At 57.4% G+C, this 57,671-nt stretch carries 48 protein-coding genes (1 of these 48 running past the window's edge); 44 read left to right on the top strand and 4 right to left on the bottom strand.

What is annotated here, in order from left to right; translation table 11 throughout:
* Nucleotides 1–526: 526 nt before the first annotated feature.
* A complete protein-coding gene (locus ACTQY1_RS06205; protein WP_288310902.1) occupies nucleotides 527–2,074 on the bottom strand; it encodes an AbgT family transporter in 1,548 nt (515 codons plus the stop codon).
* Nucleotides 2,075–2,337: 263 nt separating this feature from the next.
* Here ACTQY1_RS06205 and ftsH point away from each other — a divergent pair, with 263 nt between their 5' ends.
* Both ftsH and ACTQY1_RS06215 read left to right on the top strand, forming a co-directional pair.
* Nucleotides 2,338–4,230 (top strand): ATP-dependent zinc metalloprotease FtsH, encoded by a 1,893-nt coding sequence (gene ftsH, locus ACTQY1_RS06210; RefSeq protein ID WP_022487717.1) that lies wholly within the window; start codon nucleotides 2,338–2,340, stop codon nucleotides 4,228–4,230.
* A 105-nt stretch (nucleotides 4,231–4,335) separates the two neighbouring features.
* Nucleotides 4,336–5,931 carry a hypothetical protein gene (locus tag ACTQY1_RS06215; RefSeq protein ID WP_154487859.1) on the top strand — a complete coding sequence of 532 codons (1,596 nt, stop codon included), beginning with the start codon at nucleotides 4,336–4,338 and terminating at the stop codon, nucleotides 5,929–5,931.
* A gap of 67 nt (nucleotides 5,932–5,998) precedes the next feature.
* On the opposite strand, the gene ACTQY1_RS06220 is transcribed toward ACTQY1_RS06215, so the two are convergent.
* The gene (locus ACTQY1_RS06220; RefSeq protein ID WP_154487858.1) at nucleotides 5,999–7,528 is read right to left on the bottom strand and encodes a Ppx/GppA phosphatase family protein; all 1,530 of its coding nucleotides are present in this window, start codon (nucleotides 7,526–7,528) and stop codon (nucleotides 5,999–6,001) included.
* A 154-nt stretch (nucleotides 7,529–7,682) separates the two neighbouring features.
* Between ACTQY1_RS06220 and ACTQY1_RS06225 the strand changes: the two genes are divergently transcribed.
* From ACTQY1_RS06225 to ACTQY1_RS06240, 4 genes are all read left to right on the top strand, one after another.
* Nucleotides 7,683–9,242: a Ppx/GppA phosphatase family protein gene (locus ACTQY1_RS06225; protein ID WP_154487857.1), complete on the top strand. Its 1,560-nt coding sequence runs from the start codon at nucleotides 7,683–7,685 to the stop codon at nucleotides 9,240–9,242.
* Nucleotides 9,242–11,350 carry an RNA degradosome polyphosphate kinase gene (locus ACTQY1_RS06230; protein WP_154487872.1) on the top strand — a complete coding sequence of 703 codons (2,109 nt, stop codon included), beginning with the start codon at nucleotides 9,242–9,244 and terminating at the stop codon, nucleotides 11,348–11,350. The genes ACTQY1_RS06225 and ACTQY1_RS06230 overlap by 1 nt, the downstream gene beginning before the upstream one ends.
* 133 nt (nucleotides 11,351–11,483) lie before the next feature.
* Nucleotides 11,484–11,717 (top strand): hypothetical protein, encoded by a 234-nt coding sequence (locus tag ACTQY1_RS06235; RefSeq protein WP_229778420.1) that lies wholly within the window; start codon nucleotides 11,484–11,486, stop codon nucleotides 11,715–11,717.
* 147 nt (nucleotides 11,718–11,864) lie between these two features.
* Nucleotides 11,865–12,416: a phosphoribosyltransferase family protein gene (locus ACTQY1_RS06240; RefSeq protein WP_279127995.1), complete on the top strand. Its 552-nt coding sequence runs from the start codon at nucleotides 11,865–11,867 to the stop codon at nucleotides 12,414–12,416.
* A gap of 205 nt (nucleotides 12,417–12,621) precedes the next feature.
* Here ACTQY1_RS06240 and ACTQY1_RS06245 read toward each other — a convergent pair whose 3' ends face one another.
* Together ACTQY1_RS06245 and ACTQY1_RS06250 are read right to left on the bottom strand one after the other, a co-directional pair.
* Nucleotides 12,622–12,954, bottom strand: a complete 333-nt coding sequence (locus ACTQY1_RS06245) for a branched-chain amino acid transporter permease (RefSeq protein WP_022487710.1) — start codon at nucleotides 12,952–12,954, stop codon at nucleotides 12,622–12,624.
* The gene (locus ACTQY1_RS06250) at nucleotides 12,951–13,718 is read right to left on the bottom strand and encodes an AzlC family ABC transporter permease (protein ID WP_374047554.1); all 768 of its coding nucleotides are present in this window, start codon (nucleotides 13,716–13,718) and stop codon (nucleotides 12,951–12,953) included. The genes ACTQY1_RS06245 and ACTQY1_RS06250 overlap by 4 nt, the downstream gene beginning before the upstream one ends.
* Before the next feature lie 224 nt (nucleotides 13,719–13,942).
* Between ACTQY1_RS06250 and ACTQY1_RS06255 the strand changes: the two genes are divergently transcribed.
* The 38 genes from ACTQY1_RS06255 to hgdA form a co-directional block, all read left to right on the top strand.
* The gene (locus tag ACTQY1_RS06255; protein ID WP_022487708.1) at nucleotides 13,943–15,340 is read left to right on the top strand and encodes an aminotransferase-like domain-containing protein; all 1,398 of its coding nucleotides are present in this window, start codon (nucleotides 13,943–13,945) and stop codon (nucleotides 15,338–15,340) included.
* A gap of 151 nt (nucleotides 15,341–15,491) precedes the next feature.
* A complete protein-coding gene (locus ACTQY1_RS06260; RefSeq protein WP_022487707.1) occupies nucleotides 15,492–16,355 on the top strand; it encodes a methylenetetrahydrofolate reductase in 864 nt (287 codons plus the stop codon).
* Between the two features lie 13 nt (nucleotides 16,356–16,368).
* The gene (locus tag ACTQY1_RS06265) at nucleotides 16,369–17,070 is read left to right on the top strand and encodes a vitamin B12 dependent-methionine synthase activation domain-containing protein (RefSeq protein ID WP_022487706.1); all 702 of its coding nucleotides are present in this window, start codon (nucleotides 16,369–16,371) and stop codon (nucleotides 17,068–17,070) included.
* Nucleotides 17,067–19,487: a homocysteine S-methyltransferase family protein gene (locus ACTQY1_RS06270; protein WP_441368914.1), complete on the top strand. Its 2,421-nt coding sequence runs from the start codon at nucleotides 17,067–17,069 to the stop codon at nucleotides 19,485–19,487. The genes ACTQY1_RS06265 and ACTQY1_RS06270 overlap by 4 nt, the downstream gene beginning before the upstream one ends.
* A gap of 44 nt (nucleotides 19,488–19,531) precedes the next feature.
* Nucleotides 19,532–20,269 carry a gamma-glutamyl-gamma-aminobutyrate hydrolase family protein gene (locus ACTQY1_RS06275; RefSeq protein WP_022487704.1) on the top strand — a complete coding sequence of 246 codons (738 nt, stop codon included), beginning with the start codon at nucleotides 19,532–19,534 and terminating at the stop codon, nucleotides 20,267–20,269.
* Between the two features lies 1 nt (nucleotide 20,270).
* Nucleotides 20,271–21,575, top strand: coding sequence for an APC family permease (locus tag ACTQY1_RS06280; RefSeq protein ID WP_022487703.1), 1,305 nt, complete (start codon nucleotides 20,271–20,273; stop codon nucleotides 21,573–21,575).
* Between the two features lie 13 nt (nucleotides 21,576–21,588).
* Nucleotides 21,589–22,701, top strand: a complete 1,113-nt coding sequence (hydE, locus tag ACTQY1_RS06285) for a [FeFe] hydrogenase H-cluster radical SAM maturase HydE (RefSeq protein ID WP_441368913.1) — start codon at nucleotides 21,589–21,591, stop codon at nucleotides 22,699–22,701.
* Between the two features lie 148 nt (nucleotides 22,702–22,849).
* Nucleotides 22,850–23,965, top strand: coding sequence for a 5-methyltetrahydropteroyltriglutamate--homocysteine S-methyltransferase (locus ACTQY1_RS06290; RefSeq protein WP_022487701.1), 1,116 nt, complete (start codon nucleotides 22,850–22,852; stop codon nucleotides 23,963–23,965).
* A gap of 236 nt (nucleotides 23,966–24,201) precedes the next feature.
* Nucleotides 24,202–26,250, top strand: a complete 2,049-nt coding sequence (locus tag ACTQY1_RS06295) for a urocanate hydratase (RefSeq protein ID WP_370834549.1) — start codon at nucleotides 24,202–24,204, stop codon at nucleotides 26,248–26,250.
* An 86-nt stretch (nucleotides 26,251–26,336) separates the two neighbouring features.
* Nucleotides 26,337–27,578: an imidazolonepropionase gene (gene hutI / locus ACTQY1_RS06300; RefSeq protein WP_022487699.1), complete on the top strand. Its 1,242-nt coding sequence runs from the start codon at nucleotides 26,337–26,339 to the stop codon at nucleotides 27,576–27,578.
* 174 nt (nucleotides 27,579–27,752) lie between these two features.
* On the top strand, nucleotides 27,753–30,794 hold the full coding sequence (locus ACTQY1_RS06305; protein ID WP_288310893.1) for a tetratricopeptide repeat protein: 3,042 nt from the start codon (nucleotides 27,753–27,755) through the stop codon (nucleotides 30,792–30,794).
* Between the two features lie 22 nt (nucleotides 30,795–30,816).
* The gene (locus ACTQY1_RS06310) at nucleotides 30,817–31,179 is read left to right on the top strand and encodes a DRTGG domain-containing protein (RefSeq protein WP_022487697.1); all 363 of its coding nucleotides are present in this window, start codon (nucleotides 30,817–30,819) and stop codon (nucleotides 31,177–31,179) included.
* A 5-nt stretch (nucleotides 31,180–31,184) separates the two neighbouring features.
* Entirely contained in the window at nucleotides 31,185–31,601 is a 417-nt protein-coding gene (locus tag ACTQY1_RS06315) for an ATP-binding protein (protein WP_302574112.1), read from the top strand.
* A gap of 30 nt (nucleotides 31,602–31,631) precedes the next feature.
* A complete protein-coding gene (locus ACTQY1_RS06320) occupies nucleotides 31,632–32,918 on the top strand; it encodes a [Fe-Fe] hydrogenase large subunit C-terminal domain-containing protein (RefSeq protein ID WP_022487695.1) in 1,287 nt (428 codons plus the stop codon).
* Nucleotides 32,919–33,111: 193 nt separating this feature from the next.
* Nucleotides 33,112–34,635: a succinate CoA transferase gene (locus tag ACTQY1_RS06325; protein ID WP_022487694.1), complete on the top strand. Its 1,524-nt coding sequence runs from the start codon at nucleotides 33,112–33,114 to the stop codon at nucleotides 34,633–34,635.
* A gap of 142 nt (nucleotides 34,636–34,777) precedes the next feature.
* Entirely contained in the window at nucleotides 34,778–36,277 is a 1,500-nt protein-coding gene (mmdA, locus tag ACTQY1_RS06330) for a methylmalonyl-CoA decarboxylase subunit alpha (protein WP_195839608.1), read from the top strand.
* A gap of 46 nt (nucleotides 36,278–36,323) precedes the next feature.
* Nucleotides 36,324–36,647 (top strand): sodium ion-translocating glutaconyl-CoA decarboxylase subunit delta, encoded by a 324-nt coding sequence (gcdD, locus tag ACTQY1_RS06335; protein WP_012939173.1) that lies wholly within the window; start codon nucleotides 36,324–36,326, stop codon nucleotides 36,645–36,647.
* Nucleotides 36,648–36,717: 70 nt separating this feature from the next.
* The gene (gene gcdC, locus ACTQY1_RS06340; protein ID WP_022487692.1) at nucleotides 36,718–37,155 is read left to right on the top strand and encodes a sodium ion-translocating glutaconyl-CoA decarboxylase subunit gamma; all 438 of its coding nucleotides are present in this window, start codon (nucleotides 36,718–36,720) and stop codon (nucleotides 37,153–37,155) included.
* Nucleotides 37,156–37,190: 35 nt separating this feature from the next.
* On the top strand, nucleotides 37,191–38,318 hold the full coding sequence (gene gcdB / locus ACTQY1_RS06345) for a sodium ion-translocating glutaconyl-CoA decarboxylase subunit beta (RefSeq protein WP_012939171.1): 1,128 nt from the start codon (nucleotides 37,191–37,193) through the stop codon (nucleotides 38,316–38,318).
* A 135-nt stretch (nucleotides 38,319–38,453) separates the two neighbouring features.
* Complete coding sequence (locus ACTQY1_RS06350; RefSeq protein ID WP_022487691.1) at nucleotides 38,454–38,951, top strand: hypothetical protein; 498 nt, start codon at nucleotides 38,454–38,456, stop codon at nucleotides 38,949–38,951.
* A 15-nt stretch (nucleotides 38,952–38,966) separates the two neighbouring features.
* Nucleotides 38,967–39,404: a SoxR reducing system RseC family protein gene (locus ACTQY1_RS06355; protein WP_022487690.1), complete on the top strand. Its 438-nt coding sequence runs from the start codon at nucleotides 38,967–38,969 to the stop codon at nucleotides 39,402–39,404.
* Between the two features lie 3 nt (nucleotides 39,405–39,407).
* Nucleotides 39,408–39,671, top strand: coding sequence for a DUF4321 domain-containing protein (locus tag ACTQY1_RS06360; RefSeq protein WP_022487689.1), 264 nt, complete (start codon nucleotides 39,408–39,410; stop codon nucleotides 39,669–39,671).
* A 13-nt stretch (nucleotides 39,672–39,684) separates the two neighbouring features.
* Entirely contained in the window at nucleotides 39,685–40,320 is a 636-nt protein-coding gene (locus ACTQY1_RS06365) for a Maf family protein (RefSeq protein WP_022487688.1), read from the top strand.
* Nucleotides 40,247–40,933 carry a RadC family protein gene (gene radC / locus ACTQY1_RS06370; RefSeq protein ID WP_154487851.1) on the top strand — a complete coding sequence of 229 codons (687 nt, stop codon included), beginning with the start codon at nucleotides 40,247–40,249 and terminating at the stop codon, nucleotides 40,931–40,933. The genes ACTQY1_RS06365 and radC overlap by 74 nt, the downstream gene beginning before the upstream one ends.
* Nucleotides 40,934–40,948: 15 nt before the next feature.
* The gene (locus ACTQY1_RS06375) at nucleotides 40,949–41,980 is read left to right on the top strand and encodes a rod shape-determining protein (protein WP_022487686.1); all 1,032 of its coding nucleotides are present in this window, start codon (nucleotides 40,949–40,951) and stop codon (nucleotides 41,978–41,980) included.
* 19 nt (nucleotides 41,981–41,999) lie between these two features.
* Complete coding sequence (mreC, locus tag ACTQY1_RS06380) at nucleotides 42,000–42,884, top strand: rod shape-determining protein MreC (RefSeq protein WP_154487850.1); 885 nt, start codon at nucleotides 42,000–42,002, stop codon at nucleotides 42,882–42,884.
* Nucleotides 42,884–43,396: a rod shape-determining protein MreD gene (gene mreD / locus ACTQY1_RS06385; protein ID WP_022487684.1), complete on the top strand. Its 513-nt coding sequence runs from the start codon at nucleotides 42,884–42,886 to the stop codon at nucleotides 43,394–43,396. The genes mreC and mreD overlap by 1 nt, the downstream gene beginning before the upstream one ends.
* A 9-nt stretch (nucleotides 43,397–43,405) precedes the next feature.
* The gene (mrdA, locus tag ACTQY1_RS06390) at nucleotides 43,406–45,193 is read left to right on the top strand and encodes a penicillin-binding protein 2 (protein ID WP_279127964.1); all 1,788 of its coding nucleotides are present in this window, start codon (nucleotides 43,406–43,408) and stop codon (nucleotides 45,191–45,193) included.
* Nucleotides 45,194–45,202: 9 nt separating this feature from the next.
* On the top strand, nucleotides 45,203–46,324 hold the full coding sequence (gene rodA, locus ACTQY1_RS06395; RefSeq protein WP_022487682.1) for a rod shape-determining protein RodA: 1,122 nt from the start codon (nucleotides 45,203–45,205) through the stop codon (nucleotides 46,322–46,324).
* Nucleotides 46,325–46,333: 9 nt separating this feature from the next.
* Nucleotides 46,334–48,196, top strand: coding sequence for a TIGR03960 family B12-binding radical SAM protein (locus tag ACTQY1_RS06400; protein ID WP_441368912.1), 1,863 nt, complete (start codon nucleotides 46,334–46,336; stop codon nucleotides 48,194–48,196).
* The gene (locus ACTQY1_RS06405; protein WP_022487680.1) at nucleotides 48,193–48,885 is read left to right on the top strand and encodes a TIGR03936 family radical SAM-associated protein; all 693 of its coding nucleotides are present in this window, start codon (nucleotides 48,193–48,195) and stop codon (nucleotides 48,883–48,885) included. Before ACTQY1_RS06400 ends, ACTQY1_RS06405 begins: the two co-directional genes overlap by 4 nt.
* A gap of 8 nt (nucleotides 48,886–48,893) precedes the next feature.
* Nucleotides 48,894–50,324: an Rne/Rng family ribonuclease gene (locus ACTQY1_RS06410; RefSeq protein WP_022487679.1), complete on the top strand. Its 1,431-nt coding sequence runs from the start codon at nucleotides 48,894–48,896 to the stop codon at nucleotides 50,322–50,324.
* A complete protein-coding gene (locus ACTQY1_RS06415) occupies nucleotides 50,321–51,769 on the top strand; it encodes a CCA tRNA nucleotidyltransferase (protein ID WP_154487849.1) in 1,449 nt (482 codons plus the stop codon). The genes ACTQY1_RS06410 and ACTQY1_RS06415 overlap by 4 nt, the downstream gene beginning before the upstream one ends.
* A 321-nt stretch (nucleotides 51,770–52,090) precedes the next feature.
* Complete coding sequence (gene gctA / locus ACTQY1_RS06420) at nucleotides 52,091–53,053, top strand: glutaconate CoA-transferase subunit A (protein ID WP_022487677.1); 963 nt, start codon at nucleotides 52,091–52,093, stop codon at nucleotides 53,051–53,053.
* A gap of 2 nt (nucleotides 53,054–53,055) precedes the next feature.
* On the top strand, nucleotides 53,056–53,859 hold the full coding sequence (gctB, locus tag ACTQY1_RS06425; RefSeq protein ID WP_022487676.1) for a glutaconate CoA-transferase subunit B: 804 nt from the start codon (nucleotides 53,056–53,058) through the stop codon (nucleotides 53,857–53,859).
* Nucleotides 53,860–53,882: 23 nt separating this feature from the next.
* Nucleotides 53,883–55,646, top strand: coding sequence for a sodium ion-translocating glutaconyl-CoA decarboxylase subunit alpha (gene gcdA / locus ACTQY1_RS06430; RefSeq protein ID WP_022487675.1), 1,764 nt, complete (start codon nucleotides 53,883–53,885; stop codon nucleotides 55,644–55,646).
* A 22-nt stretch (nucleotides 55,647–55,668) separates the two neighbouring features.
* Nucleotides 55,669–56,451 carry a (R)-2-hydroxyglutaryl-CoA dehydratase activase HgdC gene (gene hgdC / locus ACTQY1_RS06435; RefSeq protein ID WP_022487674.1) on the top strand — a complete coding sequence of 261 codons (783 nt, stop codon included), beginning with the start codon at nucleotides 55,669–55,671 and terminating at the stop codon, nucleotides 56,449–56,451.
* Nucleotides 56,452–56,483: 32 nt separating this feature from the next.
* On the top strand, nucleotides 56,484–57,671 hold the 5' portion of the coding sequence (gene hgdA, locus ACTQY1_RS06440) for a (R)-2-hydroxyglutaryl-CoA dehydratase subunit alpha (protein WP_279127953.1). 246 nt of this gene lie beyond the right edge of the window; only the first 1,188 of its 1,434 coding nucleotides appear in the window; it begins with the start codon at nucleotides 56,484–56,486; its stop codon lies off the right edge, out of view.

A 57,671-nucleotide genomic window follows, 5' to 3' on the forward strand; every position in this document is an offset into this window, starting at 1 on the left:
CAGCAGTTAAGCCCTTATACGCCGAAAGTACTCGACTGGAAACGGTCCGGGAGGATAGGGAGCTGCCGGTTAGGAAAATTCCGCATCTGATGGATGCGGAATTTTTTTTGTCACTGGTCAACGGTCACTGGTCACTGGCCGTTGGAAAGAACCCGTGGCTGACGGGTTCTTTTAAATAAAAAAATGGAGGAAACCTGCTCCTGGTGGGTTTCTCCGAAGGGAAACGCAGCCTGTGGGCTGCTAACTCACCACCATTGCACAGGCGCAACGGTCCCCCGCCCTTGAAAAGGGCGGATATACGCTGGGGCTTACGCCCTTGCTTTCAGGCACAAGGGCACTGCCCGCGTGCCTGTTATCCGCCCTTTTCAAGGGCGGGGGTATCCATGCACAGCATGGGTGGTGGGTTAGCAGCACCGGCTGCGTCCTGAATCGAAGAAACTCGCCATTCGGCGGGTTTATGCCTTTGACCAACAGAGGGTCTGCTGCATCCGCAGCAGACCCTCTGTTACGTCCGTTATGCACTTTCTTACAGGAACAGTCCGGCTCCCGGCCCTACAGGCAGGCCCAGGAGGATCCAGACGCTCATGAGCAGGCTCCAGGTGATCAGGAAGGTGATGGAATAGGGGAGCATCATGGAGATCAGGGTTCCCAGTCCGGCGTCTTCCTTGTACTTCTGCATGAACACCACAATCATGGCGAAATAGCTCATGAGAGGGGTGATGATGTTGGTGGAGGAGTCCCCGATCCGGTAGGCTACCTGGGTAAGAGCCGGGGACAGGCCCAGCCGGTACATCATGGGCACGAAGATGGGCGCCATAATGGCCCATTTGGCAGAGGCGGATCCCATGAACAGGTTCAGGAAGGCGGACAGAAAGATGAACAGGATAATGAGAGGCAGACCGGTAAGGCCGGCGGCTTCCAGGGCATCGGCTCCCTTGAAGGAAACGATAAGCCCCAGGTTGGTCTTGCCGAAGTAGGCGATGAACTGGGAAGCGAAGAAGGCCAGAACCATGTATCCGCTGAGGGATTTCATGGCGGCGGTCATGGCGGCCACCAGGTCATGGGAAGTGTTGATCTTTCCCACAATCTTTCCGTACACCAGGCCTGGAATCAGGAACAGAAGCAGGATGGCGGGAATCAGGCCGTTGTGCATGAAGGCTTTCAGGGTGTACTCCCCGGTGGCTTTTTCCAGGGTGCGGAATACGGCGTTTTCCGGGAACATGAGCACCGCCATCAGGGCCACATAAACCAGCAGTGCCAGGGTGGCCCAGTTCAGGGCTTTGTTTTCCAGAGGGGTGATGGGCTGGTTGTCCGATTTGTAGATTCCAGTGTAAGTGCCCAGGTTCTTTTCCACGATTTTGTCGGTGACAAAGGTGCCTACAATGGTCAGCAGCACCGTGGAGGCGGCCAGGAAGTACCAGTTGCAGGTGGGATCCAGGACCATGTCAATGCCGGCGGCGATCAGGGCCTGGTTGGTGATCCCGGTGAGCAGGGGATCGGTGGTTCCGATCAGCAGGTTGGCGGAGAAGCCTCCGGATACCCCGGCGAAGGCGGCGGCCATGCCGGCCAGGGGATGGCGTCCTGCCATGGCGAAGATCATGGCTCCGATGGGGACTACGATCACGTATCCGGCATCAGAGGCGATGTTGGACATAACCCCGGCGAACACCACAATGGGGGTGAGAAATTTGGGGTTGGCATTCATCAGCAGTTTTTTCAGGGAGGTGTTGAACAGGCCGGACCATTCGGCTACCCCTACCCCCAGCATGGCCACCAGAACGGTGCCCAGAGGAGCGAATCCGGTGTAGTTTTTGGTGGCGGTGTCGAACATGTACCGGAGCCCTTCCGCGTTCAGCAGAGAGACGGCTTTTTTGGTGACTTCCGCCTTGGCCCTGGCGTCAAAATAGGTGACGGTCAGGCCCTGGGATGCGGCAAAATGGGAAATGACGACGACAATCAGGGAGAGAATGAAGAAAAGGATCGCAGGGTGGGGCAGTTTGTTGCCGATGATTTCCACCCCTCTCAGGAAACCTCCGATTTCCTGGGGATTTTTCTTCTGGGTTGCGTTGGACATGGATGGTGCCTCCTTTTGAGTGAAATAAAACGGTGCAGGTTGGGTACGGTCAAAAAGCATAACGGACTGAATACTATGACTATTTTAACAAAAAGTAAATAAAAAAGAAAGGTAAAAAGACAAAAATGTCTGTAAATAATGGACAATGGTACAGAACTCTCAGAAAATTAAACGGAAAATCAAGTTCTGTTATTTTTCACAATGGTTTGTGCTATAATCAATAGAAAAGCATGCAGAACCCCTGCGGAAAGGATGAAAATATCATGGATGACAAAAATCCGGACAAGCAGTCGAAGAGAGTCAGACTGTATTACATCGCAGCCATTTTGCTGATCCTGATTATCAATACGGTCATCAGTCCCATGTTCTTTCAGCCGAAAGTCCATGAGGTCAGCTATACCAATTTCCTGAACATGGTGGATGAGGGAAAAGCCACCAAGGTGGAAATCACCAAGGATCGGATTGCCCTTTTGTGCAATCAGGATGGAAAGGAACAGATTTACGTAACGGGACGGGTGGATGACCCGGAACTGGTCAGCCGGCTGGTAAAGGCCAAGGTGGAATTCTCCCAGGTAATCCCCAAACAGGAATCTCCCATTATGTCCTTCTTCAACAACTGGATCCTGCCCTTCCTGCTGTTTATGGTAATCGGCCAGCTGATCATGCGGTACCTGGGGCCTAAATTGGGCGGGGGCAACATGATGAGTTTCGGCAAAAGCAATGCCAAGGTGTACATTGCCGCCCAGACCGGCAAGACATTCAAGGATGTGGCCGGTCAGGATGAAGCCAAGGAAGCCCTCCAGGAAATCGTCAATTACCTGCACAACCCTTCCAAATACAAAGCCATCGGGGCTGTGATGCCCAAAGGGGTGCTGCTGGTGGGGCCTCCCGGCACCGGGAAAACCCTGCTGGCCAAGGCTGTAGCCGGGGAAGCCAAGGTGCCCTTCTTCTCTATCTCCGGTTCTGAGTTCATTGAAATGTTCGTGGGCATGGGGGCTGCCCGGGTCCGGGATCTGTTCAAACAGGCCCAGGAAAAGGCACCCTGTATTGTGTTCATCGATGAAATCGACGCCATCGGCAAAAAACGGGACAACGGATCCTTCGGCAGCAACGACGAACGGGAACAGACCCTGAACCAGCTGCTGTCTGAAATGGACGGGTTTGACGGCAGCAAAGGGGTCATCATCCTGGCGGCCACCAACCGGCCGGAAGTGCTGGATAAGGCACTGCTCCGTCCGGGCCGGTTCGACCGGCGGGTGCCGGTGGAACTGCCGGATCTTCAGGGAAGGGAAGCCATCCTGAAGGTCCATTCCCATGATGTGAAGATGGATCCCCAGGTGGACTTCCATACCATCGCCCTGGCTACCAGCGGTGCCTCCGGGGCGGAACTGGCCAACATCGTCAACGAAGCTGCCCTCCGGGCGGTACGGATGGGCCGTTCGGAAGTGATCCAGGAAGACCTGGAGGAGAGCGTGGAAGTGGTCATTGCCGGGGCCCAGAGAAAGGGTGCGGTGATTTCTCCGGAAGAGAAGAAGGTCATTGCCTACCACGAAATCGGCCATGCCCTGGTGGCGGCCAGCCAGAAGGATTCGGCACCGGTCCACAAGATTACCATTATCCCCCGGACCTCCGGGGCCCTGGGGTACACCATGCAGGTGGATACCCAGGAAAAGGTGCTCATGAGCCGGGAAGAACTGTACAACAAGATCGTGACCCTGACCGGGGGACGGTCTGCGGAAGAAGTGGTGTTCAACCTGGTAACCAGCGGTGCCTCAAACGACATTGAACAGGCCACCAAGCTGGCCCGGGCCATGATTACCCGGTTCGGTATGACCGATGAATTCGACATGGTGGCTCTGGAAACAGTGAACAATGCCTACCTGGGCGGGGATACCTCCCTGGCCTGTGCTCCGGAAACGGCCGCCCGGATCGACGAGGCGGTGTTCGCCGTGGTGAAGAAGGCTCACAAAGAGGCCCGGGAGATCCTGGAAGCCCATCGGGAAAAAATGGACGAACTGGCTCAGTACCTGCTGAAGAAAGAAACCATCACCGGAGACGAATTCATGGCCATTCTCCACGGGACCATGAAACAGGAAGAAACGGAGACGGTGGAAGTATCCGTCGTTCCAGAAACGACCGATGCTCCTCAAGCTTGACGGCGGACAAAAGAGGCTGCTGCACAAAACGTGCAACAGCCTCTTTTCTATGTTATAATGAGTTCTCTGCATCATGCTACAACTTTGAGAAACAGGATGAGAAAAATGGAAACACGCACGAAACCCTGGAAACAGGGAAAAAGCATTTTTGACTATATCAAAAGCAATCTGGATGAGGACGGGTTCTTTACCCGGGAGAATCTGGAGGACCGGGCGGTGGTGGCCGGGGACAGCGATGTGCTGCTGGAACCTGGTGCTGCCGACGCCTATCTGGCCAGCAACAGCCAGGCGGAAGAGGCGGCCAATCCGGTAGGGGACCAGATTTACCAGGTGCTTCGGGCCTATGCGGAAGATCCCACCCCGGAAAATGCCACCATGCTGTACATGGGGATTTCTTCCACCCCCTGCATCCTTTACTACGAATCCCTGGTGGATGCCCTCAGTGAGGAACGGATTCCCCAGCCTTTGTGGGAACTGGCCCGGGAATGGCTGTATGAAGCCTCCAGCCGGGAAACGGTGAAGCTGGCCATTGTAATCTGCGGTCTGTACATGCTCAACGAGCAGGATTTGACAGTGAACTGGCAGCTGAAACAGGATCTGATGATCCTGTCCCGGTGTGAGGAATTCACCAGCTTTGTGATCTACGCGCTGGAACTGAGCCACCAGATGGAGCAGAAGGATTTGTGGGACATGCTCCAGCACACTTCCGGCTGGGGCAAGCTGTGCGCCATGCAGGCCTATGATTTCGCTGCTCCGGAAGACCAGGCCTGGCTGGTGGTCCACGGCTGCGATCTGACCATCGATTATCCGGCAGTGTCCCTGATGATCTTTTCCCGGGTGAATATCCCGGCTCTTCTGTCGGAACCCCATCTGGAACATCCCCAGTTCCAGGGGATCAGCCATATCCTGCTGAACTACCTGGCCTTCCTGTTGGGATTCCAGCAGCTGGAGGCACCGGAAGATGACAAGATGCCGGTGATCGACCTGTTTTCGGTAATGGAAAAGTTCCTGAAGCATGCCCAGGAATACCATACCGACCTGATGGACGGAGCGGCCCTCATCAATATGGCGGAAGGGCTCCGGACCATGGTGGAGGATGAATGCTGGGATTACCTGACCATGAACCAGTGCCATATCCTGATCAGCGAGCTGGAAACCCTGGTGTTCTCCCAGGACTGGCTGCCCCAGATCAGGGCCAATCTGCTGGAACCGGACGGCCGGGTGAACCTGATCGTGGTCCATATGGCCTATGCCCTGGATCTGGACATCCACCGGGAATTGTGGAACCTGCTGAAGAAGGATCCCCGGCGGACGGAGCTGTACCCGTTCCTGCTGGATACCCAGGATAAACGGCGGTTCAACCGGGTGATGAAGTTCGCCCGGGAACATGCAGACGAGTATCTTCAGGAGGAATACGTGATGGAGCCCCTGCTCCAGGCTCTGGAGGAACATCCCGGGGAAGGGGAGGACCTGCTGGAAAAGGCCCTGACCTCCATTTACGATTCCTGCCGGGGCACGGCCCTGGGGGTACTGGACAGCTGGCCGGACAAGAACTGGTCACCCCGGATGCGGCTGGCCCTGCTGAGAGCCAGGGACATGAGCCAGCATCCCCTGCTGAAGCTGCGGGTGGATGTACTGCTGAAAAAAAGGACCATGGATTTCGCCAGTTTCCTGGACGTGATCCATGAGCATCAGAAATAGGGGGACTGCAAAGCAGTCCCCCTATTTCTGTCAACGGGGCTGTTGCTCTTGCAACAGCCCCGTTTTTTTATCCTATTTCCTTCACAACTACCGTCAGCGAACATCCCAGGTTCTTCCGGAACCACTTGGTCATGGCCTGGAGCTGCTGGAGCTCTACGGAGGGGGCCCGGGTGGCGGTGATGGTGAGCACAGCGCCTCCGTTCAGGATGGCAGGTTCGATGGTTTCAATGGCCCCGGTCTGGGTGTAATCCAGACATTCCGCCAGGGCCAGGAGCAGAGCGGCGTTGCTCAGCCGTTTCATGTCGATTTCCGGGATCAGCTTCCGGTAAGGCCGGTTCCGGAGATAGCCCCGGTTCACCCCGTGGTGCCAGGCGGCCAGGATGGCGGTGTACACCACATCCAGATGGTTCAGCCCGAACAGTTTGCCGTTTTCGATCAGGTAGCCGCTGTGCCGGGTGTGGTTGTAGTAGTTGATGGTGATGCCAATGTCATGAAGCAGGGCGGCGGTTTCCAGCAAAGGTTCCCACCGGGCCGGCTCCAGCTTGTGGAGGGACTGCCAGCCCTGGAACAGCTGGAGGGCGTATTTGGCCACCAGCCGGCAGTGGTCTTCGTCCGGGGAATAGAGATGGATCATGTTTTCCCGGGCGGTTTCCAGGATGTTGGGGGTAATGAGGGGCAGTTCCGTGTGTTCGTGGAGGTATTGGGAGAACAGCCCTTCCCGGAGCCCGCAGCCGGAAACAATCATCTTCCGGGCCTTGCTCCGGTCTGCCAGGGCCTTGATGATGGAGGAACCGGCAATGATCACATCCGCCCGGTCATTGGACAGGCCGGGGATCCGCCGCCGGGTGGCCAGGGTAGTGCCCGGCAGGGTCTTGTACCATTCTTTGAAGTCCTGGATGGTGAACTGGTAATTGTGGAGTTTGGAGGTGAAGTATTTGGCCCGTTTCTGTTCGATCTTCCCTACGGAACGGGCGGTGCCTCCCACCCCTACCAGAGGCAGGCCGCAGCCGGCAATCCAGGGAACCTTCTGCATCTGGTCGTTGATGGCCCGGCGCATTTTGTTCAGGGCGGCCGGATCCACCGTGTTGTTCAGCTTGAAGGTCTTGGTCAGGTTCACGCAGCCGATGGGCAGGCTGACACTGTCCACCAGCTTCCGGTCCCGGACCAGGATCACTTCCGTGGAAGCACCCCCCAGGTCGAAGATCACCGCATCTTTTACGTCGATGGTGTTGATCACGCCCAGATAGCTGAGATAGGCTTCGGTTTTCCCGGAGATGATCTCCAGGTTGATCCCGGAAGCCTGGGAAGCAGCCTTGGCCAGCCGGGCCCCGTTGGGAGCGTTCCGGATGGCGGCGGTGGCCACGGCGATGATTTCGTCTGCGTGGAAGATCCGGCACATGGAGGCGAAATTCTTCAGACAGTTGGTGGTGGCAGTGAAGGCTTCCTCCGTCAGATACCCTTTCCGGTCCGTTTTCAGGGCCAGCCGCAGCGGGTCCTTCTGGTTGTACACCAGGTTGCAGGCGTTGGAAGCATGGATCTCCATGATCACCAGACGGGCCGAGTTGGACCCCACGTCGATAATGGCAATGCGTTTCATAAAATCCCCCGATCCACACGTGTATATAAAAAAACTATACTCCGCGAACACTGTTTTTTTCTTATAATAGAAGTGTTAAACTAAAAATAGTATAACACGATTGATACACAGAGGGTAGGACAAACCGGGTTATACCCAAAGCAAGGAGGAACTTATGGCTAAGAAAAAGTTGCGGTCAGCAGCGGTGATCCATCTGGGTTCAGAGAACATCACCATGCAGCTGATTGAATACACCGGTCTGGATGACATACGGATCATTACAGAGCTGCGCAGCAAGGTCCGTTTGGGGGAAGAAACCTTCCAGACCCGGAAGATCTCCTTTGGGACCATGCTGCAGATTGTGGAGATCCTGAAAGGGTACCGGCAGGTGATGCGGGAGTACGGGGTGAAATCCTATATCCTCCAGGCCACTACCGCTGTCCGGGAAGCGGAGAACCAGCAGTATTTCCTGGACCAGGTGCTGGTGAAGACCGGCTTCCAGATCGAAGTGGTGAACATGTCCCGGGAAATCTACACCAAGATGGCGTCCCTGCTGCGGACCATGGAGACCCATGGGAAAATGCCCCTGCCCCGGGAAGGGGTGCTGCTGGCGGACATTTCCTCCGGAGGTCTGGGTCTTACCTATGTGAAAGACCGGGAAGTGAAGTTCCAGCAGAACCTCCATGTAGGGCTGGTCCGGCTGAAGGAACAGTTTACCCGGAATGAACGGTCCAGCATCCATTTTGAACAGGCCCTGAAGGAATATCTCCAGGACCGGATTGGCGTGGTGGCGGAAGAACTGGAAAACGAGACCATCAGCATGCTGGTGCTCACTGGTACGGAAAGCCAGGTGCTCCTGGACCTGTTCGGGAAGAAACGGACCCGGAAGGAAAATGTTTCCTTAACGGCGGATGAAGTGAAAGCCTTCTACCACCGGGTACACCATCTGAAAGAAAGCCAGCTGGAGAAGCTGTTCAGCCTGACCCCGGAAGAAACGGAAGTGGCCCTGCCAGCCATTACCCTGTGCCAGCTGCTGATGGAAATGTCCCGGGCCCAGCAGATCCTTATGCCGGTGGACCGGTTCGTGGACGGGATGAAGATCCTCTACATTGCCCGGCAGCTGGATCAGCAGTTCCTGGAAGAAATGCTGGACATCCAGATGAGCCTGGTCCGGAACATCGGAAACCGGTTCCACTACGACGCTCCCCATGCGGCCTGGGTGGAAAACATGTGCTGCGTGCTCTTTGACGCCCTGGCGCCGTCCCAGGGCCTGGACCAGGAGGACAAGAGCCTCCTCCGGGCGGCGGCCTACCTGCACAATATCGGGAAATACGCCTCCATGCGGACCTATGACCGGTACAACTACTATTTGATCGACAGCGCGGATCTGTTGGGCTTCAGCGTGGAACAGTGCCACACCATTGCCCAGATTTCCTACCTGTACACTCTGGACCGGCCGGAACTGGAGGGCAGCGAACCCAAGGATTTCGGCAGCGGGATCCCGCCTCTGGTGGCCAAGCTGGCCGGCATCCTCCGGCTGGCGGATTCCCTGGACATCAGCGGCCGGCAGAAGATCCGGGACTGCAAAGTGGTGATCCGGGGAAACGAACTGCGGGTCCGGGCCAAGAGCCGGGAAAACCTGGCTCTGGAGGAATGGACTTTCAGCAAACGGGGGAGTTTCTTTGAGGAAGTCTTCGGCCTGCGGCCGGTTTTAGAGAAAGCAGAGGAAAAATGATGAAAATCGATCTGAACAAACCTGAGTATTACGTGAACCGGGAACTGAGCTGGCTGAAGTTCAACCTGCGGGTGCTGCGGGAAGCGGGGGTGCGGAACCTGCCCCTTTTGGAACGGCTTCGGTTCGTGGCCATTTCCGCCTCCAACCTGGACGAATTCTTCATGGTCCGGGTGGCCGGCCTGATCGAACAGAAAGCCGCCGGGATGGACCATGTGGATGCTGCCGGGATGAATGTGGAGGACCAGCTCCGGAACATTGCCCTTTCCGCCCACAACCAGATGAAACTGAAGTACCGGTATTTCTTCGCTCTGATCAATGAGCTGGAGAAATATGCCATCCGGTTCTTCCGGGTGAAGGATGTGACTGAAGACCAGCGCCGGGAACTGGAAAACTACTACCAGGAAATGGTCTTCCCGGTGCTGACTCCCATGGCGGTGGATGCGGCCCGGCCCTTTCCCTTCCTGGCCAACAAGTCCCTGAATATCGCGGTGGAACTCCGGGACCAGAAGGGGGAACAGAAAATCGCTTTCGTCCAGGTGCCTTCCGTGCTGCCCCGGTTCATTTCCCTGGTGGGGAAGGAAGGGGAACGGGCCTATGTGTTCCTGGAAGACCTGATCATGGAACACTGCCAGGATCTGTTCAAGGGACTCACCATTGTGGACATGGTGCTCTTCCGGATCACCCGGGACAGCGACCTGGAAGTGGAGGAAGACGCCACCCAGGACCTGATGAAGGAAATCGAACGGTCCCTGCGGAAACGGAAACGGGGGGCTGCGGTGCGGCTGGAAATCAACGCCACCGACGACAAGTACCTGAAGGATTTCCTGGTAAAGAACCTGGATCTGGAACCCCGGGATGTGTATGAGATCCAGGGACCTCTGGACCTGACCTTCCTGAACAGGTTCATCGACCAGCCGGGGATGGACCAGTGGAAATTCACTCCCTACACCGGGCAGCAGCCGGAAGAGCTGCCGGATTATGACGACCTGTTCGGAAAAATCCGGGAACATGACATCCTGCTCCACCATCCCTATGAAAGCTTCGATCCCATTGTAAAGCTGGTGGCCCAGGCGGCGGACGATCCCCAGGTGCTGGCCATCAAACAGACCCTGTACCGGGTCAGCGGCAATTCTCCCCTGGTGGCGGCGCTGGCCCGGGCGGCGGAAAACGGCAAGCAGGTCACTGCCCTGGTGGAACTGAAGGCCCGGTTCGACGAAGAGAACAACATCGTCTGGGCCCGGCGGCTGGAAAAAGCCGGCTGCCACGTGATTTACGGGCTCATGGGCCTGAAGACCCATTCCAAGATCATCCTGATCGTCCGGAAGGAAGAGGACGGGATCAAACGGTATGTGCACCTGGGCACCGGGAACTACAACGACAAGACCGCCAAGCTCTATACGGACCTGGGGCTGCTGACCGCCAACGACCAGTATGGCCAGGATGCCTCCGCCTTCTTCAACGTGCTCAGCGGTTATTCGGAACCGCCGGTGTTCAACAAGCTGGTGATGGCGCCCATCGGGCTCCGGGAAAAGATCTATGAACTGGTGGACCGGGAAATCGCCCATGTGAAGAACGGGGGCACCGGGTACATCGCCGCCAAGATGAATTCCCTGATCGACCAGCCGGTGATCCGGAAGTTCTACGAAGCCTCCCAGGCCGGGGTGAAGATCGACCTGATTGTCCGGGGGATCTGCGGCCTGCGGCCGGGAATCAAGGGCGTCAGCGAGAACATCACCGTACGGTCCATTATCGGCCGCTTCCTGGAACACAGCCGGGTGTATTATTTTGCCAACAACGGCAGTGAGGAACTGTACCTGTCCAGTGCGGACATGATGCCCCGGAACCTGAACGACCGGGTGGAACTGCTGTTCCCGGTGGAACGGAAGGCTCACATCGACCGGGTGAAGGAATTCCTGGATCTGTGCCTGAAGGACAATGTGGGGGCCCATGTGATGCTGGCCAACGGTACCTGGCGCCGGGCCTATCCTCACGGCCGGAAGCGGATCAGCGTCCAGGCGGCCATGATGGACCGGGCCAAATCCCATGCCCCGAAAAAATCCATGCCCATGGAACAGCGGCTGAAGCCCATGGTCCGCAAGGAAGAATGACGGAGAGCCCTCTTTTGTGATATAATGACTTATCATAAAGAGAGGTGCGGTGCGAGAAATGGCAGTGCAAAGTGTTACCTTAAACTATAATGGACATTACGGATATTTGGATTACAACGAAGAAACCCATGAGATGACAGTCTTTATCCCAGATGAGGAAGCAGCAGCCCAGAAAGTGCGGGATTTTCTCCAGGGCCCCCGGAAACTCCAGGTCCCTACGGATGAATGCACCTACCATTTCGGAGAAGTGACCGTGGATCCCAGCCGCAGCTGGCAGGACTGCCAGCAGGCCCTGACCCGTCTGTGGGTGAATACCGGAGTGCTGGTGGAATGGAGCATGCCGCCCCGGATGACCAACGATCTGTAAGTTATACACAGAGTTATCCACTTATGAACATTTGTGTTGTGGATAATGTGGATAACATTGTCCTGACAGGGGGAAAACCGGGAAAAAACGGCCATCCAGCCTGTGGATAAATGGAAAATGCAGGAAAAAAACGGGGAGGGTGCCAAGGTGGCAAAACGGTATTATGAACTGGAAGTGGCAGGGGTGAAACGGTCCCTGCCGGTAATCAATATTTCGGATTCCCTGGCTATTGCCGGGTTCGTGATCCTGGGGGATACGGAAATCGTGGAAAAGACCGCAGCGGAACTGGCCAAAAAGGTTCCGGCGGATACAGATATCCTGATGGCGGCGGAAACCAAGGGAATCCCCCTGGTCCAGGCCATGGCCCGGATCCTGGGGATGCCCCGGTACATTGTGGCCCGGAAATCCATCAAGGCCTATATGGAACATCCTCTGGTGGTGGAGGACGAATCCATCACCACCCAGGGCAAGCAGATGCTCTGCCTCCAGGATGAGGACATTGAACGGGTCCGGGGCCACAAGGTGACGCTGGTGGACGACGTGATCAGCACCGGAGGCTCCATGAAGGCTCTGGAAGAACTGGTGGCCAAAGCCGGGGGCACCCTGAACGGAAAAATGGCCATCCTGGCCGAAGGAGATTCCATCGGCCGGAAGGACATTACCGTACTGGCCAATCTGCCGCTGTTTAAGGCGGAATAAAGTTGGTCTGTCAATGGTCAATGGTCAAATGTCAATGGCTAAAGGAAAGAACCCGCCTGAGTGGACGGGTTCTTTTATTATGCAAAATCCATATTGTGTCTGATATAGCAGCGATTATATTTTTAAATGTTAATTAAAAATTTGCTTGCAAATTTTGTCATTGGGCCATTGACCATTGACAATTGACCACGATGGGGGCCTTCATTCAGGTGAAGGCCCCCATCTGCACCATCACCATATACCACAGCGTTCCCCCTGCCATGGACAGCAGGAACTGGCGCTTCCACAGGTGGAGGAGCACCACTACGGCGATGCCGGTCAGTTCCGGGAGACCGTGGGTGCCGGTGGTGAAGGACACATCCTTGAGACAGTAGATCACCAGCAGGCCGAACACCGCTGAAGGCAGCACCGTGCCCAGGTAGCGGACCCGGGCCGGGGTGGGTTTCCCTGCCGGGAACAGAAGGAAGGGCAGGAAACGGGTGAGCTGGGTGCTGATTACGGCCAGCACCAGGATGGCAAGATGCTGGAGAAAACTCATGGCCGGGCTCCTTTCTTCTCCAGGTTCTCCTGGAGCAGCAGCAAAAGGGACAGGATGGCGCCCAGGGCCGGCAGGATAAAGTGCTTGGGACCGGCCAGGTTCAGCATCACCAGGGAGATCCCCAGTCCCAACAGGGAGCTTACATGGCTTTTTTCCTTCAGCCACTGTTCCAGGAAAATCACCACGAACATGGCGGTGAGCACAAAGCCCAGACCCTGGGTGTTGAACCGGATGCAGCCTCCGAACAGACCTCCCAGGGTGGCTCCCAGGAACCAGTACATGTGGTTCAGGAAGGTGATGAAGAACATGAACCAGCCCCGGTCCACGTTCTCCGGGATCCGGGCGGTGTAGTTGATGGAAAAGGTCTCATCACAGAGGCCGAAGATCAGGTACAGCTTTTTCCAGCCGGTGCCTTTGTACCGGTCCAGCATGGAGATCCCGTAGAAAAGATGCCGGGCATTGATCATCAGGCTTACCAGAAAGACCTGGGCCGGATCGAAGACTCCCACCATCAGGTTCACCAGGACAAATTCCACGGAACCGGAAAAAATCAGGAGGCTCATGAACATGGGGTACCAGAAGGGAAAACCGGCGGCATGCATGTAGACACCGTAGGTGAGTCCCAGGAACAGGAACCCGGCAAAGATGGGCAGGGTGTGGGGAAAGGCGCAGCGCAGGGCCTGGATCCGCCGGTCACGGGACAGCTGGGGAACCAGGACAGCATAGGGCTGGGAGAAGGGAACAGTACTTTGCTTCACGGATATAACCTCCAATTCGTATCATTTGCAACACAAGCATACCATTAAAAATCCGTACAATCAATGACTAAATTGTATGGATTACAAAATTTTTTGACAGGGAATCTTCACGGCATACCGGAGAATTTTTTCGATTGCTCTTTAAAATAGGAAACAAATCCTGAAAATTCCCTTGATGCTCCATACAATATTTCATATAATTGTATGGAATACAATTACAGGAGGTCCCTATGGCCATCAACGGATTCTACAACTACCCTCTGTCCTGGAAACCGGACCGGGCCAAGCTTACCCGGCCGGTATACCTGTCCCTGGCCCGGCAGCTGAAGGAGGACATTGCCTCCGGCTGCCTGGCTCCCGGCACCCGGCTGCCGCCCCAGCGGGAACTGGCCCGGTTCCTGGGAATCAATTTTACCACCGTCACCCGGGCTTACAAGCTGTGCGAGCTGAAGGGGCTGCTCCAGGCGGTGACCGGCAGCGGTACCTTTGTAGCCTCCAGCGCCGCCCGGTCCGTGACCATTTCCACAGAACGTCCCCGGTCCGCCCTTATCGACCTGGGGTTCGAGAACCCCTTTCAGGTGTTCACGGACCAGGTCCGGGAGATCACCCGGGACATTGCCGGCCGGAAACAGTTCCCCCAGCTGCTGGATTATGCCTCTCCCACCGGTATGGTCCACCAGAAGGCGGCCGGGGTAAACTGGCTGAAGAACATAGGGGTGGAAACGGATCCGGACCATCTGATGCTGGTGTCCGGCACCCAGAACGGACTGGCCATGAGCCTGCTGGCCCTGTTCGATCCGGGGGACCGGATCGGGGTGGATACCTACACCTATGCCAATTTCATCGAACTGGCCCGGCTCCATCATCTCCAGCTGGTGGCCATCGGCAGCGATGAGGAAGGGATGCGGGCGGACCTGTTGGAGCGGCAGCACCGGCTGAATGCCCTGAAGGGAGTCTTCCTGATGCCCAGCTGCTGCAACCCTACCACCCGGATGATTTCGGAGCGGCGGAAACAGGCCCTGGCCCAGGTAATCCGCCGGGAACAGCTGATCCTCCTGGAAGACGACATCCATGCCTTCTTCACCGCCGGCACCGTGGCCGATTATGCAGGGCCCCTGGCCCGGCTGGTGCCGGAACAGAGCGTCTATGTAAGCGGCACTTCCAAACCCCTCTGTGCCGGTCTGCGGGTGGCCTACCTGGTGTATCCGGACCGGTTCCGGGAGGCCCTGCTCCAGGCTCTCTTCAATGTGAATGTGAAAACATCCTCCTTGGACGGGGAAATCATTACGGAACTGATCCTTACCGGCACCGCCAATGCCATGGTGAAGAAGAAACAGGAACTGGCGGCGGAACGGAACCGGCTGTTCTTCCGGTATTTCCCGGAACTGGAGGGTCAGGGCCATCCCCTCAGCTTCTACCGGTGGCTGCCCATACCGGATACCCGGGGAGGAGCGGAAGTGGAACAGGCCTTCCAGCAGCAGGGAATCCGGGTCTACCATTCAGACCGGTTCCTGTGCGGGAAGCGGGAAATGCAGGCTTATCTCCGGGTGGCCCTGTCCACAGAACAGGACATGGGACGGCTGGAAAAAGGACTGTCCATTTTACGGGAAAACGTGAAAAAAGCATAAATCCCCTGCTCCCCTGCTGCGTCACTGTAATGCAGGTTCACCGGGATCCGGCTGACAGTTGCTGAAAACTGAAAAAAACTTTGCTTTTTGGGTACCTCCTGCGTTAAAATGAAACGATATACTTTTGTTTCAGCGTGAGGGGGTACCTTTTTTGAAAATAATAGATCTTTTAAAGAGTCCGAAGGTTTGCGTCTCCTGTGAGCTGTTCCCACCCAAAAAAGGCAGTGAACTGGAACATGCCCAGGAAATCGTCCGGACCATTGCCATCCAGGGGGTGGACTACATGAGCGTTACCTACGGTGCCGGCGGGACTGCCGTAGGCAAAAGCGTGGCCCTGGTGTCTGAAATCGAACGGTGCGGGGTGCCGGCCCTGGCCCATCTCACCTGTGTGGGGGCCGATGAACAGAAAATCGAAGGGGTCCTGGACCAGCTGAAGGCCGCCAATGTCCAGAACGTGCTGGCTCTCCGGGGGGATCTGCCCCAGGGACAGGAACATCCTCTGGGGGACTATGCCCATGCCAGCGACCTGGTGAAAAAGATCAAAAGCTACGGGGATTTCTGCGTAGGCGGGGCCACCTATCCGGAAGGCCATCCGGAAGCAGCCGGCCTGGATGATGACCTGGAACACACCAAGATGAAGGTGGAAGCCGGGTGTGATTTCCTGGTGACCCAGATGTTCTTTGACAACAGCATGTTCTACAATTTCATGTACCGGATGCTGGCCAAGGGAATCAACGTGCCGGTGGTGGCCGGGATCATGCCGGTGACCAACCTGAAGCAGATCGAAAAGATCTTCACCCTCAGCGGTACCCCGGTGCCGGCGCCTCTGCGGGCCATGGCGGAACGGTTCGCAGACCATCCGGCGGCTCTGAAACAGGCGGGGATGGCCTATGCCATCGGCCAGATCGTGGATCTGATCGCCAACGGCTTCACCAACATCCACATCTACACCATGAACAAGCCGGACATCATCGGAGGCATCCGCAGCAACCTGTCGGAAATCATCCGCTGCTGAAAGGGGAACCAGTATGGGAAACCTGCGGATCCAGTTTGATGAAAAAGAAGCCCTCCGGTATTTCGGGGCCCGGCCGGGGGATGAACAGGCGAAAGTGACGGTGGACCGTGCCTTTCTCCAGCTCCGGAACGAAGTCCAGCCCCGGAATGTGATCCAGCAGTGGAGCTGCCGGGTGCTCCAGGGAACGGACCGGGAAAAGGGCCGGGTGATCCTGGAAGAAGGAACGGAATTTGTCAGCTCCGGTCTGGCCCGGCACCTGGAGGGCTGTGACACCCTGCTGCTGTTCGGGGCTACCCTGGGGGCCCGGGTGGATACGGCCCTGCGCCGGATCAGCATCCGGAGCATTGCCGAAGGGGCGGCGGCTCAGGCGGTGGCTGCTTCCCTGATCGAAAGTTACCTGGATCAGCAGGAAGTCCTGTGGAAGCAGGATCTGCCGGATACCTGGCAGTACCGGAGCCGGTTTTCCCCGGGGTACGGGGACTGGGACCTGACGGAACAGCAGAAGATCTTCCGTCTCCTGAACTGTCCCAAGACCATCGGCCTCACCCTGACTGCCGGAGGCATCATGGCACCCACCAAAAGCGTCACCGCCGTCATCGGCATCGACCGGAGCGGGAAAAAACCGGCGGGACCGGAAGCAAGCCGCTGCGGGAAGAAAAGCAAATGTGCTGCCTGCGGCAATGTGGACTGTCCTTTTCGTCAGGAGGAACTATGAATTTTACAGAAGCACTGCATACCAAACGGCTGTTTTTTGACGGAGCCATGGGCACCATGCTCCAGGAAGCCGGCCTGAAGCCGGGAGAACTGCCGGAAACCTGGAACCTGCACCATCCGGAGAAGGTCCGGGCCATCCATCAGGCCTATGTACGGGCTGGGGTGGATATCCTGAAAACCAACACCTTCGGGGCCAACGGCCTGAAGTTCGGTGCCGCCCACGGCCAGCCGGAAGTGGAAGAACTGGTCCGGACCGGGGTGGAAAATGCCCGGGCGGCCTTTGCCGCAGAAGGACGGGAAGGGTTCGTGGCCCTGGACCTGGGCCCTACCGGGAAACTGCTCCAGCCCTTCGGGGACCTGCCCTTTGAGGAAGCGGTCTCTCTGTACGCCGCCCAGGTGAAGGCCGGGGCTGCCGCCGGAGCGGACCTGATCCTCATCGAGACCATGAGCGACAGCTATGAAGCCAAGGCGGCCATCCTGGCGGCCAAGGAGAACTCCGATCTGCCCATTGTGTGCACCTTCACCTTTGATGAAGATGGGAAGCTGCTGAACGGGGCGGATGTGACCACGGCCTTTGTCATGGCGGAAGCCCTGGGAGCCGCGGCTGTGGGCTTCAACTGCGGCCAGGGACCTGACACTCTGGTGAAGCTGGTGTCCCGGGCCCTTAAGGCGGTGGACATCCCTCTGGTGGCCAACCCCAATGCGGGGCTGCCGGTCCAGAAGGACGGAAAGACCGTGTTCCACATCGATGCGGCCGGGTACGCACCGCTCATGGTGCCTTTTGCAGAAGCGGGGGTTTCCGTGCTGGGGGGCTGCTGCGGCACCACCCCGGACCACATTGCCCGGCTCATTGCGGCCTGCCGGGACATTCCCCTGCCGGCTCCCCGTTCCGGAGCTCCCTGTGCCATTGCCGGCTACGGCACGGCGGTGGATTTTGAAGGGATGCCGGTGATCATCGGAGAACGGATCAATCCCACGGGAAAACCCCGGCTGAAAGAGGCTCTGAAGGCCCAGAACATGGACTATGTGTGCCAACTGGCCCTGGAACAGCTGGACAAGGGAGCCCAGGTGCTGGATGTGAACGTGGGGGTGCCGGGGGTGGATGAACCGGCTCTCATCGAAAAGGTGATCCTCACCCTCCAGTCCATTACCTCTGTTCCCCTCCAGATCGACACCTCCAACATCGAAGCCATGGAACGGGGGCTCCGGGTGTACAACGGCCGTCCTCTGCTGAACTCCGTCAACGGCAAGGCGGAAAACATGGAGAAGGTCCTGCCTCTGGCCAAAAAATACGGGGCGGCTCTGGTGGGCCTGTGCCTGGATGAGGGAGGCATTGCGGACAGCCCGGAAGGCCGTCTGAAAGTGGCGGACAAAGTAATCACGGAAGCCGGGAAATACGGGATCCCTGCCAAGGATATGGTGATGGATCCTCTGGCCATGACCATCAGTACCGGAGGACAGAACGCCCAGATCGACCTGGAGGTGATCCGGCAGCTGAAGGCCCGGCACATCAAGACGGTCATGGGGGTGTCCAACATTTCCTTCGGGCTTCCCAGCCGGGATGCGGTGAACAGCGCCTTCTTCGCCCTGGCCATGGAAGCGGGGCTGTCCGCCGGGATCATCAATCCCAACAGCGGCGCCATGATGGGCGCCTACATTGCCTACGGGGCCCTCAGCGGCAAGGATGAAGGCTGCAAGAAGTATGTGGAATACTTTGCCGACGCCCCTCAGATGGTGGCCGTGGCCAAATCCCAGGGCAGCGGCAAACCGGCGGCCAAAGGGGCCCAGAAGGAATATCCCCTGGAAGAAGCCATTGTGAAAGGGCTCATCAGCCAGGTGGAAAACGGGGTCCGGAAACAGTTGGCAGAAGGCAAACCCGCCCTGGACATCATCAATGAATCCATGATCCCTGGCCTTAACATCGTAGGGGATCTGTTCGAAAAGAAAAAGCTGTTCCTGCCCCAGCTGCTGGTCAGTGCCGATGCGGCCAAGGCCGGGTTCGAGATCCTGAAGCAGTCCATTGCCACCGGAGCCAGCACGGAAAAAGGAGAACCCATTGTGGTCTGCACGGTGAAGGGGGATATCCACGACATCGGCAAAAACATCGTGAAGGTGCTCCTGGAAAACTACGGTTATCAGGTCATCGACCTGGGGAAGGATGTGCCGCCGGAAGAAGTGGTGAAAGCCGCCCGGGACCATAATGCCAGACTAGTGGGGCTCAGTGCCCTGATGACCACTACCGTGGGAGCCATGGAAGAGACCATCCGCCAGATCCGCCGGACCCTGCCGGAGTGCCGGGTGATGGTGGGAGGTGCCGTAATGACCGAGGAATACGCCCGGACCATCGGCGCGGATTTCTACGGGGCCAATGCAGTGGCCAGCGTCAGCTATGCCAACCAGCTGTTCCATAAACAATAAACAACAGTAAAAAACAAAACAACTACAGAAAGAAGAGATGCAGCATGACAAGACCTTTGATCGGTGTTTCCGGAAGCCATATGGTGGATGACCACGGCGTTTTTGCCGGGTACCACCGCTCCTATGTGAATGATGACTACATCCGTTCGGTGAACGAAGCCGGCGGGGTGGCTATCCTGGTGCCCTTTACGGAAGATGAGGAAGCCGCCCGGGAAATCATGAGCCGGGTGGACGGGCTGGTGCTCAGCGGCGGCCACGATGTGTATCCCCTCCTGTACGGAGAGGAACCCTGCCGGCAGATCGGTCCGGTGTGGCCGGCCCGGGACAAATTCGACCTGCTGCTCCTTAGGGAAGCGGAAAAGCGGGGGATCCCGGTAATGGGCATCTGCCGGGGCTGCCAGATCATCAACGTGAGCCACGGGGGGACCCTGTATCAGGACCTGTCCCTGGACAAGAACTCCTTTGTGAAGCATTCCCAGAACCAGGATCCGGCCACTCCCACCCATACGGTGGAAATCCAGGCCGGCAGCCGGGCTGCCAAAATCCTGGGCCGGACGGAATGGGTCACCAATACCCACCATCACCAGACAGTGCACCAGGTGGGCCGGGGCCTTGCCGTCACCGGACGGGCCAAGGACGGCACTGTGGAGATCATGGAAGGGACCGGTGAGGGCTATCTTATGGCTTATCAGTTCCATCCGGAAATGATGTCCATCAACAATGCCCAGGCCAAAGCCATTTTCGCTGATTTCATCGCAGCCGCCAAAGGAGGACACGCATAACATGACAGAGAAAAAAGAGAAATTCGGACTGTTCAGCATTGTGCTGCTGGGCATCAACGCCATTATCGGTACCGGGATCTTCCTTTTGCCCAACCGGGCCTATGCCCTGATGGGGCCGGCCTCCCTGGGGATCCTGCTGTTCGACGCCTTCCTGGCCGGGGCCCTGGCTCTGTGTTTTGCCGAAGCCGCCGGGTTCTTTTCCCGGAACGGGGGACCCTATCTGTACGCCAAGGCGGCCTTCGGAGATTTCTGGGGTTATGAGATCGGAGTGCTGAAACTGGTGGTGACCATCATCGCCTGGGCCGCCATGGCCGTAGGATTCGCCACCGCCCTGGGAGCCGCTTTCCCGGCTCTTTCCGGGGACGGGGCCAAGGACATCATTGCAGCCGTGCTGATCGGGGGCCTCAGCGCCCTGAACATTGCAGGGGTCAAGGCTTCCAAATATCTGAACAACATCCTGACAGTATCCAAACTGGTGCCCCTGGTGCTGTTCATCGCCCTGGGGATCTTCTTCCTCAACGGCAGCAATTTCACCCCCTTTGTACCGGCCCATCTGGAAGACGGGGCTTTTGCCAACGCCGCCATTACCATGTTCTTTGCCTTTACGGGCTTTGAAGCCATTGCAGTGGGAGCGGAAGACTACAAGGACCCCAAGAAGAACCTGCCCCGGGGCATCATCCTGACCATGGTGCTGGTGACGGTGATCTACATGCTGGTGGTGGCCATTTCCATCGGCATCCTGGGGCCGGACCTGGCTGCGGACAAGGCACCCATCCAGACCGCTTTCGGACGGGTGGTGGGTCCGGTGGGATCCTACATCATCCTGGTGGGCACCCTGTTCTCCATGGGAGGCATCAATATGGCGGAAGCCTTCATTGCCCCCCGGGCCTGCACCTCTTTGTCGGAAGACGGGATGCTGCCGGAAGTGCTGGCCAAACGGACGCCCTGGGGGACTCCTTATGTGGCCAGTATCGTCATTGCGGTGCTGAGCATTGCTCTGGCCTGGAGCGGCAGCTTCACCACCCTGGCGGCCATCAGCGCCGTATCCCGGTTCACCCAGTACCTGCCCACCTGTCTGGCGGTGATCGTGTTCCGGAAGAAATGGGCGGACCGTCCCCGGACCTACAAGATCCCCGGAGGCATCACCATTCCCGTGATTGCTATCCTTACCAGCCTGTGGATGCTGTCCAATGCCAAGACCATGCAGCTGATCTGGGGTCTGGGGGGCTGTCTGGTGATCCTGCCCTACTATTTCGTGTATGCCAGCAAAAAGAAGCGGGGCCTGATCAAAGAGAAGGAAGAGTAAAGAAAGGAATTGTATGGATCTCCAAACACTGCTGCACAAAGACAACCTGGATCGGGCAGACCTGATTGCCCTGCTGGGCCTTACCGACCCGGAAGACCGGAAGGCCCTCTACGACGCCGCCTATACGGTGAAAAGCGCTTCCGTGGGCCGGGTGGCCTATTACCGGGGCCTTCTGGAATTTTCCAACCGGTGCATCAAAAACTGCCTCTACTGCGGTATCCGCCGGGACAATGAGGAAGTGGAACGGTTCGACACCTCCCGGGAGGACATCCTGGCCATGGCCCGGTGGGCTCTGGACAACCAGTACGGGTCCTTGACCCTCCAGTCCGGTGAACGGCAGGATGAGGAATTCATCGCTTATGTGGAAAGCCTGATCCGGGACATCAAGAAGCTGGGGGACGGGAAACTGGGGCTTACCCTGTGCCTGGGGGAACAGACGGAAGATACCTACCGGCGCTGGAAGGAAGCGGGGGCCCACCGGTATCTGCTGCGGATCGAAACCAGCAATCCGGCTCTGTATGCCACCCTCCATCCTCAGGACGGGCACCATGAATGGACGGTGCGGAAGCACTGTCTGGACATCCTCCGGGACCTGGGCTACCAGGTGGGCACCGGAGTGATGATCGGCCTGCCCGGCCAGACCCTGGAAGACCTGGCGGACGACATCCTGTTCTACCGGGACATGGACATCGACATGATCGGCATGGGGCCCTATGTGGTCCACCACAACACTCCTTTGGGGAAACAGGTGGTGGCCGCCGGGGAAAACACCCCGGAAGCCCAGCAGCACCGGTTCATCCTGGGACTGAACATGATCGCCGTGACCCGGCTGTTCCTGAAAGACGTGAACATAGCAGCCACCACCGCCCTCCAGGCCCTGAACCCCCTGGGACGGGAACTGGGGCTCAAGGCCGGGGCCAACATCCTGATGCCCATTGTGACCCTGCCCAAATTCCGTCCCGACTACCTGCTCTATGACAACAAACCCTGTGTGGAAGACAGCCCGGACCAGTGCCGGAACTGCCTGTCCGCCCGGGTGGCGTCAGTGGGAGACACGGTGGGATTCGGGAAGTGGGGAGATTCCCCCCATTATTTCCGGGAGCACGGGAATGGAGCCAAAGAATAGCGGGAGCAAAAGCTTCCGCTATTCTTTTTATCTATACCAACCCCAACTTTTTATCCATTATACAAACGCCTCTCCATCCGCTACAATAAGACCCATGAAGAAACAAAACAGAGCAAAATGCTCGGAATAAAGAGAGGGGTTTTTAATCATGACTTTGCGTGCACCATTCCGTTTTGATATTGTTGGGAGTTTCCTGCGGCCGGACCGGCTGAAAGAGGCCCGGGCCCGGTTTGCCCGGGGGGAGATCGCCGCCCTGGACCTGAAGCAGGTGGAGGACGAGGAAATCGCCAAACTCATTGAAAAGCAGAAGGCCGCCGGGCTCCATGCCATTACTGACGGGGAATTCCGGCGGAGCTACTGGCACCTGGACTTTTTCTGGGGCTTCCAGGGCATCACCCATATCGAGCTGGAACAGGGCTACCTGTTCCACGGAGAAGAGACCGCCCGGGGCACTGCCATCGTCACCGGAAAAATCAGCGGGAAGGACCATCCCTTTGTGGACCATTTCAGATATGTGAAAGGGTTCGAGGACGAAAACACCCTGGCCCGGCAGACCCTGCCTGCTCCGGCTCAGCTGCTGGCGGAGCTGTACCGGGGAGACAACGGGAAAATCACTGACGCGGTATACCCGGACCGGGAAGAACTGCTCCAGGACATTGCCGCCGCCTACCGGCAGGTGTTCCGGGATCTGTATGGAGCCGGCTGCCGGAACATCCAGCTGGATGACTGCACCTGGGGCATGTTCTGTGATACGGAATACTGGAACAAACGGCAGAAGGGAGCGGTTTCTCTGAAACAGGTGGCGGAGGAGTACCTGCGGCTGAACAACCTGGCCCTGGAAGGCCGGCCTGATGACCTGGTGATCAACACCCATGTGTGCCGGGGAAACTACCATTCCACCTGGGCAGCCCGGGGCGGCTACGGTCCCATTGCTCCCCTGCTGTTCGGGAAGGAAAAAGTGGATGCCTTCTACCTGGAATTCGACGATGAACGGTCCGGGAACTTCGAACCCCTGAAGGAAGTGGCCCCCGGGAAAAAGGTGGTGCTGGGACTCATCACCACCAAGCGTCCGGAACTGGAAGACCGGGCCCAGGTGATCGCCCGGATCCGCGAAGCCGTCCAATATGTGCCCCTGGAAAACCTCTGCCTCAGCCCCCAGTGCGGTTTCGCTTCCTGCGAAATCGGCAACAAGCTGACCGAAGAACAGCAGTGGGCCAAACTGGCCCTGGTCCGCTCCATCGCCCAGGAAGTGTGGGGGGAATAACCTCTTTGGCCGCGGCCCGCGACCGGGGGTGTGAATTTTTCACACCCCCTTTTTTGATTCTCTTTTGACGGAATTCCGTGAAAACGTCTAAAAACTTCTGGTGAAAAAACTGAAATTTATTTGTTATGGACGCTTCCTTTCGACGTTTTTCAGATGAATCTTCTTTACAATGGAGCCATGAAGTCGAGAAATCAGATTCCTGCACGAAGCATGACGCAAAGGAGTGGTATTACATGATGAAGAATGAAGAAATCGGAAAAGCCATGACCATTAAACTGGAATTCCCCAACGGGCTGCCCAAACCCAAACCTTTCCAGGAAGGCATCCGTCGGGCTCCGGACCGTGGCTTCCGTCTGACTCCGGCACAGACTGAAATTGCTCTGAAAAATGCCCTGCGTTATATCCCGGAAGAATATCATGAAGAACTGATCCCGGAATTCCTGGAAGAACTGACCACCCGGGGCCGGATCTACGGCTACCGTTTCCGTCCGGAAGGCCGGATCTACGGGAAACCCATTGATGAATACAAAGGCAAATGCACCGAAGGCAAGGCCTTCCAGGTGATGATCGACAACAACCTGGACTTTGAAGTGGCTCTGTATCCTTACGAACTGGTCACCTACGGGGAAACCGGCAGCGTGTGCCATGACTGGATGCAGTACCTGCTGATCAAACGGTATCTGGAAGAAATCACTCCGGACCAGACCCTGGTCATGGAATCCGGCCATCCTCTGGGCCTGTTCCATTCCAAACCGGAAGCTCCCCGGGTAATCATCACCAACGGTCTGATGATCGGGGAATACGACAACCAGCATGACTGGGAAATCGCCGAAGAAATGGGCGTGGCCAACTATGGGCAGATGACCGCCGGCGGCTGGATGTACATCGGGCCCCAGGGCATCGTCCATGGTACCTTCAACACCATCCTGAACGCCGGCCGCATGAAACTGGGGATCCCGGAAGACGGGGACTTGGGCGGCAAGCTGTTCGTCACCTCCGGCCTGGGCGGCATGAGCGGTGCCCAGGGCAAAGCGGCGGAAATCGCCAACTGCACCGCCATTGTGGCGGAAGTGGATGCTTCCCGGATCAAGACCCGCCTGGATCAGGGCTGGATCTCCGGAGTTTCCGATTCCCTGCCGGAAGTCATTGCCATGGCCCAGAAATCCATGGCGGAAAAGAAGGGCAAATCCTTCGCATACCACGGCAACATCGTTGACCTGCTGGAATACATTGTGGACCACAACATCCATGTGGACCTGGTTTCCGACCAGACTTCCTGCCACAACGCCTACAACGGCGGCTACTGCCCTCAGGGCCTGACCTTTGAGGAACGGACCAAGATGCTGGCAGAAGATCCGGCCAAGTTCCGGGAACTGGTGGACAAGACCCTCCATGCCCACTTCGAAGCCCTGAAGAAGATCACCGCCCGGGGCGTGTACTTCTTCGACTACGGCAACTCCTTCATGAAAGCCGTGTTTGATTCCGGGGTAAAGGAAATCTCCAAGAACGGTGTGGACGACAAAGACGGGTTCATCTGGCCCTCCTACGTGGAAGACATCATGGGACCCCAGCTGTTCGACTACGGCTACGGACCCTTCCGCTGGGTATGCCTGTCCGGCAAACCGGAAGACCTGCACAAGACCGATATGGCGGCCATGAGCTGCATCGACGTGAACCGCCGGTACCAGGATCGGGACAACTACAACTGGATCCGGGATGCAGAAAAGAACAAACTGGTGGTGGGCACCCAGGCCCGTATCCTGTACCAGGATGAAGTAGGCCGTGTGAACATCGCCCTGAAATTCAACGAACTGGTCCGGAACGGGGAAATCGGGCCTGTCATGATGGGCCGTGACCATCACGACGTATCCGGTACGGACTCTCCCTTCCGGGAAACCTCCAACATCAAGGACGGCTCCAATGTAATGGCTGACATGGCAGTCCAGTGCTTCGCCGGGAACGCAGCCAGAGGCATGAGCCTGTGCGCCCTCCACAACGGCGGCGGCGTGGGCATCGGCAAAGCCATCAACGGCGGCTTCGGTCTGGTGCTGGATGGCAGCCACCGGGTGGATGAAATCATCCGCAGCTCCCTGAGCTGGGATGTAATCAGCGGTGTGGCCCGCCGGTCCTGGGCACGGAACGAACACGCCATGGAAACGGCTGTGGAATTCAACAAGACCCGTCACGGCATCGGGCAGATCACCCTGCCGTACCTGACCGACGAAAAACAGATCAAAGACGCAGTGGCCAAGGTTTATCCCAAAGCCCATGTGATCAAAGACTGATCCACAGGAACCATACAGAATCAAAGGGCTGCTGCACGGATACCGTGCAGCAACCCTTTTGTGGCAGAACTGAAGGAGGAAAGGCAATGATTGACAGACTGCTGATCAAACATGCGGCCCAGATTGTGACCCCGGAAGGGAATACCGCCCGTCATGGCCGGGAAATGAAACAGCTGAAGATCTACGAGAACCAGTCCATCCTGATTGAAAACGGGAAGATCCGCAGCATCGGGAACCAGCCGGACTGGGAGAAACTGGTGCCGGCGGACAAACAGATCGACGCCACCGGCAAGGCGGTGCTCCCCGGGTTCGTGGATTCCCACACCCACCTGGTGTTCGGGGGCTACCGGCCCGATGAATTCCTCTGGCGGATGGGCGGCATGAGCTATATGGAAATCATGGAACGGGGCGGGGGCATCCTGAACACCATGAAGGCCACCCGGGAAGCCAGCCGGGAAGAGCTGGTGGACCACAGCATGGACTTTTTGAAGAAGATGCTGGCCATGGGGGTCACCACCGTGGAAGCCAAAAGCGGCTACGGCCAGGATCATGATACGGAAATCAAACAGATGGAAGTGGTCCGGGACCTGAACGAAAAGCAGCCCATCGAGCTGGTGTCCACCTTCCTGGGGGCCCATGCGGTGCCGCCGGAATACAAGGACCGGGGGGATGACTTCATCGAATTCCTCCTGAAGGATGTAATGCCGGAAGTGGCGGAAAAACACCTGGCGGAATTCTGCGACGTGTTCTGCGAAAAAGGGGTGTTCTCCATTGAACAGAGCCGGCACCTGCTGACGGAAGCCCGGAAGATGGGCTTCAAGCTGAAAATCCATGCAGATGAGATCGTCAGCCTGGGCGGGGCGGAACTGGCCGGGGAACTCCACGCCACCAGTGCGGACCATCTGCTCCATGCTTCCGATGCAGGGATCCGGGCCATGGCGGACAACGGGGTGGTGTCCACCCTGCTGCCCACCACCGCCTTCTGTCTGAAAGAACCCTTTGCCCGGGCCCGGGAAATGATCGACGCCGGCTGCGCCGTAGCCCTGGCCACGGATTTCAACCCGGGAAGCGGCTTCACCTTCTCGGTGCCCCTCATGATCGGCCTGGCGGTGATCTACATGAAGATGAGTGCGGAAGAAGCCATCACCGCCCTGACCCTGAACGGGGCCGCGGCCCTGGACCGGGCGGACCGGATCGGTTCCCTGGAGCCGGGGAAACAGGCGGACCTGGTGATCCTCCAGTATCCGTCCTACAAATTCCTTCCCTACCATACAGGGGTCAACATTGTGGAAACCGTCATCAAAAAAGGAAAAGTGGTGGTCCGGTAAGCCTGCCGGCTGCCCTGGCTCAACAGAAGAGGGTGCTGCACATTGGGTGCAGCACCCCCTTCTTTTCTTTCTTTTCCGTTTATATTATAATAGTACTGATTACTATGACAATTTGAGGGGCCTTACGGGAGTTGGTAATTTTTACATAAAATTTCTCTGATGAGGTGTGGAAACATGACGAGTCTGATCCAAGCGCGGTTTTTAGGCGCTCCTGTTATCCAGAAAGACGGGAAGGAAATCTTCTTTCCCTATAATAAAGTCAATGCACTGGTATACTACCTGCTGGTGAAGGGCACGGTGATGCGGGATGAACTGAGCGGTGTGCTGTGGGCGGACAAGCCCGATGCCATTGCCCGGAAAAATCTCCGGAATGCCATTTACGAAACCAAGAAGATCCTGGGACCGGATGTGTTCATTTCGCCCCGGAAAGCCATTATCAAGGTGAATCCGGAAATCCGGGTCCAGGTGGATGTGAAGGAATTCGAGGTGGATCCGGGCCGGAACTTGGAACTGTATCAGGGTGCCTTCCTCCAGGGGTTCTTCATCAAGGATGCGGCAGAGTACGAAAACTGGTATCTGACGGAACGGGACCGTCTGGAAGGACTGTACATGGATGCCCTGCTCCAGAAACTGAAGGAAGCGGTGGCTGTCCGGAATCAGGCCAAGGTGACCCGGTACGGCCGGATGCTCATTGCCCATGATCCCTACGATGAATCCATCTATACCCTGCTGCTCCGGACGTATTGTGAGCAGGGAAACATGAAGCAGGCTACGGAACTGTATGAGGAAATGAAGAAGCTGTTCCGGGAAGAGCTCCAGAGCAATGTGCCTCCGGAAATCGAAGAGCTGATGAAACGGACCCTCCATGAGGAAAAGCAGGAGAAAAAAGAGCAGGGGATCCTGAAACCCCGGCCCAAAGGCAGCCTGACCGGACGGGAACGGGAACTCCAGCTGGTGAACAGGATGCTGGAAGAGTTCCTCCAGGGCAGGAACAGCGATACCCTGCTGATCCGGGGAGAAGCCGGCTGCGGCAAGACCATCCTGAAGGATGCCCTGGTGGAGGAACTGCCTCCGGAAGTGACGGTGATCCAGACCAACTGCTTCAAACCGGAACAGAACATCCTGCTCCGGCCCTGGACCGGAATCGTGGAGGGGCTGGGGAACCTGATCCGCCGGGAAAAGATCCCGGTGCCCAACATGGATCCCTCCCGGCTGTATGAACTGTTCCCCCAGATGGACATGAGCGGGGACCGGGAAGCGGGACTGGCGGAAATCAAGGATCTGCTGAAATTCGACGCCATTTTCCACACCCTCTACACGGTGATGGAAAATGTGGGGGAAAGCCGGCAGCTGCTGTTTATCTTTGAGGACATCCAGTGGATGGATCCTCTCAGCCTGTCTTTGTTGAGCAGTCTGATCCTCCACAAGAAATCCTCCCGGTTCATGTTCCTGCTGACCGCCCAGCCTTCCCAGGACAAGAACTATCAGAAATTCGAGACCTCCGTCTCCATGTACCACAAGCTCCGGCTGTTGGAACTGGCCCCCCTGGACAGGGAGACCGTCCGGCTCTTTGCCCTGGACATGGAACTGCCGGTGCCGGTGGATGACCATCTGGTGGACCGGCTGCTGGAAGAATCGGAAGGGAACCTGTTCCTGCTCCGGGAATGCCTGAAGGCCCTCAAGACCACCGGCAGTCTGGAAAACCTGACGGAAAACATGCGGAATATTTTCAAATCCAACTGTTTCGCTCTTACCGATGACCAGCGGAAGATCCTGGACTTCATTTCCCTGTTCTACGACGGGGCGCCTCTGGCCATGATCTCGGAATACATGCATATGAACAGCCTCCAGGCCCTGGAAAACCTGGAGGTGCTCCGGAACAACAACTTCATCCGGCCGGTGCCCCAGCAGCCGGAAGTGATCTATGAAATTGTCCAGCAGAAGCTGAAAGAATACATCCACCAGCAGATCTCCCTGGAAAAACAGAAGATCCTCCACAGCTACATCGCCGGACTCTGGGAAAAGCGGCTTACCCATTCCCCCCAGGACATCCGGCTGTACCACCATCTGGAATACCATTACCAGGAGGCCGGAGAACTGGTGAACATGGGCCGGTACAAACTGAAGATCCTTATGTATTATCTGAACTTCAGCAATGAACTGTTCCCTGTGCTCAGCAGTGCGGATATTATGCCCGACGATGACAAGAGCCGGTACATCGAGTCCAATCTGGGCAAATTCCTGGCGGAAGTGGACGAGATGATGCACACCATCAAGCGGACCTGCGGGGAGACTCCGGAAGTCCGGGACCTGGAAATGAACTACCTGCACCTGATGGGCCGGCACTACATCCGGGTGGGAGAATACGAAAAAGGGGTCCGGAACATTCTGAGCCTGATCGAACAGGCGGCAGAAGTCCACAACCGGGACTACATGCTCATGGGCTATAAGCAGATGATCTACTACGATATCCAGATCGGCAACACGGAAGAAATGAAGAACTATCTGGAAGTGGCCCTGAACCTGGCGGACGAATGCAACTACCACAAGGAAATGGGGATCCTGCTCCGGCTCAAGGGCCTCAACATGATCATGCAGGGGAATTTCCCGGAAGCAGAACGGCTGCTGAAGGAATCCATCTCCACCTTCATGGTGACCCAGAATGTCCAGCGGCGCTATGCCCTGAACATTGCCGGAGCCTACAACTACCTGGGGGAGATCCGTCGGGGAGAGGGAAAGTTCCAGGAGGCCCTGGACTGCTACGACAAGGCCCTGGACTATGCCAGGGATCAGGAAGCCTACAGTTCCTGGGTGGTCTTTTCCTGCAATGCAGGGGTCACCTGTTACAATATGGGGCAGTTCGACCGGGCCAAAAAGTATTTTCTCCAGGCCTATGAACTGTTCCCCCGGTATGTGTTCTACTGGCGTCATCCCATAGTGGAATCCTACCTGGCCCTTTTGTCCATGCGGGAAGGAAAGGAAAAGGAGGCGGTCCGGTTCCTGGATGATGCTCTCCACAAACTGGGGAACATGAACAATCCCCGGGAGGCAGGCTATGTATACATGGCCATCGCCCTTTTGAAGAAGGACCATCCGGACAGCGGGATCGCCCGCCATTACGAAGGGAGCCTGGGGTCCTATGCCACCCGGGCCCTCCAGGTGCTGGATCCCTACCGGGACACCTGGGAACGGAAGCAGATGGAAGCGTTGTTTTGAGAAATCAAAGGAGGAATGAACCATGGTAACGTTGAAGAAAGTGGCGGAAGTCCTGGAAGCCCAGGTGGTTTCCGGACAGGAAGGGATGGACCGGACGGTGAACCAGGCCTGCGGCAGCGACATGATGAGCGATGTGCTGGCCTATGCCAAGGAAGATTTTGTACTGCTCACCGGGCTCCTGAACATCCAGGTGGTCCGGACGGCGGACGTGAGCGATGCAGCGGCTCTGATCTTTGTCCGGGACAAGCATCCGGAACAGGATGTGCTGCTGGCGGCCCGGAGCAAGGGGATCCCGGTGCTCTACACCCGGTGCACCATGTTCGAGGCCTGCGGCCGGCTGTATGAGCTGGGGCTCCGGGGCTGCTCCGGCAAGGACCGGAAATAGCCGTCATGGAGGAAAAATACACGGTGATCCCCAATGACTTTGAACGGGCCGGGGCGGCTTCCACATCCCTGAAAGGAATGCTCAAGCAGCTGGGACTGGCTCCGGAACTGATCCGGCGGATCGCCATCGGAACCTATGAAGGGGAAATGAACTGTCTGATCCATGGGGGCGGGGGAGAGATCCGGGCCGATCTGGATCCGGAAAAGGTCACCATCACCATCGAGGACCATGGCCCCGGGATCCCGGATGTGGAAAAAGCCATGCAGGAAGGCTGGTCCACTGCGTCCGCCAAGATCCGGGCCATGGGGTTCGGGGCCGGCATGGGGCTGCCCAACATGAAGAAAGTTTCCGATGCCATGAAAATCGATACCCAGGTGGGGAAAGGGACCCGGGTGACCCTGGAGTTCCGGCTGGCCCACTGAGTAAGGGGAAGGAAAAGCAGGTGAAAACCGGTGAGTGAAGCCTATCTCAATTCGGTCCGAGTCAACCGGGAAAAATGCACCGGGTGCCTGATCTGTGTGAAGGAATGTCTGGTCCAGGCCATCCGGGTCCGGCAGGGAAAAGCGGTGATCCTTTCGGACCGGTGCATCGACTGCGGGGAGTGCATCCGCTGCTGTCCCACCCGGGCCATGGAAGGATGGGCGGACCCGCTGACGGAACTGAAGAAGTACAAAGTGAACATTGCTCTGGCCACCCCTTCCTTTTACGCCCAGTTCGACGGGAACATCGCCGCCTCCGTGATCTGGGAGGGGCTCCGGGAACTGGGGTTCGACACGGTGTTCGACGTGGCTTTGGCCGGGGACTATATCAGCGACGAAATGGAGCGGTACATCGCCCATTACAAGGGCCCCTTCCCCCTGATCTCCTCCGCCTGCCCGGCGGTGCTCCGGCTGATCCAGACCAAGTATCCGGAACTGGTGAAGCAGGTGCTCCCGGTACTGGCACCGGCGGAAGCGGCGGCCATCTATACCCGGCGGGAAACCACCCGGCGGCTGCAACTGGCCCCGGAGGAAGTGGGGATCTGGTTCATTTCTCCCTGCCCCGCCAAGGGCACCAACATCCACCAGTCCGTGGACGTGGCCCACACGGCGGTCACCGGATCCTTCACCATTTCTTCCATCTATGGGCCTCTGACCCAGGCCATCAAGCATGTGCAGGAAACCCGGTATGAGGTGCCGGAAGCCACCCTGGGCTCTTCCTACAGCCTCAGCTGGGGAAGCTGGCGGGGGGAACTGGAATCCACCGGCCTGACCAATGCCCTGGCGGCCCAGGGGCCGGAAGAGGTGGACGAACTGCTGGAACAGGTAAGCATGGCCAAACTCAGCGATGTGCGGTACGTGTGCTGTTACAGCTGTGCAGGGGGCTGCATCGGAGGGCCCTGTGTGGCGGTGAACAAGTACGTGGCCGCCAAGAATCTCCGGGTGCGGGTGGACCGCCGGCGGAACCGGGAAAATGCGGACCGGGAGACCGCCATGGCCCGCTGCCGGATCATCGAGGATTTCCCGGCTTCCTGGAAGTACATCAAGCCCCTGGAACCCCGGCCCCATCCGCCCCTGGCCAGGGATTTCGGCGAGGCCCTGGAGAAGATGGGCCAGCTGAAGAAACTGGAAAAAGAGTTCCCCCAGCTGGACTGCGGGGCCTGCGGAGCCCCCACCTGCCGGGCTTTTGCGGAAGACGTGGTCCGGGGCTATGGAGAAAAGGAGGGGTGCATCTTCCTGCGAAAGAAAAAGGAAAAATGAGGAAAAATCAGAGAATGTTCAAAAAATAACAGAAAAAGGACAGCTGTCCGGTTAAATTTCCAGAGCTGTCATGTCCTTTTTCCTTGCAAGTTGGCGGAAATATTGTTATTATTTATGACGTGGATTCTATTTTTAAATATTCAGATAGAATCTCCAGACGAGAAGCCTATCAGGCAAACAGGAGGAAGAGCAAATGATCGATATTACGGATCGAGTCCATTGTGCCGCAGCACTCAGCAAGATCACCACAGCTGAAAAAGCGGCAGAAATGATTCAAGACGGCATGAACCTGGGCATGAGCGGATTTACCCCTTCCGGGTATCCCAAAGCAGTACCCCTGGCTCTGGCTGCCAGAGGAAAGGAACATCCCTTTAAAGTCAATGTCTGGACTGTGCTCCCTGGACCTGAAATCGATACGGCCATGGTGGAGGCAGGGATCGTAGGCAACCGGATGCCCTACCAGACCGACAAAAACTGCCGGAACGCCATCAACAACGGCCAGATCCGGTATCTGGACACCCATATCAGCACCTTCAACCAGATGGCCCGGTTCGGCTTCCTGCCGGATCACCGGGATGTGGATGTGGCCATCATCGAAGCCTGCTCCATCAAGGACCTGGGCAAAGGGAAGATCGGCATCATCCCCACCACCAGCCTGGGGGGCAGCTGCGGCTATGTCCAGAGCGCCAAGAAAGTCATCGTGGAAGTGAACGTAACCCAGCCTCTGGGCCTGGAAGGGATGCACGACTGCTATGTGCCCCTGGATCCTCCCTACCGGAAGATCATTCCCATCGAACGGCCGGAAGACCGGGTAGGGACTCCCTACATTCCCTGCGACCTGGACAAGGTGGCAGCCATCGTTCCCTGCGATATCCCCGATACCCCCAGCAAACTGGCGGCCATTACCGATGATGCCCGGGCCATGGGGGGCAACCTGGTGGAATTCCTGAAAAACGAAGTAAAGGCCGGCCGGCTGCCCAAGAACCTGCTGCCCCTCCAGTCCGGGGTAGGGTCCGTGGCCAACGCGGTGATCAACGGCCTGGTCCATTCTGATTTCGAAGACCTGACCGTATACACGGAAGTGATCCAGGACGGTATGTTCGACCTGATCGATGCCGGGAAACTGCGGGTGGCTTCCGGGGCATCCCTGACCATGTCCGCTGAAGTCCAGAAGAGATTCTACAGCAACCTGGACAAATACAAATCCCATCTGATCCTCCGGCCCCAGGAAATTTCCAACAACCCGGAAGTGGTCCGCCGGCTGGGTGTCATCGCCATGAACACCGCCATCGAAGTGGACCTGTATGGGAACGTGAACTCTTCCCATATCAACGGCACCAACCTGATGAACGGCATCGGCGGCAGCGGGGACTTTGCCCGGAACGGCTATCTGTCCATCTTCTTCGCCGAATCCGAACGGAAGGGCGGCAAGATCAGTTCTGTAGTGCCTTTCTGCTCCCATATCGACAACTGCGAACACGATGTGGATGTGATTGTATCCGAACGGGGTGTGGCTGACCTGAGAGGCCTGTCCCCCAAAGAAAGAGCACCCATCATCATCGACCAGATCGCCAGCCCCAGATACCAGCCCATCCTGAAGGATTATTTCGAACGGGCTTGTGTGGCCTGCCACAACAGCCAGACCCCTCACATCCTGTCCGAAGCCTTCTCCTTCCATGAAAGAATGCTGAAAAACGGCACCATGGAGAAGGAATAAGAGGGTTTTCCAGCGATATTTTCCGAAAACCGGTGGCAACAGGGTCATATTTATGTTACAATTACCGTGTTTTGGTTTCGCTGCAGCCAAGAATCCTTGAAGGAGGTGCGTATTTTTGACCACACAGGAAAAAATTGAAGATATGTTTGCCCGCTACGAGAAAATCGAAGCAGGCGGAGGCGCCAAAAGAGTCGGCAAACAGCATGATGCCGGTAAAATGACTGCCCGGGAACGGATAAAGTCGTTCTTAGATGAGGGAAGTTTTGTAGAACTGGATAAATTTGTAGAACATCGCTGCTCCAACTTCGGCCAGGAAAAGAAATATCTGGCCGGGGACGGGGTGGTGACAGGCTACGGCACGGTTAACGGACGGACGGTGTTCGTTTACGCCCAGGATTTCACCGTGGAAGGGGGATCCCTGGGGGAAATGCACGCCAACAAGATCGCCAAGGTCCAGGCCATGGCCTTGAAGACCGGGGCACCCATCGTGGGCATGGAAGATTCCGGCGGTGCCCGGATCCAGGAAGCCACGGACGCCCTGGCCGGGTTCGGGAAAATGTTCAAGCAGAATACCCTGGCTTCCGGGGTGATTCCCCAGATTTCCGCCATCATGGGTCCCTGCGCCGGGGGTGCGGTATACAGTCCGGCTCTTACGGACTTCATCTACATGGTGAAGAAGAATTCCAAGATGTTCATTACCGGACCGGAAGTGGTGAAGACCGTGACCGGCGAGGAAGTGGGCCAGGAAGACCTGGGAGGCACCTTTACCCACTGCACCCGCAGCGGGGTGGCGGACTTCCCGGCGGAAAACGATGCGGACTGCCTGGAACAGATCCGGTACCTGCTCAGTTTCCTGCCCAGCAACAACCGGGAGAATCCTCCGGTCTATGACACCGGGGACAGCGCTTACCGGATGGATGAAAGCCTGAACACCATCATTCCTGACGGTCCTCAGATGCCCTATGATATGTACAAAGTCATCCGCAGCATCGTGGACAACGGGGAATATGTGGAACCTCACCGGATGTATGCCCGGAACATCATCACCTGCCTGGCACGGATGGACGGATCCACGGTGGGGATCATCGCCAACCAGCCCCGGATCATGGCCGGGTGCCTGGATATCAACGCTTCTGACAAGGCGGCCCGGTTCATCCGCTTCTGCGATGCTTTCCGGATCCCTCTGATCAATATCGTGGATGTGCCCGGGTTCCTGCCGGGAACGGACCAGGAATACGGCGGCATCATCCGTCACGGGGCCAAGATGCTCTATGCCTACTGCGAAGCCACGGTGCCCAAGATCACCCTGGTGACCCGGAAGGCCTATGGGGGTGCTTATCTGGCCATGTGTGCCCAGGACTTGGGTGCCGATCATGTGATTGCCTGGCCCACGGCGGAAATCGCCGTCATGGGACCCCAGGGGGCTGCCAAGATCATCTTCCGGAAAGACCCGGATGTGGAACAGAAGACCCAGGAGTACATCACCAACTTTGCCACTCCTTATTATGCCGCCAAGCACGGGATGGTGGAAATGGTCATCGAACCCAAGACCACCCGTCCCACGCTGATCAAAGCGCTGCGTATGTTAAAATCAAAGCAGGAAGACCGGCCAACTAAGAAACACGGTAACATTCCTCTGTGATTTTGATATAAACCATTCATCATGAGGGAAGAGAGGTGAAACGTTCATGACCGACAATCCTTGGCTGATTATGATGATCAACATGACCATCGTATTCGGCGTGCTGATTGTGCTGGGAATCCTGATGGTGCTGATCCATGCTGTCGATCCCACCAAGAAAGTTCAGGGAAAAAAAAAGCCTGTAGTTGCTAAACCAGCGCCTTCCGCTGCTGCCAGCAAACGGCAGGAAGAGGAAAAAGTGGCTGCCATGGCAGCTGTCCTGGCCCTGGTCCAGGATGAAGACGATATGATTGCAGCTGCCCTGAGTGCTGCCATCGCCGAACACAAAAGAAAAATGGAGCCGATGAATCTGCCCCATCATTCTTTCTGATGAACTGTTGAGGGACGGTTCATTATCCACAAAATCAAACAACTTGAAAACTGTTTAGGAGGGTATTCTCATGAGAAAATTTAATGTTAACGTTAACGGTACTGTTTACACCGTAGAAGTTGAAGAAGTTGGCGGCGCTGTAACCGCAGCTCCTGCTGCCCCTGCCGCTCCTGCTGCTGCTCCTGCTCCGGCTCCTGTAGCTGCTGCTCCTGCTGCTGCTCCCGCTCCGGCTCCTGCCGCTGCTCCTGCTGCTGCTCCTGCTCCCGCTGCCAAACCGGCCGCTGCTGCTCCTGCCGGCTCCGTAACCGTATCCGCTCCCATGCCCGGCAAGATTCTGTCCGTTAACGTAAAACCCGGCGACAAAGTGGAAGCCGGCGATGTTCTGCTGATCCTGGAAGCTATGAAGATGCAGAATGAAATCATGGCTCCTGAAGATGGCACGGTTTCCGAAGTCCGCGTAAACGCTGGCGATACCGTAGCCACCGGCGACGTAATGGTTATTCTCTAATCATCGTCTCCGAACATAAAGGAGGATTTTAGAACATGGATGCTTTTGTGGTAGCCCTGACCTCTGTCATCCAGGACAGTGGGTTTGTGGCTTTTACCTGGGGCAATGCCGTGATGATGCTGGTAGGGTGCATCCTGCTGTACCTGGCCATCGTCAAAGGCTTTGAACCCCTGCTGCTGAGCCCGATCGCCTTCGGGTGCATTCTGGCCAACGTACCCCGGACCGGGTTCGAAACCGATCCCGGCGTTATGCAGCTGATCCTGGGCGGGATCAAATACGAAATCTTCCCTCCGCTGATTTTCATGGGCGTAGGGGCCATGACCGACTTTGGTCCGCTGATTGCCAACCCCAAGACCCTGCTGCTGGGTGCTGCTGCCCAGATCGGTGTGTTTGTGGCTCTGCTGGGGGCCATGCTCCTGGGCTTCAATGTGAAGGAAGCTTCCGCCATCGGGATCATCGGTGGTGCTGACGGCCCGACTTCCATTTACCTGGCTTCCAAGATGGCTCCCCATCTGCTGGGCGCCATCGCCGTGGCCGCTTATTCCTACATGTCCCTGGTGCCTCTGATCCAGCCGCCTGTGATGAAACTGTTCACCTCCAAGGAAGAACGGAAGATCAAAATGGCCCAGCTGCGTACGGTGACCCACTTTGAAAAAGTGGTGTTCCCCATTGTCACCACCATTTTCATTTCCCTGCTGCTGCCTTCCGTATGCTCTTTGATCGGGATGCTGATGCTGGGGAACCTGTTCACCGAATCTGGCTGTATGGACCGTCTGTCTGACACGGCACAAAATGCCCTGATGAACAGTGTGACCATCATGCTGGCCACCGGTACCGGCCTGACCATGAAGGCCGAAAGCTTCCTGACCTTGCAGACCATCGAAATCATCTGCCTGGGTCTGGTTGCCTTTATCGGCGGCACCGCCGGCGGTGTGCTGTTCGGCAAGCTGATGAGCAAGCTGGACGGCGGCAAGACCAACCCGCTGATCGGTTCTGCTGGTGTATCCGCAGTGCCTATGGCTGCCCGTGTGTCCCAGGTTGTGGGACAGCAGGCTGACCCTGGCAACTTCCTGCTGATGCACGCCATGGGCCCCAACGTGGCCGGTGTTATCGGTACGGCTGTTGCAGCCGGTACCATGCTGGCCATGGTGGGCGGCAAATAAAAAACAAAAGTTTTTTGAGCTGTTGCTTCGGCAGCAGCTCTTTTTTTGCAGAAAACACCTTTCTATTGGGGGGATTTTTGCTATAATAAAAGGGATATGTTTTTTTGTCGGCGGAAAAGCCCAAAGGAGAATATTTTGGAAGCATACAAGGAATTTTCGACAACCAGCCGGGAGCGGAGACTGTATCAGTGGGGGACCCTGGCTCTCATTGCCCTCAGCTGGGCCTATGAAGGGTATCATACTTTTGCTCTGGGCCAATTGAGTATCATGGGCTGGGGGTACAACCTGCTGTTTGTGATCCTCTGGTGCTGGCGCTGCCTGTTCCAGTACAGCATCCAGCTCACCAGCGACAAGCTGATCGTGGTCATGTACGGCCTGGGGCTGGAACGGCGGATGACCGTTTACCTGAAGGACCTGGAAAGTTTTTCCAACCATTACAAACGGAGCTTTTTCCGGAAGACCTCCATTAAAAAATATGTCCACCGGTATTCTTCCGTGGATCCCAATCCCCAGCGGATCCTGGTGTACCGGGAGAATGGAAAACTCTGCGGCCTGCTGTTCAAATCCAGCGATGAGCTGATGGACCGGCTGGCCCGGCGGTTCCCCAAACAGTACCTGGAATTTCCAGAATAACAAAGGAGTCATAGTATGAGCAACAACAATGTGTATGTGGGAAAGGTCATCGCAGTCAACAAACAGCGGGCCAAGGTGAAAATCGAACAGAGACCGGGGGAACAGCGGCCCAAGATGCTGGACTGCTGGAATGCCTGCGAAGCCAAACGGGGCACCCGGGTGATCGTGGGGAAACAGTCCCTGGATGAAAAGAAGGCCCAGATGATCGTGTACGGGATCCCGGTGCTCACCGCCCTGGCCGGTGCGGCTTTCGGCCGGGCCATAGCCCATTTTTTCTCTGCTCCCGTGTGGCAGATCGTGGTGCTCAGCACTCTGGTGTGGCTGGCCCTGGGGCTGGTCTATGCCCGGAACTTCAAGAAGAGTGTCCGGACCAAGGTGGAACAGTGGACCATCACCGGCTATTTCAGCGATGGGGAGATTTACGACGCCAAAGGGAAAAAAGTGGAGGTTTAAACCATGTTGGGGAAAAACCATCTGACCCTGCTGCTGGTCCTGGCAGCCGGTGCCGTCATGGGAGGCCTTCTGGGGGACAGTCTCCAGGCTTCCCAGCCTCTGGGCGGAGCCACCGATTTCCTGGTGCGGAAATATCAGGTGCTGACCATTCCCCCTTCCACCATGGACCTTTATGTGGCCAAGGTGACCGCCGGTGTGGAATTTTCTCCCAATCTGGCAGCCATCCTGGGCATGATCCTGGCAGGGATTCTGTTTCACAAGTTATAGGAGAATGCTCGTTATGGAACTGATACTGGCCTCCGGTTCACCCCGGCGCCTGGAACTGCTCCGGCAGATCGGCCTGGAGCCCCGGGTGGTGGTGAGCCGGGGAGAAGAAGAAAAAAACGATGCCACCCCGGAACAGCTGGTGCTGGCCAACGCGCTGGCCAAAGGCCGGGAAGTCCGGGACCGGCTGGGGGACCGGGTGCCCATCCTGGCGGCGGACACGGTGGTGGCCCTGGACGGGGAGATCCTGGGAAAACCCCGGGACAGGGCGGAAGCAGCCCGCATGCTCCGGAAACTCAGCGGCCGGACCCACCGGGTACTGACAGGGATGGCCCTGTTCTTCCAAGGACAGGTCCGGACCCATGTGGAGACCACGAAGGTGGAGTTTTCTCCTCTTTCTGAAAAAGACATTGCCTGGTACATTGCTACCGGGGAACCCCTGGACAAGGCCGGAGCCTACGGCATCCAGGGGAAAGCCGCCTTGTTCATTCCTTCCATCCAGGGGTCCTACACCAATGTGGTGGGACTCCCTCTTGCCCCTTTGAAGAAATTATTTGCAGAATTGGACGTGACAAGACATGACACACTATCTGATCCGGGAGATGCTTCCGGAGGAACGGCCCCGGGAACGGCTCCTGGCCAAGGGACCTGAAGCCCTTGCCATTACGGAACTGCTGGCCATCCTGATCGGCACCGGGAGAAAGGAACATTCGGCCCTGGATATTGCCCGGGAACTGACGGGGGATCTGCTGAAGGATGCCCGGCTGGCCCGGACCCAGGACCCCCGGGAACTGACCCGGATTGCCGGCATCGGGCCTGCCAAGGCTGCGGTGATCCTGGCGGCCCTGGAACTGGGACGGCGGCTGGCAGGGGCGGAAACCCAACCCTTCCAGACCATCCACTGTCCGGAAGACGGAGCCATGCTGGTGATGCCCCGGCTCCGGTATGAGAATCATGAACATTTTCTGGTGGTGCTGCTGAACAGCAAGGGGAAGGTCACTGGCATCGAACCCATTTCTGAGGGGTCTCTCAATGCCTCAGTGGTCCATCCCCGGGAGGCTTTTGCCCCGGCGCTGCTCCACCATGCAGCCGCCATCCTGGCGGTCCACAACCATCCTTCCGGGGACCCCACCCCCAGCCGGGAGGACAGGAGCCTGACCCGGACCCTGTGGGATACGGGGAAGGTGATGGGGATCCCTCTGGTGGATCATCTGATCATTGGAGACGGGGTCTATTACAGTTTCAAGGAACACGGATTGTTGTAAAAGGAGGAACATGGCATGCTGGATCTAATGGGATCTTTTTCCACGGATCTGGGAGTGGATCTGGGCACGGACCATACCCGGATCTGTCTCCGGGACGAGGGTATCGTACTGGACCAACCCACCGCCGTGGCCCTGGACCGGGGCCGGAGAAAGATCCTGGCCCTGGGTCAGGAGGCCCGGCAGATGCTGGGACGGACCCCGGAGGGAATCCAGGTGGTCCGGCCGCTCCAGGACGGGGTCATCGCCGACTTCGACCTGACCCGGCAGATGCTCAGGGGATTCCTCCGCCAGGCCCTGGGGAAACGGCCTTTGTTCCGGCCCCGGCTGGTGCTTACGGTGCCCTGCGGGGTGAACAGCGTGGAGCGCCGGGCGGTGCTGGATGCGGCCATGGAAGCGGGAGCCGGGGAGGCTTACCTGTTGGAAGCCCCTCTGGCGGCAGCCCTGGGAGCCGGGATCCCGGTCCGGGAGACCAAAAGCTGCCTGGTGGTGGATATGGGGGCAGGGGCCACGGAAGCGGCGGTGCTCACCCAGGGAAAGATTGCTCTCAGCCGGCTCCTCCGCCAGGGAGGACGGAGCCTGGACCAGGCCCTTGTCCAGTACAGCCGGAAAAAGTATAATCTTCTTATCGGGACCCTCCAGGCGGAGCAGGTGAAGATCGAGATCGGCACGGTCCGGGAGACTGCGCCTCCGGCCTATATGGACCTTCGGGGCCGGGACCTGATCACCGGGCTCCCCCGGCGGGTGACCATCGATCAGAACCAGCTCCGGGAGGCCCTGTGGGAACCGGTCCACAAGATGGTGAACTGTGTCCTGGCCCTCCTGGAACAGCTGCCAGACCTGCTGGCCCGGGATGTGGCGGAACGGGGCATCGTCCTTACAGGGGGCGGAGCCCTGCTGCGGAATTTTGACTGGCTCCTGGCCCGGGAAACCGGCCTGAAAGTGTGGGTGGCGGAAAACGCCCTGACCTGCGGAGCCAAGGGAACCGGCATTGCCGCCGGGAATATGAATCTGTTCCGGAAGGGACCCCGTCCCCGCCGGAACGTGTAAATGGAGAGAAGCAGTGCGAATGAGGAAGGAACAGAAAGTCAGACTGGGGGTATTGGCGGCGGCCATCCTGCTGGTGGTGGGGCTGGTATGGGATGCTTTCCACCGGTTCCCTGCCGTGAATACGGTGCTGACCACCCTGACCCGGCCCATCAGCTTTGTGGTGGGAGGCATCGGCGGCGGTTTCAAAGGCACCGGGAATTATTTTGCCTCCAAGACGGCCCTGGAAAAGGAAAATGCCGCCCTGAAAAAGGAAAATGAAGAGCTGCGCCAGAACAATGCGGAACTGATCGGCATGAAGGCGGAGAACCAGCGGCTGGGGAAACTGCTGAAGTTCAGCAGCCTCCATCCCCAGTGGAACATGGTGTCCGCCAAGGTGATCAGCCGGGATCTGGGAGATTTCAAGGATGTGATCCTCATCGACCGGGGAAAAGATGACGGGCTCCAGGTGAACATGCCGGTGGTGAATGCCTCCGGGCTCATCGGCATTGTGGACGGAGTCTATCCCCACATGGCCAAGGTGCTGCTGATTTCCAGTCCCCGGAGCCGGATCGGGGGCCTGAACCTCCGGGGGGATTCCCGGGCGGCGGGAATCGTCAACGGGGTGGCCGGACCGGATCTGCTGCTGGAAATGCGGAATCTCAGCCGGAATGCGGACATCCTGCCCGGAGACACCATTGTGACCAGCGGCTACAGCGGCTACCATCCGGAAGGGCTGGTGATCGGTACCGTGGAAGATGTCCAGATGGATACCGGCGGCCTTACCAAAATGGCCACCATCGCTCCTTCCGTGGATTACAGCCATCTGGAAGAAGCCCGGGTCATCACCAACTTCCAGGGGTTTGCGGATTTCCTCCGTAACGAGGGGAAAGATCCGGATGCCCAGTCCGGCAAAGGAGGGAAATAATGGTGATCGTTGCCCTTGCCTGGCTGTTTTTCACCCTGTTTCTGTTCACTCTGGAAAATCACTGGTTCCTCTTTTTCAACACCACCCAGTCCCCGGACTTGCTGCTGTTGTTTCTCCTGCTCTATGCCATGGACCAGGGGAAACGGAACGGCGCAGTGTATGGACTGGGTATTGGTGCTTTATTGGACGTTGTCACCTTCAGCTATTTCGGCTGGCACATGGTGACCCGGGCGGCCCTGGGGTACCTGATCGGAAAGAACCGGGTGAACATGTTCGTGGACCGGCTGCCCACCTATCTGATCCTCACCGCTCTGGTGACCCTGCTGCTCCAGGTGGCCCGGGGACTGTTCCTGTGCGTGATGCTGGGCCGTTGGCTGCCGATCCTGCCCCTGGCCCTCCAGACCCTGAAGCTTATGGGGTGGAACCTGGTCCTGGCCCCTGTCATGTGGTTCCTGTACCACAGACTGAAGAAACGGGTCCGCAGCCGTATGGATTATTACTATCATCTGTAGGAGTCTGCCGTGCTGAATAAAAAATATGCTTACCGTCTGGAGTTCATGATGGTCACCGGCATCCTGGTGATCCTGATCCTCATCGGACGGATGTTCTATCTGCAAATCGTCAAGGGATCCACTTACCGCCGGCAGGCGGAAGGGAACCGGACCCGCTATACCCGGATCCTGGCCCCCCGGGGCATCATCTATGACTGCAACGGGGAAGAACTGGCCAACAACAAGCCCGGGGTCATGGTGTCCCTGGTGCGCCGGACCGACGGGTACCGGGAAGAGACCCTGGAACGGCTGAGCCAGCTGCTGAACCTGCCTCTGGAAGACATCAAGGAGACCATCCGTCTCTCCGGAGGCAGTTCGGAACCCATCCGTCTGGTCCGGAACGCCTCTCCGGAAGTGGTGGACAAGGTGGAGGAAAACCTTCGCTATCTGCCCGGGGTGATGCTGGAAGTCCAGCCGGTGCGGAATTATCCCAACAAGGGACTGGCAGTCCATGCCCTGGGCTATGTGGGAGAAATCAGTGATTATGAGATCTCCCAGGGAGCCTACAGTGAACTGAAGGCCGGGGACATCATCGGGAAATTCGGCCTGGAAAACTACTACGATTCCTATCTCCGGGGAGAAGACGGCAGCTACCGGGAAGAAGTGGACGTGGCAGGCCGGGTGGTCCAGATCATGGACAAAGTGGATCCCAAACCGGGCCAGGGGCTGGTGCTCACCCTCGACGCCAAGCTCCAGCGGATCGCCGAAGAGGCGGTGGACCGGCAGCTGAAGGCCATCGGGGCCCGGGGCTGCGCCGTGGTGGCCCTGGATCCCAACAACGGGGAAGTGAAGGCCCTGGTGTCCCGTCCCGGATTCGATCCCAACTGGTTTGTCAACGGGATCAGCGAAAAGAACTGGAAATACCTGAATACGGATCCCTTCCATCCCATGACCGACAAGGTCATCGCCGGGGAATATCCTCCCGGATCCACCTTCAAGATCGTCACCGGGTCCGCGGCCCTGGAAGAAAAGAAAGTGACCCCGGATGAACTGATCTACGACTCCGGCCGCCACTGGCTCATCGACATGCGGAACGCCGGAGGGGAAGCCCTGGGGTACATCAACTTCAAACGGGCCCTGGCCGCTTCCGACAACGTGTACTTCTACGAAATGGGGAACCGGGTGGGCATCGACCTGCTGGACAAATACGCCCGGGAATTCGGCTTCGGCCAGACCACGGGCATCGACCTCCACGGGGAGGCCCAGGGACTCATCGCCACCCCGGAATACAAGAAGAAGGTCTTTGATGACGAATGGTACCTGGGGGATACCTTCAACACTGCCATCGGTCAGGGCTTCACCCTGGCCACCCCCATCCAGGTGGCGGAAATGCTCAGTGCCGTGGCCACCGACGGGAAACGGTACAAGCCCCATCTGGTAAGCAAGATCCTCAATGACGACGGCAGCGTGGCCAAGACCTTCGAGCCGGAGGAAGAGGGGAAACTGCCCATTTCTGAATCCACCCTGAAGCTGATCCAGGACGGCCTGGAAGCCGTAACGGAAGAAGGGGGCACTGCCGCCTTCCTGAAGAACCTGCCGGTGCCGGTGGCCGGGAAAACCGGTACCGCCGAAAACCCCCACGGACTGGAACACGGCTGGTTCATCGCCTATGCCCCGGCCAAGAAGCCCCAGCTGGTGGTGGTGTGCATTGTGGAACAGGGCAGCTACGGCACCATTTCCGCAGCCCCCATTGTCAAGAGCATCCTGGAATACGTGTTCACCGATCCCCGGGTGCGGCGGCAGGGCAGCAAGAAATAAGGAGAAACCATGCGCTGGCATTTTTCGTTGAAAAAATATTTTCGGAATATCGACAAACCCCTGCTGATCAGCGTCCTGCTGCTGATCGCCATCGGGGTGGTGCTCATCGGCAGTGCCACCCATGCCAACATCCCCGGGCCCAGACGGTACAGCTTCGTCCTGCGCCAGCTGAGCTTTGCGGCCATCAACCTGGTGCTGGGGGTCTTCCTCATGCGGTTCGACTACCGGATCCTGAAGAGCCTGGCCCGGCCTCTGTACATCTTCAACATCCTCATGCTGCTGGCGGTGATGCTGGTGGGGAAAAGCGCCCTGGGAGCCCAGCGCTGGCTCCAGCTGGGGCCCATCAGCATCCAGCCCAGTGAGTTTGCCAAAGCCATTATGATCATCAGCCTGTCCTCCTTTGTGGACGACCGGCTGCCCCTTTTGACGGATTTCCGAAGCTGGCTGCCGGTGTTCGGCTATGTGCTGCTGCCCTTCCTGTTCGTTATGAAGCAGCCGGACCTGGGGACTTCCCTGGTGTTTCTGGCCATCCTCCTGGGCACCATGATCGTCTGCGGCTTCCGGATCCGGTATTTCCTGATCATGGGAGGCCTGGGACTGGCTTCGGCGCCTCTGGTGTGGAAAATGCTCCACGAGTACCAGCGGAACCGGATCCGGGTGTTCCTGAACCCGGGACTGGAACCCTACGGCAGCGGCTATCACGTGATCCAGTCCATGATTGCCATCGGTTCCGGGCTTTTTGCCGGCAAGGGGCTTTTTGCCGGTACCCAGAGCCAGCTGAACTTCCTGCCGGAAAACCATACGGACTTTATCTTCGCAGTGGCCGGGGAGGAATTCGGCTTCATCGGCACTACCATTATCCTGCTGCTCTACGGGGTGGTGATCTACCGGGGCCTTTCCATTGCCCTCCATGCGTCCGATGATTTTGGAACCCTGCTGGCCGTGGGAGTGGTCTCTATGTTCCTGTTCCACATCCTGGTCAATGTGGGGATGACCAGCGGCATTATGCCGGTCACGGGGGTGCCCCTGCCTTTCATGAGCTACGGGGTCAGCTCTCTTACCACCAATATGCTCATGGTGACCCTGCTGCTGAACATCAATGCCCATCACCAGACCCTGCGTTTTCATTAAGGAGATATTATGCGAAAAGACTTACCCATCGACATACTCAGTGCTGTGGAAAAACCCGCCCGGTACACCGGCATGGAATTCGGCAGCATCGTAAAGCCGGAAGAGGAAACGGAGGTTTCCTTCTGTCTGGCCTTCCCGGATACCTACGAAATCGGCATGAGCTATCTGGGCTACAAGATCCTCTACGAAATCCTCAACAAGCTGCCCAAAGTGGCGGCAGAGCGGGCCTTTGCCCCCTGGGTGGACATGGAAGCCAAAATGCGGGAACGGGGGCTGGTGCTCTCCAGCCTGGAAAACACCCGGCCTTTGAAGGATTTCGACCTGCTGGGGTTCACCCTTCTGTATGAAATGTCCTATTCCAACATCCTGAACATGCTGGACCTGGGCGGGGTGCCCATCCTGGCCAAAGACCGGACCCTGGAGGATCCCTTTGTATGTGCCGGGGGCTGCTGCGTGTTCAACAGTGAACCCCTGGCGGATTTCCTGGACTTCTGCATGCTGGGAGACGGGGAAAAGATCATCCAGGAAGTGACCCTGCTGTACCGGGACTGGAAGCGGGAAGGCAAACCCGGGGGCCGGCTTGGCTTCCTGCGCCGGGTGTCCCGGATCCAGGGGGTCTACGTACCTTCTTTCTATGAAATCACCTACGGTCCCGACGGCACTATTACCGGGAAAAAGCCTCTGGAGCCCACGGCGCCGGAAGTGGTGTACAAACGGGTGGAACAGGACCTGGACGGGCTGGATTTCCCCACCCATCCCATTGTGCCCTACAGTGACACGGTCCACGACCGGATCATGCTGGAACTGTTCCGGGGCTGCAGCCGGGGCTGCCGGTTCTGCAACGCCGGGATCATCTATCGGCCGGTCCGGGAACGGAAACCGGAAACGGTGATGGAGCTGGCCAAACAGCTGGTACCTGCCACCGGCTACAACGAAATCTCCCTGTTCTCCCTGAGCACCGCGGATTATTCCCATCTGGAACCTCTCATCCGGGAACTGCTGGGAGATTTCCGGAAGGACCGGGTCAGCGTGTCCCTGCCTTCCCTGCGGATCGACAGCTTCTCCGTGAAGCTGGCCCAGGAAGTCCAGGCGGTGCGGAAAAGCGGCCTGACCTTTGCTCCGGAAGCCGGGAGCCAGCGGATGCGGGATGTGATCAACAAAGGGGTCACGGAAGAAAATCTCATGAACGCGGTGGGGGCCGCCTTTGAAAACGGCTGGTCCCAGGTGAAGCTGTACTTCATGATCGGTCTGCCTACGGAAACGGACGAAGACGTGCTGGCCATTGCCAAACTGGCCCAGAAGGTCCAGTGGAAGTACAAGGAAGTTACCGGCCACATGGGGGCCAAAGTCACTGTCAGCGTGTCCAACTTCGTGCCCAAGCCCTACACCCCCTTCCAGTGGGTGGGCCAGAACACCAAGGGGGAATTTGACCGGAAGCACATGCTGCTGAAGAACGCCTTTGCCAATCTGAAGAACATCCACTTTCAGTACCATGATTCCCGGACCAGCCTGATGGAAGGGGTCCTGGCCCGGGGAGACCGGCGGCTGGGAAAGGCCATTTACCTGGCCTGGCAGAGGGGCGCCAAATTCGACAGCTGGACGGAATTATTCGATTATGACCGGTGGGCCCAGGCCATTGCCGATGCAGGCCTGACCCCGGATTTCTACAACAGCCGGCCCCGGGGGAAAGAGGAAATCTTCCCTTGGGAACACACCAGCTGCGGGGTGAGCCGACAGTTCCTGTGGAGTGAATACGAAAAAGCCCAGGAGGCGGCCCTGACTCATGACTGCCGCCGGGATACCTGCACCGGCTGCGGGGTCTGCCAGAAACTGGGCGTGAAGATCATCGACTGGAAGGAGGGAGAAGTATGAAACTGCGGCTGCAGATCACCAAGGAACCGGGGATCCGGTTCATCTCCCATCTGGAATACCAGAGGAGCATCGAAAAGGCCCTCCGTCGGTCCGGGATCCCGGTGGCCTATTCGGAAGGGTTCAACCCCCATATGAAGTTTTCCCTGGCCTCCGCCCTCAGCGTGGGAGTCACCAGCTCCTGCGAGTTTGCGGAAATCCGCCTGGCGGAAGAACGGCCCCTGGAGGAGCTGCTGGACAAGATCGCCCGGGCCCTGCCCATGGGCATCCACATTGTCCGGGGGGACCTGACCGATGACAAGGCTCCCAAGCTCATGGCCCGGGCCCAGGGTGCCTCCTACCAGGTGAAGGTCCCCTGTGCCGCCGATCCTTCTGCCCAGCTGGCCGCCTTTGCCGCTGCGCCGGAAGTTCCCTACACCAAGACCCACAAAAAAGGCAAGGGGAAACCCAAGACCATCGATGTGAAATACTTCATTCCCCAGGTGGAGGCCCGGTGGCAGGAGGGAATCCTGGACCTGTCCTTTGATATCCGGATCACCCCCACCGGCAGCATGAAGGCGTCGGAATTCCTCCAGGTGCTGGAGGACCAGTTCCAGGTCCCTCTCACCGTGGTCCAGGCGGATATCCGCCGGGTGGATCTTTACAGCCGGGATGAAGCCGGCCGGAAGGTTCCCCTGATCGGGGAAGGCTGAGGGCTGCCATGAATACGATCTTTGTCAGTGTCCGTCCGGAAGAAACCAGGATGGGCACCGTGGAAGAGGACCGGCTCCGGGATTATGCGGTGGAGCGGAGCAGTAACGACAACCTGGTGGGCAATGTGTACCGGGCCCGGGTGTGCAATGTGGTGCCCGGGATCCAGGCAGCCTTTGTGGACCTGAACACCGGGAAGAACGGGTTCCTGACCCTGAAAAAGGGAGAAAAGCTCTCCGAAGGCCAGATGCTTTTGGTCCAGGTGGTGAAGGACGCCAGGGGGAACAAGGGTCCGGCGGTGACCCGGGAGATCACCCTTCCCGGCCGGTATGTGGTGCTGGAACCCTACGGCAGCCGGGTGAGCCTGTCCCGGAAGATCAGCTGCAAAACCAAGCGGAAGGAGCTCCGGGAATGGGCCCGGGAGCTGCTGCCGGAAAATATGGGACTGGTGCTCCGGACGGCAGCAGCCCATGCAGAGGAAAGCGAGATCCGGGCCGATCTGGAACAGCTGCTCCGGAACTGGGAGGTGCTGGTCCGCCGGAGCAAAGTGGGCCGGGGACCCCAGCTGCTGTACCGGGAACTGGACCTGGCCATCCGGCTGGTCCGGGATTATGTGACGGACCGGGTGGAACGGATCATCGTGGACGATGAGAAGACCTGTCAGCGGCTCCAGGAAATGCTCCGGGACATGGGGCTGCCCCAGATCCAGGTGAAGCTGTACAAGGGGAAAGAAGACCTGTTCACCTTCTACCGGCTGGATGAGGATATCGAAAGCCTTTCCGACCGGGTGGTGTGGCTGCCGGGGGGCGGCTACCTGGTCTTCGACTATACGGAAGCCATGACCGTCATCGACGTGAACAGCGGGAAATTCTCCACGGGAGCGGACCGGGATGCCACCAGTATGGCCACCAACCGGGAAGCAGCCCGGGAAATCGCCCGGCAGCTCCGGCTCCGGGACATCGGAGGCATCATCGTGGCGGATTTCATCGACATGGACCGGGAAGAGGAACAGGGGGAGATCCTCCAGATCCTGAAGAAAGAATTCGCCTGGGACAAAATGAAGCCAAAGGTCATCGACCTGACCCATCTGAACCTGGTGGAAATGACCCGGATGAAGGCCCGGAAGAATCTGTCCAGCATCCTGTACACCACCTGCCCCATGTGCGGAGGCAGCGGCCGGGTGGAAGCTCCGGAAACCGTCTATGTGGAGATCCGCCGGCGGCTCCGGAGCCTGTTCCTCCAGGGAAAGATGAGCCACAGCCTGCTGCTTACCGTCCATCCTGTGGTATACGGCTGGCTGCGCCAGCAGGGGTTGGGGGACATGGAACGGGAATTCCACTGCACCCTGAAGCTGGCCAGCGACCCATCCCTGGAAATCGGGGTGTTTACCCTTCTGACCGCAGACCAGGAAGGGACAGGAAGAGAGGGTGACCGGGAATGAAACTGACGATTCCATCCTATGTGAAAACCGTTATGGATGTGCTCCAGTCCCATGGGTTCGAAGCCCATGTGGTGGGAGGCGCTGTCCGGGACATGCTCCTGGGCCGGGTCCCGGACGATTATGACGTGGTCACCAACGCCCGGCCGGAACAGATCCTCCGGACCGCGGAAGACGCGGGGATCCCGGTGGTCAGTGAGCTGGGACAGAACTTCGGGGTGGTGATCCTCCGGGTGGAGCGCCACGGGGTGGAAGTGGCCGCCTACCGGAATGAAACCTACGGCAGCGCTGACGCCCACCGGCCGGCGGAAGTCTGGTACTGCAGGACTCTGGAAGAGGATCTGAGCCGGCGGGATTTCACCATCAATGCCCTGGCGGTGGACCAGAACGGACACATCACCGACTGCTTCCAGGGGCTGGATGATCTGCGGGGCCGGGTTCTCCGCACTGTGGGGGATCCGGACCGGCGGTTCTCGGAAGATGCCCTGCGGATGTTCCGGGCCTGCCGGTTCGTGGGACAGCTGGGCTTTGCTCCGGATCCTTCCATCCTGCCTGCCATGGGCCGGAACCTGAAGAAGGTGCCGGGACTGTCTCTGGAGCGGGTGCGGACAGAATTGAACAAGCTGCTCATGGGGACCTATGCGGGAGAAGGCATGGACCTGATGGTGAAAAGCGGACTGGCGGCGGAGAGCTGCCGGGTCCGGCGGAAAGGCCAGTATGAAACGGTGCCCATCCTGCCGGAACTGATCCATCTGGTGGGATTAGGCCAGAACCCCCAGTTCCATCCCTATGATGTGTGGAAGCACACGGCAGTGGCCCTGGACAAAGGGGACCGGAGCCTGGAAGTGGGATGGGGAATCCTGCTCCATGACGTGGCCAAGGGCCTGGAAGGGGTCCGGGGCATCAACAAAGAAGGACAGCCCTGCGACCACGGCCATGAAGTGGTGGGCGCCGCCCTGGCCCGGCAGATCCTGGAACGGCTCCAGCTGCCCCGGGAGGTGGTGGACCGGGTGGCCTGGCTGGTGAAGAACCACATGCACTTCGGGTTCATCAGCGCCCAGGAGGACAGCAAGACCTGGCACTGGCTCCGGAAGGAGGCCCGCAGCGGCCATTTCCGGGTAAACAAGGAGATGGCGGAAGCCTTCAAACAGCTTACGGCCGTGTGCGTGGCGGATGTGGCCGCCACCAATGCGGCCCAGAATGACGTGATCCATGCCCAGATGTACGGAAAACGGTTGGTGAAGATGGCCTATCTCATGCCCGTCCACACCTCCGATCTGGACTTTTCCGGGAAGGACGCTCTGACCCTGGGGGCCCGCCCGGACCAGTTGAAGGAGCTGATGCCGGTGCTCCTCCGGCGGGTCCAGGACCGGATGCTGGAAAATAATCCGGAACAGCTGGCCCAGGCGGCTCAAAAGTGGCTGGAACGGCAAAAAAAACTGTATTGACAATGCATGGTTGAAGAAAAAGAAGGTGTTTCAGAGAAAACACCTTCTTTTTTGTGTAACTTTTGCAATAAAAAAGGTGCAAAAAGAGAAATTTTCTCATAAGTTATTAGAATTTTTATATATTTGCAAAAAAATCTACAAATAATCTCCCGGGAGATTTAAAAAAAAAATTATTTGTGTTATAATCATTCCGTACACTGAATACAGTAGGTTCAGCCGGAATGCGAATGTAAAAAATATTCACAAAGGGGGATGGTTATTTCTTAGAGGAGGATTCCGGCAGTTTCACAAACTAGGAAGGATTTTAAGGAGGTTTTTGCTTTGAGTAAAGTAATGACGTTAAAAGACGCAATCGCCAAGTATGTGCACAGTGGTGATCACATTGCTCTGGGTGGCTTTACGACTGACCGTAAACCCTATGCGGCTGTGTTTGAAATCCTGAGACAGGGCATCACGGACCTGACCGGTCTGGGCGGTGCTGCCGGCGGCGACTGGGATATGCTGATCGGCAACGGCCGTGTGAAAGCCTACATCAACTGCTATACCGCCAACTCCGGTGTAACCAACGTTTCCAGACGGTTCAGAAAATGGTTCGAAGCCGGCAAGCTGACCATGGAAGACTATTCCCAGGATGTTATCTACATGATGTGGCATGCCGCTGCTCTGGGCCTGCCCTTCCTGCCTGTAACCCTGATGCAGGGCTCCGGCCTCACCGATGAATGGGGCATCAGCAAGGAAGTCCGGAAGACCCTGGACAAAGTTCCTGATGACAAGTTCAAATACATCGACAACCCCTTCAAACCGGGTGAAAAAGTGGTGGCTGTTCCTGTTCCTCAGATCGATGTGGCCATCATCCACGCTCAGCAGGCTTCTCCTGATGGCACCGTACGCATCTGGGGCGGCAAATTCCAGGATGTGGATATTGCGGAAGCAGCCAAATACACCATCGTTACCTGCGAAGAGATCATCTCCAATGAAGAAATCAGAAGAGATCCCACCAAGAACGACATTCCCGGCATGTGCGTAGATGCCGTTGTCCTGGCTCCTTACGGTGCTCATCCGTCTCAGTGCTATGGCCTGTATGACTACGACAACCCGTTCCTGAAAGTCTATGACCAGGTCTCCAAGACCCAGGAAGACTTCGATGCTTTCTGCAAAGAATGGGTGTTCGACCTGAAGGATCATGACGAATACCTGAACAAACTGGGTGCCACTCGTCTGATCAACCTGAAGGTTGTTCCCGGTCTGGGCTATCACATTGACATGACGAAGGAGGACAAATAACAATGGCTGATTACACGAATTATACCAATAAGGAAATGCAGGCTGTGACCATTGCCAAACAGATCAAAAATGGTCAGGTTGTAACGGTTGGTACCGGTCTGCCTCTGATCGGCGCCAGCGTGGCCAAGAGAGTTTATGCTCCTGACTGCCACATCATCGTGGAAAGCGGTCTGATGGACTGCTCCCCTGTGGAAGTTCCCCGTTCCGTTGGTGACCTGCGGTTCATGGCTCACTGCGGCTGCATCTGGCCGAATGTCCGGTTCGTCGGCTTCGAAATCAACGAATACCTGCACAAGGCCAACCGTCTGATCGCCTTCATCGGCGGCGCTCAGATCGACCCCTACGGCAACGTGAACTCCACCTCCATCGGCGACTACCATCATCCGAAAACCCGTTTCACCGGGTCCGGCGGCGCTAACGGCATTGCCACCTATTCCAACACCATCATTATGATGCAGCATGAAAAACGCAGATTCATGCAGAAAATCGACTATGTGACCAGCCCGGGCTGGATCGACGGCCCTGGCGGACGTGAAAGACTGGGTCTGCCCGGCGATGTTGGACCTCAGCTGGTAGTAACCGACAAAGGGATCCTGAAATTCGACGAAAAGACCAAACGGATGTATCTGGCTGCCTACTATCCCACTTCTTCTCCGGAAGACGTCCTGGAAAACACCGGGTTCGACCTGGATGTATCCAAGGCTGTGGAACTGGAAGCTCCGGATCCGGCAGTTATCAAACTGATCCGTGAAGAAATCGACCCGGGCCAGGCTTTCATCAAAGTCCCTGCTCCGGAAGCAAAATAAGACATTCGGGAGGAAGAAGTTAAATGGGTTTTTACTCTATGCCTAGATATTTCCAACAAATGCCTCAGGTGGGCAAACCCCTGAAAAAGGTGGATGCCGCCAATGAAGAACAGCTGAAAAAGATCGAAGAAGAGATCCATCAGCTGATCAAAGCCGCTCAGGAAGCCGGCAAGGCAGATGCTGATGTAAACAAGAGAGGGGAACTGACCGCTCTCCAGAGAATTGAAAAACTGGTGGAACCGGGCTCCTGGAGACCCCTGAACACCCTGTTCAATCCTCAGGGCAACAAGAACGGCTCCGTGGCCATCGTCAAGGGCCTGGGCCGTGTAAACGGCAAATGGTGCGTAGTGGTGGCTTCCGACAACAAGAAGCTGGCCGGCGCCTGGGTCCCTGGCCAGGCTGAATGCCTGCTGCGGGCTTCCGACACTGCCAAGACCCTGCACGTGCCTCTGGTGTATGTGCTGAACTGCTCCGGCGTTAAGTTCGACGAACAGGAAAAGGTATACCCCAACCGTCGTGGCGGCGGTACTCCCTTCTTCCGGAACGCTGAACTGAACCAGCTGGGCATTCCCGTCATCGTGGGCATCTACGGCACCAACCCTGCCGGCGGCGGCTATCATTCCATCAGCCCCACGGTGATCATTGCCCATGAAAAAGCCAACATGGCTGTAGGCGGCGCCGGCATTATGGGCGGCATGAACCCCAAAGGCCATGTGGACCTGGAATATGCCAACGAAATCGCTGACATGGTGGACCGTACCGGCAAGACCGAACCTCCGGGAGCTGTCGACATCCACTACACCGAAACCGGTTTCATCCGGGAAGTCTATGCTTCCGAAGAAGGCGTTCTGGAAGGGATCAAGAAGTATGTAGGCATGCTGCCCAAATACGATCCTGAATTCTTCCGGGTGGACGATCCGAAAGCACCGGCATTCCCGGCTGACGATCTGTACACCATGGTTCCCCTGAACGACAAACGGGCTTATGACATCTACAATGTTATCGGCCGTCTGTTCGACAACAGCGAAATGCGGGAATACAAGAAAGGCTACGGTCCTGAAATGGTTACCGGCCTGGCCAAAGTCAACGGCCTGCTGGTGGGCGTTGTGGCCAACGTCCAGGGCCTGTTGATGAACTACCCTGAATACAAGGCTGCCGGCTCTGTGGGTATCGGCGGCAAGCTGTACCGTCAGGGTCTGGTGAAGATGAATGAATTCGTCACTCTCTGCGCCAGAGACCGTCTGCCCATTGTCTGGATCCAGGACACCACCGGGATCGATGTGGGCAACGATGCGGAAAAGGCTGAACTGCTGGGTCTGGGCCAGTCCCTGATCTACTCCATCCAGACTTCCCACATCCCTCAATTCGAAATCACCCTGAGAAAGGGCACCGCTGCTGCACACTATGTACTGGGCGGGCCTCAGGGCAACGATACCAACGCCTTCTCCATCGGTACGGCCGCTACAGAAATCGCCGTTATGAACGGTGAAACCGCCGCTACCGCCATGTACTCCCGGAGACTGGCCAAAGACCGGAAAGCCGGCAAGGATCTGCAGCCGACCATCGACAAGATGAACAACCTGATCCAGGCTTTCTACACCAAATCTCGTCCGAAAGTCTGCGCCGAACTGGGTCTGGTAGACGAAATCGTAGACATGAACAAAATCCGCGGGTATGTGGAAGCCTTCACGGAAGCTGCTTATCAGAATCCGGAAAGCATCTGCCCGTTCCATCAGATGCTGCTGCCTCGTGCCATCAGAGAGTTCGAGACTTTCGTAAAGAAATAATCCTTACGGAGGAACTGTTTTAATGAGTATCTATACCTTGGGAATCGATGTTGGATCTACTGCATCCAAGTGCATTATCCTGAAAGACGGAAAAGAGATCGTGGCAAAATCCCTGGTAGACGTGGGGACCGGAACTTCCGGTCCCGCACGTTCTATTGCGGAAGTCCTGGAAAATGCCCACATGAAAAAAGAAGACATGGCCTTTACCCTGGCTACCGGTTACGGGCGCAATTCGCTGGAAGGCATTGCCGACAAGCAGATGAGCGAACTGAGCTGTCATGCCATGGGCGCCAGCTTTATCTGGCCCAACGTCCATACGGTCATCGATATCGGTGGTCAGGACGTGAAAGTCATCCATGTGGAAAACGGGACCATGACCAATTTCCAGATGAATGATAAATGCGCTGCCGGTACTGGCCGTTTCCTGGATGTTATGGCCAATATCCTGGAAGTGAAGGTTTCTGACCTGGCTGCACTGGGAGCCAAATCCACCAAACGGGTGGCCATCAGCTCCACCTGCACCGTATTTGCTGAAAGTGAAGTCATCAGCCAGCTGTCCAAAGGAACCGACAAGGACGACATCATTGCCGGGATCCATCGTTCCGTGGCCAGCCGTGTCATTGGCCTTGCCAACCGGGTGGGGGTTGTGAAGGATGTTGTGATGACCGGCGGTGTGGCCCAGAACTATGGCGTGAGAGAGGCTCTGGAAGAAGGCCTTGGTGTGGAAATCAAGACTTCTCCCCTGGCTCAGTACAACGGCGCCCTGGGTGCCGCTTTGTACGCGTATAAAAAAGCAGCCAAATAAGCTGCATACCATGTAAAGAAGGAAGGATCATTATGCCAAAGAAAGTAAGCCCTGGCGTTCAGGCATTGAGAGATGTTGTTGAAAAGGTTTACAGAGAACTGCGGGAAGCCAAAGAAAGAGGAGAAAAAGTAGGATGGTCCTCTTCCAAGTTCCCCTGCGAACTGGCAGAATCTTTCGGTCTGCATGTAGGGTATCCTGAAAACCAGGCTGCCGGCATCGCTGCCAACCGTGACGGCGAAGTGATGTGCCAGGCTGCTGAAGATATGGGGTACGACAACGATATCTGCGGCTATGCCCGTATTTCCCTGGCTTATTCCGCAGGTTTCCGCGGTGCCAATAAGATGGACAAAGACGGCAACTATGTCATCAACCCCAACAGCGGGAAACAGATGAAAGATGCCGATGGGAAGAAAGTCTTCGACGAAAACGGCAAACCCGTGATCGATCCCAAGACCCTGAAACCCTATGCTACGGTAGACAACATCTATGAAATCGCTGCCCTGCCGGAAGGGGAAGAAAAGACCCGCCGTCAGAACGCACTGCACAAATACCGTCAGATGACCATGCCTCAGCCGGATTTCCTGCTGTGCTGCAACAACATCTGCAACTGCATGACCAAATGGTATGAAGACATTGCCCGTCGGCACAACATTCCTTTGATCATGATCGACGTTCCTTACAACGAATTCGACCATGTAAACGAAGCCAACGTAAAATACATCCGGTCCCAGCTGGATACGGCCATCCGTCAAATGGAAGAAATCACCGGCAAGAAGTTCGATGAAGACAAATTCGAACAGTGCTGCCAGAACGCCAACCGTACCGCCAAAGCTTGGTTGAAGGTTTGCGACTATCTGCAGTACAAACCGGCTCCCTTCAACGGGTTCGACCTGTTCAACCATATGGCTGACGTGGTAACCGCCCGTGGCCGTGTGGAAGCTGCTGAAGCTTTCGAACTGCTGGCCAAGGAACTGGAACAGCATGTGAAGGAAGGCACCACTACCGCTCCCTTCAAAGAACAGCATCGTATTATGTTCGAAGGGATTCCCTGCTGGCCGAAACTGCCGAACCTGTTCAAACCGCTGAAAGCCAACGGCCTGAACATCACCGGCGTTGTGTATGCTCCTGCTTTCGGGTTCGTGTACAACAACCTGGACGAACTGGTCAAAGCCTACTGCAAGGCTCCGAACTCCGTCAGCATCGAACAGGGTGTTGCCTGG

This window comes from Acidaminococcus sp. HCP3S3_G9_1, from assembly GCF_052122455.1.
Classification (GTDB): domain Bacteria; phylum Bacillota; class Negativicutes; order Acidaminococcales; family Acidaminococcaceae; genus Acidaminococcus.

Bases quoted from the DNA above. Each gene is read 5' to 3' on its own strand.
- ACTQY1_RS06205 (WP_288310902.1), bottom strand. From the start codon at position 2,074: ATGTCCAACGCAACCCAGAAGAAAAATCCCCAGGAAATCGGAGGTTTC.
- ftsH (WP_022487717.1), top strand. From the start codon at position 2,338: ATGGATGACAAAAATCCGGACAAGCAGTCGAAGAGAGTCAGACTGTAT.
- ACTQY1_RS06215 (WP_154487859.1), top strand. From the start codon at position 4,336: ATGGAAACACGCACGAAACCCTGGAAACAGGGAAAAAGCATTTTTGAC.
- ACTQY1_RS06220 (WP_154487858.1), bottom strand. From the start codon at position 7,528: ATGAAACGCATTGCCATTATCGACGTGGGGTCCAACTCGGCCCGTCTG.
- ACTQY1_RS06225 (WP_154487857.1), top strand. From the start codon at position 7,683: ATGGCTAAGAAAAAGTTGCGGTCAGCAGCGGTGATCCATCTGGGTTCA.
- ACTQY1_RS06230 (WP_154487872.1), top strand. From the start codon at position 9,242: ATGAAAATCGATCTGAACAAACCTGAGTATTACGTGAACCGGGAACTG.
- ACTQY1_RS06235 (WP_229778420.1), top strand. From the start codon at position 11,484: ATGACAGTCTTTATCCCAGATGAGGAAGCAGCAGCCCAGAAAGTGCGG.
- ACTQY1_RS06245 (WP_022487710.1), bottom strand. From the start codon at position 12,954: ATGAGTTTTCTCCAGCATCTTGCCATCCTGGTGCTGGCCGTAATCAGC.
- ACTQY1_RS06255 (WP_022487708.1), top strand. From the start codon at position 13,943: ATGGCCATCAACGGATTCTACAACTACCCTCTGTCCTGGAAACCGGAC.
- ACTQY1_RS06265 (WP_022487706.1), top strand. From the start codon at position 16,369: ATGGGAAACCTGCGGATCCAGTTTGATGAAAAAGAAGCCCTCCGGTAT.
- ACTQY1_RS06270 (WP_441368914.1), top strand. From the start codon at position 17,067: ATGAATTTTACAGAAGCACTGCATACCAAACGGCTGTTTTTTGACGGA.
- ACTQY1_RS06275 (WP_022487704.1), top strand. From the start codon at position 19,532: ATGACAAGACCTTTGATCGGTGTTTCCGGAAGCCATATGGTGGATGAC.
- ACTQY1_RS06280 (WP_022487703.1), top strand. From the start codon at position 20,271: ATGACAGAGAAAAAAGAGAAATTCGGACTGTTCAGCATTGTGCTGCTG.
- hydE (WP_441368913.1), top strand. From the start codon at position 21,589: ATGGATCTCCAAACACTGCTGCACAAAGACAACCTGGATCGGGCAGAC.
- ACTQY1_RS06290 (WP_022487701.1), top strand. From the start codon at position 22,850: ATGACTTTGCGTGCACCATTCCGTTTTGATATTGTTGGGAGTTTCCTG.
- ACTQY1_RS06295 (WP_370834549.1), top strand. From the start codon at position 24,202: ATGAAGAATGAAGAAATCGGAAAAGCCATGACCATTAAACTGGAATTC.
- hutI (WP_022487699.1), top strand. From the start codon at position 26,337: ATGATTGACAGACTGCTGATCAAACATGCGGCCCAGATTGTGACCCCG.
- ACTQY1_RS06305 (WP_288310893.1), top strand. From the start codon at position 27,753: ATGACGAGTCTGATCCAAGCGCGGTTTTTAGGCGCTCCTGTTATCCAG.
- ACTQY1_RS06310 (WP_022487697.1), top strand. From the start codon at position 30,817: ATGGTAACGTTGAAGAAAGTGGCGGAAGTCCTGGAAGCCCAGGTGGTT.
- ACTQY1_RS06315 (WP_302574112.1), top strand. From the start codon at position 31,185: ATGGAGGAAAAATACACGGTGATCCCCAATGACTTTGAACGGGCCGGG.
- ACTQY1_RS06325 (WP_022487694.1), top strand. From the start codon at position 33,112: ATGATCGATATTACGGATCGAGTCCATTGTGCCGCAGCACTCAGCAAG.
- mmdA (WP_195839608.1), top strand. From the start codon at position 34,778: ATGTTTGCCCGCTACGAGAAAATCGAAGCAGGCGGAGGCGCCAAAAGA.
- gcdD (WP_012939173.1), top strand. From the start codon at position 36,324: ATGACCGACAATCCTTGGCTGATTATGATGATCAACATGACCATCGTA.
- gcdC (WP_022487692.1), top strand. From the start codon at position 36,718: ATGAGAAAATTTAATGTTAACGTTAACGGTACTGTTTACACCGTAGAA.
- gcdB (WP_012939171.1), top strand. From the start codon at position 37,191: ATGGATGCTTTTGTGGTAGCCCTGACCTCTGTCATCCAGGACAGTGGG.
- ACTQY1_RS06355 (WP_022487690.1), top strand. From the start codon at position 38,967: ATGAGCAACAACAATGTGTATGTGGGAAAGGTCATCGCAGTCAACAAA.
- ACTQY1_RS06360 (WP_022487689.1), top strand. From the start codon at position 39,408: ATGTTGGGGAAAAACCATCTGACCCTGCTGCTGGTCCTGGCAGCCGGT.
- ACTQY1_RS06365 (WP_022487688.1), top strand. From the start codon at position 39,685: ATGGAACTGATACTGGCCTCCGGTTCACCCCGGCGCCTGGAACTGCTC.
- radC (WP_154487851.1), top strand. From the start codon at position 40,247: ATGACACACTATCTGATCCGGGAGATGCTTCCGGAGGAACGGCCCCGG.
- ACTQY1_RS06375 (WP_022487686.1), top strand. From the start codon at position 40,949: ATGCTGGATCTAATGGGATCTTTTTCCACGGATCTGGGAGTGGATCTG.
- mreC (WP_154487850.1), top strand. From the start codon at position 42,000: ATGAGGAAGGAACAGAAAGTCAGACTGGGGGTATTGGCGGCGGCCATC.
- mreD (WP_022487684.1), top strand. From the start codon at position 42,884: ATGGTGATCGTTGCCCTTGCCTGGCTGTTTTTCACCCTGTTTCTGTTC.
- rodA (WP_022487682.1), top strand. From the start codon at position 45,203: ATGCGCTGGCATTTTTCGTTGAAAAAATATTTTCGGAATATCGACAAA.
- ACTQY1_RS06400 (WP_441368912.1), top strand. From the start codon at position 46,334: ATGCGAAAAGACTTACCCATCGACATACTCAGTGCTGTGGAAAAACCC.
- ACTQY1_RS06405 (WP_022487680.1), top strand. From the start codon at position 48,193: ATGAAACTGCGGCTGCAGATCACCAAGGAACCGGGGATCCGGTTCATC.
- ACTQY1_RS06410 (WP_022487679.1), top strand. From the start codon at position 48,894: ATGAATACGATCTTTGTCAGTGTCCGTCCGGAAGAAACCAGGATGGGC.
- ACTQY1_RS06415 (WP_154487849.1), top strand. From the start codon at position 50,321: ATGAAACTGACGATTCCATCCTATGTGAAAACCGTTATGGATGTGCTC.
- gctB (WP_022487676.1), top strand. From the start codon at position 53,056: ATGGCTGATTACACGAATTATACCAATAAGGAAATGCAGGCTGTGACC.
- gcdA (WP_022487675.1), top strand. From the start codon at position 53,883: ATGGGTTTTTACTCTATGCCTAGATATTTCCAACAAATGCCTCAGGTG.
- hgdC (WP_022487674.1), top strand. From the start codon at position 55,669: ATGAGTATCTATACCTTGGGAATCGATGTTGGATCTACTGCATCCAAG.